Genomic DNA, 57,671 nt, shown 5'->3' with positions numbered 1-57,671 from the left:
GCAAAAGCTGAGTGCTGCCCGCCTGAGCAAACTCATTCAGCAGACCCGAAAAACCAAAGAAAGCTTACTTGCGGCTCAGTCCCCCGAATCAGCTAAAATTACCTTATTGGGCAGTGGTTCAAAACTGTTGGGGGGCACCAAAAGTATTACCCTCGATAAAACACAGATCCGACAGATGGCGCTGGACGGGTTCTTCCCGCATACCGCTGTCGATACCCTGCCCGCTCAAAGAAAAGGTGCAGTGCTTGAGTTCGGTTTACCCTATGCTGCGGATCCTGCGATTACCAAACATATTGCAGCATTTTTGGCGCAACACCCACATTTAACTCAAACAACGGAGCACCCTTCAGCGCCACTTGGCCTGCTGCTCAACGGTGGGGTTTTCAACAGTGATCTGATTCAGCAGCGACTGATACAAATTTTGTCGGACTGGACCGGACAACCGATCATTCACCTCGACAACCCTCATCCCGATCTGGCTGTCGCACTCGGTTCTGTCGGATACCTCAAAGCCTGCCGGGGGTCACAACTGAAAATCGGTGGTGGTGCCGCACGGTCTTATTTTTTGCATCTGGAACAGCGTAAGCAGCAGTCGTCTCAGGCGCTCTGCCTGTTAGCCAAAGGCACCGAGGAAGGCCACGAGATCCGCCTGTCGAGCCGCCGTTTTTCGCTCACCCTCGGCGAGCCGGTCCGTTTTAATCTGCTGACCACACGACACGACAGCCTCGATGGCAGTTCCCCCATTCAAAACGGACAACTGGTCGATATTGAAGCCGAGTATTTTTCATCATTGCCGCCCTATATTACGTCACTGGAACGGATTTCTGATCAATCGCTGGCAGCCAATCAAAAAGACCGTGTTGAAGTCTTTCTCTCCACGCAGCTCACGCCAGTCGGCACTTTGAAACTCGAATGTGTTCAGGTTGATGATGAGCAACACCGTTGGCAGTTGGAATTTGAAGTCCGCCATCAGCCACACCATAAAGACGCCACATCGACTGAAACGCCGGGGCTTGCTCAAGCCTGTGAGTTGATTACCGGCTTATACAGTGGCAATAAAAACAGTGAAATCCAAGCCGATCCGCGAACACTGAACAAATCACTGGCACGGCTGCTCGGCGAAAAAGATCACTGGGATATCACCACCAACCGCCAGTTATTTGATCGACTGGCTCAGGGCAAAAAAAGACGGCGACGCTCCGAAGCCCATGAACAAAACTGGCTGCGGTTTGCCGGTTTCACCATGCGTCCGGGATTCGGTGATCCGGTGGATAGTTGGCGTATTGAACAAATTTGGCCGCTCTATCAACATGGGATTCAATTTCAGACCCATCAAACCTGGAGTGATTGGTGGACATTCTGGCGTCGGGTTTGCGGTGGACTCAATCAGGAACAACAAGAAACCATTTTGGCCGATATCGCCAAATACCTCCACCCTGGTGCGCATAACAGCAGTAAACAGCTCAAAGCCGTACAGGAAAAGGGTTATGAGGCGATGGTTCGTCTGGCGGCCTCACTGGAACATCTGGAAACGGAAGATAAGGTACTGTTAGCGAACTGGTTCAGTAAACGAGCTTTGCATCAGCCCCAAGATGCACAAGCGCATTGGTGGGCAGTCGGTCGTCTGGCGGCAAGAGTACTGCTCTATGGCAGCCAGCATAAAGTGATTCCGAAAGCACAACTCAGTCACTGGTTAGCGGAATTACTGCAACAGGACTGGAAAAAAGAACCAATGATCGGTTTCGCTGCGATGATGATGTGCCGGAAAACCGGAGATCGTCAGGTGGATATTGCTGATGACCTCCGTGCAGCGGTTACCGATAAGCTCAAACAGAGTAAAGCACCGCAAAGCTGGCTTGCACTCATCGATGAAATATCTCAAGTCTCCGAAAGTGATTCAAAACGGATCTTCGGTGACGCGCTGCCGAGTGGCCTACGCTTACTGCACTAGTTCAGAGCTAATCGTTGATTCCGTCGGTTGTCAGTAAAATTGAAGGAAAAAAGGTGTGAATGGTTCAGCCGACGGGAAAATCCGGGCGAAAAACTTTGCCCGAATTCGAACCATCAGGTCAGGATTCAATCCTGAAAGGTGCGTTAACCGGGGGAATTCGCGGACAACTCACTCGATAGCAGAGCTTCGATGACAACACATCACTCCGGTCATGAGTGCGTTTGCGTGGCTCGCTTGTCTAAATAGGCTTGCTGGAGTGAGTCCCGGTTGTTCAGGTATTCATCCAGTCCTGCTTGTCTTAAGTGACAGGAAGGACATTCACCGCAACCGTTACCAATCACACCGTTATAACATGTGAGCGTCTGGTTTCTGACTAATGTCAATGCGCCATAATGATCGGCCATTGCCCATGTTTCCGCTTTATTCAGCCACATCAGAGGAGTAACAATTTTCATTTCTCGATCCATGCCTTGAACCAGAGCTCGGTTCATGGTTTGGATGAATTCGTTACGGCAATCCGGATAACCTGAGAAGTCCGTTTCACACACACCGGTAATCACCGATTCGGCACCAATCTGATACGCATAAATACCCGCCAGTGTCAGGAATAAGATGTTTCGACCGGGCACAAATGAATTCGGTAATCCATTGTCCTGTAACTCATGAGAGACCGGAATATCGTCCCGTGTCAGCGAACTGATCGCTAATTCATTCAACAAGCCGACATCCATCACTTTATGGGCTTTCACGCCCAATTGAACCGCTAATTGACGTGCGGTCTCAATCTCAAGCCGGTGACGCTGTCCGTAATCAAAAGTAATCGCATGAACTTCATCATAAGTTTGCAGCGCTTCAACAAGGCAAGTGGTCGAATCTTGTCCGCCACTAAAGACAACAACAGCTTTTTTCATAACAATTCCTCAGGCAATACGCAGATATTTATGAGTCTGAATCGATAAACGCCAATTGCGTTCGATACACACCTCAATACATAACTCAGTCGCTCGTGGTTTCTGACTAATCGGTTGTAAAGCAATGATTGTATCATCGGCAACCGGTGTCTGGCGCAGTAAATCTTCGAGCTGCTCAATATCTTTACGTGTGCCGACGGGGTGCTTAATTTCATTGGCCCGTAGTAGTGCACTTTCCAGTACGGGTAAGCGACCTTTCATGGCTATTTTTGGTGACACTGTCACCCATGTTTGGGTCGAAGTTCGGATGTCAGCCGTGCCACTGGTTTCGATCTGACAATGACAGCCAATGGCTTCAAACGCTTCGGTTAACACCGTCAAATCATAGAGGCACGGTTCTCCGCCAGTAATCACAATATGTTTCGCGGTATAGCCTTGCTGGTGATAGCAATCAATAATTGCTTCTGCGCTCATCTGGCACCAAAGCGGACTATCCTGAGTTTTAACGATGATGTCATCAACAGAACGCTGGTCCTGCGGCTCGGTAAACCAAGTCTGCTTGGTGTCACACCAAGCACATCCCACCGGGCATCCTTGTAAGCGAACAAAAACAGCAGGGACACCTGTAAAGACACCCTCCCCTTGGATAGTTTGAAAGATTTCATTGACTCTATAAATACTCAAAATGAATCCTAATTCAGCAGTCATATTATGCGAGTCGCAGACCTTAATAGAAGCTTGTCGGAAGGTCAAATTAAACCCATACAGTATTAACATGAAAATCAATTCGATTCCCTATAATTACGATATAATTCAAAAAGATAGTTTTCCGAACCGCTTCTCCAGTCAAATATCTGCTCCCCCATTTGGTCGCCCGAACAGAGGATTTCGAGCCCATCAGGGATAGACATTTGATACCGATGATCCGAGATAATGACATCTGAGGTTATGCTTGTATTTGTGCTGAAACTCCCTCATATTGGTGCGTCTTGATATGGGTACGTCTTGGCATTCATTCTATCGATAGAATCCCGTACCACTTGTTATTTTTAGTCTCACATTTTCTGAAGTTACCGGTGATAAATCATGTATAAACTGATTGGACTCGACATGGATGGCACACTGCTAAACAGTCAAAAACAAATTTCAGCCCGCACTCAAGCTGCCATACAGGCGGCAAAAGACAAGGGTGTCCAAATTGTTTTGTCCTCTGGCCGACCAATTGAAGGACTTCGCGCGTATCTCGATCTATTAGGGTTGAATCGTGAACACGACTATGTCGTTCATTACAACGGATCTTTTGTCGAAAATGTGCTGACGGGTGAAATCATTCGCCAACAAGTTGTCAGCGCTGCCGATGTCAAAACCATTGGCCGAACCGCTCGGGCGCTCAACGTCAATACCCATGCTTTCAGCCAGAGACTGGGGCTGATTACACCAAAGAGCACTGAATACACTCGTCTGGAAGCGCAAATCAATGGTATCGAGATTCATGAAATCGATTTTGAGACACTGGATGATGATCATCCCATGATTAAAGCGATGATCGTTGATGAACCGGAAAAACTTGCTCAGGCTTATCGGAACTTACCTGCGGCGGTCGTCGAACAATTTACGATTGTCCAAAGCGCCCCCTATTTTCTTGAATTTTTGAACCCGCAAAGTAATAAAGGATTAGGAATTCAGGCCGTGGCCGAACGTCTGGGGATTCCGGCAGAGCTTGTGATGTGTATCGGTGATGCAGAAAATGATCATCACATGCTCGAATATGCAGGTTTAGGCATTGCGATGGAGAATGCCATGCCACAAACCAAAGCGATTGCAGACTACATTACCGCCAGCAACGATGAAGACGGCGTGGCACGGGCTATTGAAAAATTTGTGCTGGCATAAACGGACCAGCTGCCGCAACTGCGTACAAATAAAGAATCTTTCTTGATTGAAAGCGCCGGAGATGCTTCATTTCCGGCGCTTTTTAGCGCTTTCCCTTTAACGTATTCCCTTCCTCAGACAATGAATGTGATGGCCGAATCCGAGTTTCTGATAGAGTTTAATGGCAGACTGATTAAAATCCCATACTTCAACAAATAGTTGTTGCACTCCATAGTCTTTAAATTCTTTTTCTATCCGCTGTAACAGCTGACTGCCGATGCCCTGTCCGCGATAGGATGGAAACACATAAAATTCATCAATACTGCCCATCAATACCGGTTTGCTGACGGAAGAGATTAAATCGGCGAAATGCCCGGAAACAAAGCCAATACAGTGATGATCGCAGAGAGCAACAAACACTAATCCTTCAGGGGATTCTAAATAATCAGCAATTCGCTTCTCTTCCATCACCGCTTGTGCCGACTTGAAGTGTTGCGGGCAAGCCAAGTGATGCTCATTGTGTAACTCATACATCATCTGTTCAAGAACGGGGAGATCCGACGATTTCGCCAACCGAAGATTAACCATAGCAGCCTCAGGCAAGAGATAGGAATATGGCTAGTTTATACCCGACGTTCCCCAAGGTAAAAAAATAACGCGCCGCAAACCAATGACAAGACAAACGACCGGGGGAGTGCTCCCCCTGCACAGTCCCCCGTCGTCAGCCACATCCGGCACTTTCACCCAGTCTTATGGTCTATATCGTGATGCAACGCCTGTTCAAGCTCGGATAAGCTCAGCGGATCATCAATGGTTGAAGGAACCGTATAACTCTCTCCATCAGCGATCTGCCGAATCACGCGGCGCAGAATTTTGCCCGAACGTGTTTTAGGTAACCGTTCAACCACAACGGCGTGGTGAAAACAGGCAATCGCCCCGATTTGGTCACGCACTTGTCCGACTAATTCAAGTTCTAACTGGTGAGTGTCCACTTTCATGCCGTTTTTCAACACCACCAACCCTAATGGAAGCTGCCCTTTCAGCGCATCATGCACACCAACCACGGCACACTCTGCCACGGCTGGGTGTGCCCCGACGACCTCTTCCATTTCTCCGGTCGATAATCGATGTCCGGCGACATTGATCACATCATCGATCCGCCCCATGATGAACAGATAACCTTGTTCATCGGTATATCCTCCGTCACCGGATACATAGTAACCGGGAAATTGACTCAGATACCCCGACTCAAACCGGTCATGGTTACGCCAAATGGTCGGCAAACAGCCGGGCGGCAGCGGCCGTTTCAGTGCCACATAACCTTGTTGACCACACGCTTGAGGCTCTCCTTGTTCATTGAGAATATCAACGACATATCCCGGTGTTGCTTTGGTTGATGAACCCGGTTTGATCGGCATCGTTTCAATCCCTAGCGGGTTACCGGCAATCGCCCAGCCGGTTTCCGTCTGCCACCAGTGATCAATCACCGGCTTATCGGTATGGGACTGAACCCATTCCAAAGTCGGCGGATCCAGCCGTTCTCCGGCCATAAAGATCGCTTGCAATGATTGGAGTGAGTCACGTTGAATATATGCCCCGTGAGGATCTTCTTTTTTAATCGCTCTGAACGCAGTCGGTGCCGAAAAAAGTACATCGACTTGGTATTGTTTACAAACTCGCCAAAAAGCCCCCGGATCCGGTGTCCGCACGGGTTTGCCTTCATAAAGTACCGTGGCACAACCATGAATCAGCGGCCCGTAGACAATATAGGAGTGACCCACAACCCAACCGACATCAGAAGCGGCCCAGAATACACCGTCTTGCGGCATATTATAGATAGCTGACATCGAATACTTCATTGCCACGGCATGGCCACCGTTATCCCGGACCACGCCTTTTGGTTTCCCCGTCGTCCCCGAAGTATAGAGGATATACAATGGATCGGTTGCCCGTACCGGCACACACTCGTGAGGTGTCGCAGCTTCAAACAGAGGCTGCCAATCTTGATCTCTTGCTTGATTGAGCTCAGCGATATGAGCCGGACGTTGGACGACAATGACGTGTTCCGGTTTCCAGCGACTATCCATAATCGCCTTATCAACCAATGGTTTATACGGGATAATTTTGTTGAACTCAATGCCGCACGAGGCAGTTATCAGTACTTTCGGTTCGGCATCTTCGATTCTGACAGCCAACTCATTCGGGGCAAAACCGCCGAACACAACCGAGTGAATCGCTCCCAAGCGGGCACAAGCCAGCATTGCCATGACCGCCTCGGGAATCATCGGCATATACAGCACCACCCGATCACCTTTTGTGACCCCTTGAGCGGCCAACATGCCTGCGACACGCGCCACATCATCCCGTAACGCCTGATAATCCCACTGCTTTTGAATCCCCGTCGCCGGAGAATCATAAATCAGCGCCGTCCATTCACCCCGACCTTGTTGGCAGTGATAATCCAATGCCATCCATGCGGTGTTCATCACTCCATCGGAGAACCAGCGCTCGATCTGATGTTCATCGACACTTAGAATGGTTTGCGGTTTCTGAAACCAATCCAGTTTATCTGCCTGTCCGCCCCAGAATATCTCTGGGTAATCTCTGGCAAATTGATACTCTTGTTCATATGTAAGCATCATTTCCCCCATTGATAGTGGCCGGTATCAGTCTGATACCAGCGACCTTGGGAAGTTAATTTCACACCCGTTTATTGATCACAAATTTATTGATCACAAATTAGTTAATCACAAATAGCGCCATAAACTCATCAACCGGTGTACGCTCCAGACGTTGCTGATCCAGACACAGTGTCGTCAGTGCTTCAACACGGCCTTGAGGAAAACGAGTCTGTAAATTACGGATAAACTTCTGCTCGAGTACGGGAATCCCTTCTTCTCTGCGACGCCGATGACCGATCGGATACTCGACCTCGACTTTCTCTGTACATGAGCCATCACGGAAGAAAACCTGAATGGCATTCGCGATCGAACGTTTATCGGCTTCCAGATACTCGCGGCTATAACGGTTATCTTCCTGAATCACCATCTTGTTTCTGAGCTGATCGATGCGAGGATCGCCCTGATGAAAACCATCTTCATAGTATTCAGCCACTAAATCACCATAAAGTAATGGCACAGCCGTCATATATTGCAGACAATGATCGCGATCTGCCGGATTTGCCAGTTCACCGACCTTGGAAATGATACGAATAGCTGATTCATGGGTGGTCAGTTCAATGCGATCAATCTCATCAATCCGATCCCGGACATGCGGATGTAATTGCACCGCACATTCAACTGCTGTCTGCGCATGGAACTCCGCCGGAAACGATATCTTGAACAGTACATTTTCCATCACATAACTGGAGAATTGTTGTGGGATATCAAATGCTTTGCCTTTGAACAGCACATCATAATATCCCCACTGCGGGGCAGAGAGAACCGTCGGGATCCCCATCTCGCCCTTCATGGTAATCATCGCCAGCCGGACCGCCCTCGATGTTGCATCTCCGGCAGCCCAAGATTTGCGGGAGCCGGCATTCGGTGCGTGGCGATACGTTCGCAGCGCACCACCATCGACCCAAGCCTGAGACAGTGCATCAATAATCTGCTGTCGGCTACCGCCAAGCATCTTCGTCACCACAGCAACCGAGGCCACACGTACCAAAAGTACATGGTCAAGTCCGACCCGGTTGAAACTATTGTGTAATGCCAGAACACCTTGAATCTCATGCGCTTTGATCATGGCAGTTAAAACATCTTTCATCACCAGCGGTGGTTTTCCCTGAGCAACGGCCACTCGACTCAGATAATCCGCCGTCGCAAGAATACCGCCCAGATTATCAGAGGGATGGCCCCATTCGGCCGCCAGCCAAGTGTCATTGAAATCCAGCCAGCGAATCATACAGCCAATGTTAAATGCGGCCGTGACCGGATCCAGCTCATGGGAGGTGCCCGGCACCCGGGCGCCATGACGTACGGTGGTGCCCGGCACAGTGGGACCTAAATGCTTGGTACATTCAGGAAAACGTAACGCGAGCAGGCCACATCCCAGCGTGTCGATCAGGCAATTGCGTGCGGTCTGATAAGCTTCTTGTGACGTGATAGGCTGTTGATCGACATAATCGGCAATTTGCACCAGTAGTTCATCGGGTTGTTGCCGTTGATTAAAATCTACATTCTGACTCATGAGTCTGTCCTTGGTTAACGCTGTTCAATGGGAATCCAATCTTGATGTTCAGGGCCTTGATAGTCGGCACTCGGACGAATAATCCGGTTATTGTCCCGCTGCTCGAAAACATGAGCGGCCCAACCGGTCAAACGACTGATGACGAAAATCGGGGTAAATAATGGCGTCGGAATTCCCATAAAGTGATAAGCGGAAGCATGATAAAAGTCGGCATTACAAAACAGCCCCTTCTCCCGTTTCATGACGGCTTCTACCCGTTCTGAAACAGCGTAAAGGTGGTGATCGCCAACTTGTTGTGCAAGACGTCGGGACCACTGTTTAATCAGCGCATTCCGGGGATCACACTCTCGATATACCGCATGACCGAAGCCCATAATTTTGTCTTTGTGAGCCAGCTTTTCGAGCAGACCACTTTCCGCTTGTTCCGGTGTTTCCCACTGGGAAATCATGGCCATCGCAGCTTCATTCGCACCGCCATGCAGCGGACCGCGAAGCGTGCCGATTGCCCCTGTAATACAGGAGTGGAGATCCGATAGCGTCGAGGCACACACCCGGGCAGTAAATGTCGAAGCATTGAATTCATGTTCAGCATACAAGATCAGTGAGCAATGCATCGCTTGACGGAATTGCTCATCGGGTTCGCGGTCCAACAGCATTTTCAGAAAGTAGCCACCGATAGAGGTTTCACTGTGATCGTCGGTGTTGATTCGCACCCCATCATGGCTAAACCGATACCAGTAGCAGATGATCGCCGGGAAGCATGCCAATAACCGTTCAGTGGCTGACAACTGCTGAGAAAAATCAGTCTCAGGCTCAAGGTTACCGAGCACCGAACACCCGGTGCGCATCACATCCATCGGATGCGTCTCTGCGGGTAAACGTTCTAAAACGTCTTTGAGTACCTGCGGTAATCCGCGTAACTGCATCAGGTGGGTCGTGTAGGCATCTAACTCTTGTTGGTTTGGCAGTTTGCCTTTGAGTAGCAGGTAAGCCACTTCTTCAAACTGCGCATGATTGGCAAGGTCTGTAATATCGTAACCCCGGTAGGTTAACCCTGTTCCGGTTTTCCCGACAGTACATAAGGCAGTCGTGCCAGCACTCTGCCCTCGCAACCCTGCACCTCCCAGTTCCTTGTTTGGCATGTTGAGCTCCTTATTTCCCTGCCGCTTATCTCTGACGGATAATCATTGTCCCCGGATAGGGCATGATTCAGTCGGCCGGGTTAGTTTCACGTGATGGATATAAATTTACTGGTGCTGCTCAGAAAACAGTTGATCCAACTTATCTTCATAAGAGTGATAATTCAGATAGTCATACAATGTCTGTCTGGTCTGCATCTGTGGCAGTAACGCCTGCTGATTGCCTGTTGTGAGCAGATGCTGATACACCATTTCTGCCGCTTTATTCATTGCTCTGAATGCACTCAACGGATAAAGCACCATACTCACTCGTGCCTCGGCAAGCACGTCACAGTCATACAACGGTGTTTGGCCGAATTCGGTGATATTCGCCAAAATCGGAATGGGTCTTCCTGCGACTTCTTCCAGTGCTGTCGCGAACTGCTCATATTGACCTAACTCGACCATTGCTTCGGGAAAAATCATATCGGCGCCGGCTTCAACACAGGCAATCGCCCGTTCAATCGCCTTTTCCATGCCCTCTACCGCTAAAGCATCAGTTCGCGCCATAATGACAAAATCATCATCAACGCGCGCGTCCACAGCGGCCTTAATTCTATCGGCCATTTCAGCACAACTGACAATCGCTTTATTGGGTCGGTGACCGCATCTTTTTTGCAGCACTTGGTCTTCAATATGAACCGCCGCGGCCCCCGCTTTTTCCATCGCACGGATGGTTCTGGCAATGCTGAAAGCGCCGCCGAATCCAGTATCGATATCGACGAGCAACGGTAAATCACTTGCATTGGTAATCCGTTCAACGTCCACCAGCACATCATTGAGTGTGGTGATCCCTAAGTCGGGCACCCCATAAGATGCATTGGCAATGCCGCCACCGGAAAGATAAATTGCCTGATGCCCGATTTGTTGCGCCATCATCGCGCAATACGGATTAATCGTGCCGACAATTTGCAGGGGTCGGTTGTGTCTGACTGCTGCTCTGAATTTTTTACCCGGACTGTTCATGATTGTTCTCCCTGTTCGGACAGCATATGGACTTCAATCAGTTTCCGACTGCCCGCGATATGACGCCGCATCAACATTTCCGCCAGTTCCTCATCCCGTTCCCGTATGGCCTTCAGGATAAACTGGTGCTCCCCAAGTGCTTCTCTCGGCTGACTGTGAGCCCGAGGGGACTGATAACGAAACATGCGCAATAAATGATACAACTCATCACACAATAGCCGGATAAGTTGTTGGTTACGGCTGGCTTTGATAATGCAATAATGGAAATCGAAATCACCATGCTGATGAAAGTATGACGCACCTTCAATTTGGCTAAGATGACAAGCATGTTTTTCTAACAGTGCTTCAAGATTGCTCAACTCTGCCGGTGTGATATATCGGGCAGCAAGGCGTGCGGCCATTCCTTCGAGCGCTTCCCGCACCGCATACAGTTCAATCAATTTTTCATAAGACAGCGCAATCACTCTCGCACCGACATGCGGTATCCGCTCAATCAAGCCAAGACCTTCGAGTCGCATCAGCGCTTCCCGCAATGGCCCCCGGCTGACCTGAAACTGACGGGCAAGATTGGGTTCAGAGATCTTGCTGCCGGGCGCAATCTCTCCCTGAACAATTGCTTCAATCAAGTAATCCGTCAGATGTTCTGATTTGGTGTTGTCTTTCTCCGGCTGAATTAAATCTGTCGCTTGATCCACTGTCGTCTCTCTATTAATAAGGTCTTTCGACCGACTACGCACAAAAAATAGCCGATCCACTGATACATTAGCAAGCATATTGTTGACAATTTAGACTAATGTCTAACCATTTATTCTCAGATTTAATATCTATATAAAATTAAATTATTTAAAAACAATCAGATAAAATAAATTCTATTTTTCATCATAAAATATTGTCAACAATCTATACTGTTCACATCGACTTTGTATGTATGTTGCAGCCATTAGTCGAGGTAAATTAGTTGAGGTAAATTGATTGAACTAAATGGAGTATATTGAATTGAATGCATCAATGAATCGCCGGTCAGACAAGCAGTCTGCAACGGCTTACAGGTTCGGGGAAATTAAGTCAGAAGAAAATGAGATAGGCTGCATCGCTCAGCATATTGTTCATACCCGACTGAGCGATGATATTTCTGCAATTGAGAACAACGAGAGTCAGGCCGCGGGCTTGGCTTGCCAATTCGGATTGATCAATGAGGTCATATAGTGATCTTCCCACTGATCATTAATCAACAGAAAATCTTTCAACTCTCCTTCATACTGAAAGCCTAACCGCTTCAGCACGGCTTCACTGCGTTGATTGCGGGGCATGTATGTTGCAGAGATACGATGCATATTCTGTGCTTCAAACATAAACCGACAAGCCATTTTTAATGCCCGGGTCATGATCCCTTTACCCTGCGCATTTTCAGCCAATGAATAACCGACATAACAGCTGTGAACCGGAAAACGTGAAATTTGGCTAAACGAGATCGTACCAACCATTTCATTGGTAGAAATATCGAAAATCAGGAGATAGAAACCAAGTGCCATTGTTTCTAATTCTCTGAGTTTAATCAGACGTTGTGCCCAACCCTGTTCAAGAAAAAATTCCTCTTCTCGTTTCGGCTCCCACGGTGTGAGGTAGCGACGGTTAACATTGAAATACCGGGCAATCGTTCTGGCATCATCAATCCGGGCCGAACGAATCACAATATCACCATCGACATCATAAACTTGTTTATACATAAATTACTTAGCGTCCTGTTGCTTATCGCTCCGAGAGTATCAGCCTCGCTAGAAAGGTGATAGACATCCCGAAAAGGTTAATGTTTCCGAATATCGTAATCTCGCAATTTGTTCGCAATTGAGGTATGAGATACGTTCAATCGTTTCGCCAGCTTGCGACTCGAGGGGAATGACTGATAGAGCCGCTCTAACACTTTGGCTTCATAATCTTTCATGATGTCATCCAAACAGCCATCGAGATTCAGCAGCCCGATCCCACCATTGACCGCTTCAACTCCCGGGAGATGGAAATAGTCGATTTTTAACTCATCGTCCGGCATCTCGGTCAATGCTCTCAGCACCATGTTATCCAACTGGCGCATATTGCCGGGCCACTGATAGTGCGACAACTGTTCAATGACTGATTCGTCATAGTGAGGTTTTGCCATCCCCATATGGCGCACGTGCTTGGCAATAAAGAGTTCCAGCAATGGCTGAACATCACTGGGGCGCTCACGCAATGGTGGAATCGACAGGGTCAGTACGTTCAACCGATAAAACAGATCTTCACGGAATTTATCGGATTCGGCCAAGGCTGCCAGATTATGCCGCGTTGATGCGATCACCCGAACATCAACGTGAATTTCATGCTCTTCCCCGACTCGGCGGAATGTCCCATCCTGGAGAAAACGTAATAATTTAATCTGGAGGTGTGCGCTCATTTCACCGATTTCATCGAGAAACACGGTGCCACCATTGGCCTGCTCAAAAATGCCCTTATGCCCTTCACGGTGATTGAAAGATCCCGGCGCATGACCGAATAACTCGGTTTCGGCAACATCATCCGGCATCGACGCACAACTTACGACCAAGAATGGTCTCGATGAACGTTCTGAGCGATTATGGCAAGCCTTCGCCAACATTTCTTTTCCGGTGCCGGTTTCGCCTTCAATCAACAAAGGTTGATCCAGCATCGCCAGCTTTTTTGCCTGATTGATGAGATGTTTGTGCCGGTTTGAAATACCGACGAAGTGTTCAAATCCCAGTTCACTATGAAGCGGTAATTGTGTGAGTTGTATTTCATGATGAAGCTGTCTGGCTCGCAGGATCACCATTGCACTGGCCAGAATCGACTCTTTTGACTCACTCTGAATGTAAACGGGCATAATCTCCAGAACATAGTCCAGACCATTAAGCACAATCTCCTCTCGCTGACGGGATTTACCCCCCTCAAGCCAACGAGAAAAGTTAAAAGCATGAACCAGTGTTGAAATCGCATGGCCGATGACTTCGTGTTGCTGCTTATTAAGCAATGATAAAGCGGCATGGTTTGCAGTATCGACAAAGCCTTTCAAATCCATCGCCAACACCGCATCCGGGAGATTATTCAGCAGTGAAACCAACTCAGTGTTATGTCGTTCCATTGGCATGAACTGAATTTTCCGGACATCTTTCACACCGGATATCATCCGAATTTGAGCCATCAACTCACTAAACGTCGTGAAATCAATATCCGGGCAATTTAGATAAATAATCCCAGAAATATCAATTTCAATCCCTCTCAAATCGATATTTCTGGAGACCAGAATATCCAGTAGTTCCCGGGTCAACCCGAGTCGGTCTTCGCAAAAGACTTCTAGACGCACAAAAAGCAACCCAAACGTGTAAGGAAAAGTTGACAGTAGTTTCTATCAACACTCAATTTCCGTCAAGTCACAAAAATGACCCGATAAAAACGGATGCACTGATATCACAGTTTGATAAGCAACTTATCCGAGAATCATCTCACTGGATGTGTTGCCGACAAACATTGACCATCAAGGTGTTTTCATCAGGGCCAGTACTCTCGAAACAATCGCTTTTCTGACGCTGGTCAGTTTCGCTTTCCGTTCAGGAACCCATGGCAATGGCCGCAATAGTGTAACGGCCTGAAGCCCTAAACGTGCGGTGAGAATCCCGACGCCCACCCCTTGTCCGGCTCTGGCGGATATTTTCCCGGCCAATCCTGCCGAAAGCAGGTCAGTTCCGGCATCGATTGCAATTTCACTGGCGCCGGCAGCAGCCATGTTGACAAACAGCGTCCGCAACAGACGAATCCGGGACCAGTAACCTAAACGAACACCGTATAAATCAGACAATCGGTTGATCATTGCCAGATTTCGCCACGCAACCAGCAACATGTCCGTCACCGCCAACGGACTGACCGCGACCAGTGCAGCAGATTCGGTTGCATAACGGGAAATCAGCTGAATCGCTTTTTCATCGAGATGCTTCAGGACAAACACATCGAACAACGCCAGAACTTCACTATCGTTATAGGCCGTATTCAGGTGTTTTTCCCATTCTGCCACATGCTGAGGTTCAATCGCTGCCGCTGAACCGTCAACCAAGCCGGCCTCATCGATAATTTTACGGCACAGTCCGGTTGCCTGACCGACACTCTGTGACTGAATCAGGGTTTCAGCTTCCGTCTGGCGGGTAAAGTGTTTTCGCAATGAACGCAGTGTGAACCACTCTTTTAGTAACTGGCCAAGTCCCACCCCGGCAACAGCAGTTACGAGGGCAGTCCAGCCTAACGTTAACCATTCACCATTTTGGTATGCCGAAACAATGGTGTCGACCGCCTGCCAGCCGACTAACCCCACAAAAGCGCTGCCACTCAATCGCCAGAACCAAGGTGTTTTCTCCCGGGGTCGAATCACCGTATCGAGATTGACATCTTCTGATTCCGCCAGTGATGATTGTGAAACGGACTCGGGAGTAAATGTTGCCTCATCAAACTGCTGCTGCGCCAGCAGTGATGCTGTTTTCTCATTTGATGATTCCAAGTCTTGCTGAAAGACTCGTTTCGGTTGATAAGGTGTCATCGCAATTTATCTCCGATTAAATATTCCAGTACCGCGTCGAGACGAATTTGAGGTATCGGTTGCCGGGGGTCAGAAATTTGTGGACGGAACGCCGTAAAATCAAACCGTTGAGATTGCCAGAATGCCGGGGATGGGAGTTTGTCCGGGACTTCTCCGGGGAAAATCGTTACATTTTCGCCGCTGAGCGTGGTGCCTTGAATCGCGTGTATGCGTCCTTCCGGGGCTGAGATATATCCGGATTGCGTTGCCTGAACAGACGCTAAAGTCATACATTCCATGGCCACGTTTTCATAAGAGACATCCTGCCAGACCGGCTGAATCATCTGATTCAACAGATGTAGCAAATGCACGTGTTGATCCGGTGTGACATGATCCGCTTTGGTGGCAGCAAACAGCACTTTGTCGATTTTGGGTGCAAACAGTCGTGACAATAAACCATTCCGCCCGTACTTAAAACTTTGCAGGAGGTGCACCAAGGCGTGTTGCATATCGACAAAAGAATCATGTCCGGTATTGAGCGGGCTCAGGCAATCCACCAGCACCACCTGACGATCAAATGTGGAAAAATATTCACGATAGAAGTTACGCACAACTTTTGACTGATACTCTTGGTAACGCGCTTTGAGCAGGTCATAGTTGGTCGTCAGTGAGCGACGTGAACGATACTCCTCTGGCGGGAGACACGGAAAAAACTGCAGAACCGGCGCACCGGCCAGTTCTCCGGGTAACACAAAACGCCCGGGTTGTACCCAGTGAAATCCTTCAGCTTTACAATGGTGCAAATAATCCGTGTACACACTGGCAATATCTGCCAAGCGCTGCTCATCTGCTTCTGCATTCAGATCCAACGCCCGACTCTTCTCAAGCCATCCATCAGCCATTACTTTTCTTTGACTGCTTAACTGCTGAATCTGCTGCGCTGACCACTGTTCAAAGCTCATCTCCAGAAGCGGTAAATCGAGCAGCCACTCTCCCGGATAATCGATCAAATCGATATACAATGTCAGTGACTTGCCCAGTAGGCGTTTACTTCTTTTATCCGGTCGGTATTTGATGGCGACTCGTGTTTCACTGACATCCCGGGTTGGTTCCGGCCAAAAAGGAGGATGGTTCTGAATCGCTGAGATGGCCTTTTCATAATCAAAACGAGAGACCATCAGATTGCGCTGTGGAATACGTTTAGTGCCGATGATTCGCTGTTGTTGACTCGCAACCAGAAAAGGCAAATGGCGATGTGTAGAGAGATGCTGAATTTGATTGAGCAGTGAGGTGATAAAAGCTGTTTTGCCGGCTCGTGACAGCCCGGTGACAGCAATTTTTATATTCGCATCCAGACCACGCTGAATCAATTCCGAAACATCCTGACCAATCTGTCGCATTGCTACCGCCTTATTCTTTTAAGCTATTTTTTGAGTTACAGTTAGTAGCTGCAATTATATACTCCAGCCATCTAAAAATGCAGTGCTGTGGCTCAGGGTGATGGGGGCTGATTCAGTCCTAGCGCTCGCTGTGTACGTTGACTCAATCCCAATGAAACGATTCGGTAAGATTCAGCAAGATAATACATCAATGCTTCATCCGTTTCGGCTGTACTTTTATCATGCTGGATCCATTTCATCCCGCGGGAAGCAAAATAAGGGGCCGGTCGATATCCCGGTTGTTCGCTTAAAAAGTCAAAGTTAAGCGGCGATGTCTTAAACGTAAATACCGACTGCTCATCTCGGTTCAAGCTACCGATGGCGAATACTTTGCCACCAATCTTCCAAACGTGGGAATGATGCCACTGCACCACATAAGTCGTCGCCGGTAATGAGCGACAGAACGAATTGTACTCATCTAAATTCATAAAATAGTTCTCACACTGAACTGCTGTCCGCCTTTCAGAACCCGCAAAAAGAGAGACAAATCACTCTAACCAAGCTAAAATGCGTTGTCTCTCTTTCCTCCAATCTACCGACCAATATAAGCTGTTATAAAAATGAAATCATCCCAACAACCGATTTTTCCCATCGGTGTCCAATTTATGTTTCTGTCTGCTTTGGGATTTGCCCTCATGACCGCATGTGTCAAAGCCACAAATCAGTACGGGATTCCCGTTTTCGAAATCGTTGCCGCCCGTGCATTGGTTTCTCTTGTCATCAGTTATCTCGATGTCAAACGTAAAAAGATTTCTCTCTGGGGCAATAATAAGCCATTGCTATTTGCCCGGGGGGCTGTCGGTACAGTCGCACTGATGTGCGTCTATTATTCCGTGACCACGCTTCCTCTGGCTGAAGCGACGATTTTGCAGTATATCCATCCGGTATTTACGGCGCTGTTAGCCGTGTTTTTCTTAAAAGAGAGGGTTCAGCCGGCAACCATCATCTGTATTGTGACTTGCCTACTCGGACTGTACTTTATCCTGCAATCTGATATGTCCTCGGAATCAACGACACCGCTTCCTCTATTGAGCGTCGCATTCGCTCTCATGGGCGCATTCGGCAGTTCTGTCGCTTATGTTATTGTTAAAAAACTAAGCACGACAGAAGACAGCTCAGTGATTATTTTTTATTTTCCGTTGGTTGCACTCCCGATCGCTGCTTTGCTGATTGGTGATGACTTCGTCTGGCCTGATTTCAATATCACCATTTTGCTGATATTGGTTGGGGTATTCACTCAGGTGGGTCAGTATGGATTGACCAAAGCGATGCAGACTCAGGATGCCGGCAGAGCTTCAGCATTTGCCTATGTGCAGATCGTGATTTCAGTGATTATCGGTATCCTCGTATTTGATGAAATTCCATCGATCTGGACGTTAATCGGCGGCATTCTCATCGTCTCCGGTGCGTTGATCAATCTGTTCGGGCAGCGGTTAAGGCTCGCTCGGTGTTGATAGTCATCTCTGTAAAAAGAGCGGACAGGTTGTGAAAAAGCAATCTTGTGAGGGGGATAGCGATTTCCCCCTCGCTAACAGATGCCGGCACCGCTATGATGGAGAACGTGGGGATATGCCTCATATTCATTAAGGATATCTGAACATCATGAGATGGATTGCACTGGCTGTGTTGCTGTTTCACCTACCCATAGATACTCACGCCACTGAGTCATCAACAGAGTCATGGTCACTCTATAAATCAGATGACAACGTCAAAGTTTATAGCCACAAAACGGCTACAGGTCATATAGAAGTCAAAGCTGTCGCAATTGTTAAAGCCATTCCCGGTGCCTTAATTGCCTTATTGCACGATGCACAACGTGGTCCCGAATGGATTGCGAACTGTCGTCAGGTCGTGATTGAAACCAAATCCGTTCATAAACGGATTATTCATGCTTATTACAGTGCGCCTTGGCCTGTTGAAGATCGGGACATGGTCATTGATTCCGTCATTCATTATGATCCGCAAGCCCGAAAATTAACAATTAGCGTACAAGATGTTGGTGATCAATATCCTCTCGAGCGGAATTACGTGCGAATGCAACATGTGAGCGGAGAATGGCAAGCCATTCAACTGAATCACCAGCAGACTCAGATCTCGTATCAAGGTCAAGGCAGTGCTGCTGGTCATATTCCGCTGTGGCTGGAAAATAAACTCTTGTTGAGTTCTACTTATGAAACCTTCTTAAATATGGCCACCGTCATTGAAGAAGATGTCTATCAGGTCCCGATCCCCCATTCATAAGCATCATTCACAAACCGAATCACTAGCCAAGCCATAATTGGTCATTGATTGTCACTGGTCTTTCTGAGACAGACACCTGCTCAGAGATCTGTTCCTGTCCCTGCGGTTCATCGTCAGTAGAAGAAAACAGATAAGTCAGTACGCCAACACTCAACATATAAATGCTGGCAGTAATGATTGCGACAATTAGGATGATTTTTTTGAACCACTGCATGGTTGTTCTCGTAAAATTAAATCGGTAGCAAACCATACCAAACTGGATAAAAATTGGAAGCATTTCATCATTTCACAAGACGGCACATCGTAGATTTTATAAAAAGCCACTGTCACAATCTGTCACATGACTAACGGCAAGCGCTACATTTCGCCGATGTTTTTCATTTTATAATAAAAACACATAACTCAATGTTTTTTATTCGCCAAATCACGAAGCAATTATTTAATGGAAAACAATAATAATGAAAAAAGTAATTTACAGTACCATGCTGATGGTATCACTCGGTGGCTGCGGTGGCTCTGACGGTGGTTCAAACCCCCTTGTTAATTACCAATCCAATGGATTAGGGTTCAGTGATATTACCAATGGCTTTGATATCTCCGTTCATTTGTATAATCAGTTGAATGAAGACCAGATAGAAAAAGACAATGCCACGGTAACATTCGACATTAACAATAATTCTACATTTGATGATGGCGACATTCGGATCAAAGTCGGCAATACATCAGGTATACCCAATGTTTACTATGAGACAGGCTGGACTGTCGGTGACTTTATTGTCGAATATAACAAAGCCGGGACGATCTTGTCCGTTCGGCCAAACAGCGGGGTCATTGTTGGAGGGAATAATATTCTGACCAACGATATTGGCTCAGTCTCCTACCGACTCACCACATTCAACGATACGTTTGTCAGTAATCATCTGATATTCAGGATCAATCGAGCCTTTACTTCAAGCGATGCGGATGCCCCGCTGATCAAACAAAGTCTGAATAATATTTCCAGTGCGACTCCATTTAATATTGAATTCAGTGATGGCGTCAGCAGTGCAGACTATATTCCCGGTAAAGACGTATTCAGTCAAGGCACATTTAGCGATAACAAAAATGATTACACTGGCAATAATAATCAAGTGGATCTGAAGTCAATCGATATCAGCAACATCTAATCATGGGTTATCAGCGCAACGGAGATACGCGCTTTATTAGCAACAGTGCGAGTCCACATAGAGTGAGCAACAGATCATTCACAACAACAATTCAATAATGAATGATTCCGATGTCAGTAATCCCCCCATCGGAGTAAGCCCCAAAAACAAAAGCCTCTTAACAGAGGCTTTTGTGTAATTAGCGTAAAGCGTTTATTTTTCGGCTTCTGCGATTTTCACTTTCCAGACATCCGGACCGGTCTGGTGCGCATTCACACCACGAGAATCAACTGCCACAGTCACCGGCATATCTTCGACTTCAAATTCGTAGATGGCTTCCATACCCAGATCTTCAAATGCCACAACCCGGGCTTTCTTAATCGCTTTTGCAACCAAATAAGCTGCACCACCGACAGCCATCAGATAAACCGCCTGATGATTTTTGATCGATTCAACCGTGGCAGCACCGCGCTCAGCTTTACCAATCATGCCCATCACACCAACATCTTCAAGCATCATGTCAGTGAACTTATCCATACGCGTTGATGTTGTCGGGCCTGCCGGACCAACGACTTCATCACCCACTGCATCAACCGGCCCGACGTAATAGATAAACTTACCTTTCAGATCAACGCCTTCTGGCAGACCTTCCCCATTATTTAACATGGTTTGGATACGTTTATGGGCTGCATCGCGTCCGGTCAGAATTTTGCCTGACAAGAGCAGTGTCTCACCGGTCTTCCATTGACGGACATCTTCTTTGGTCACCTGATCGAGATTGACACGACGCGTATTTTCACCCGCTTCCCACGTAATATCCGGCCAGTCTTCCAGTTTAGGCGGAACAAACTCAGCCGGACCGTTACCATCCAGTGTGAAATGAATATGACGTGTTGCCGCACAGTTCGGAATCAGACAAACCGGTTTGGATGCAGCATGGGTTGGCGCGGTTTTGATCTTCACATCAACCACGGTGGTTAATCCGCCCAGCCCCTGAGCACCGATCCCCAAGCGATTCACTCGGTTGAAGATATCCAGACGCAGCTCTTCTTCGGCATTTTGCGGGCCGCGATCAATCAAGTCTTGAATATCGATATGTTCCATCAAGGATTCTTTTGCCAATACCGCGGCTTTTTCTGCTGTACCACCGATACCAATGCCTAACATTCCCGGTGGACACCAGCCAGCCCCCATCGCTGGTAATGTTTTTTCGACCCACTCCGCAATATCATCTGACGGATTAAGCATTACCATTTTAGTTTTGTTTTCAGAACCGCCCCCTTTGGCAGCAATCTGAATTTCAACCTGATCACCGGGAACCATGTTGATATGAACGACAGCCGGTGTATTGTCACGGCTATTGATCCGTTTCCCCGCAGGATCGTGCAGGACTGATGCCCGAAGTGGGTTTTCCGGATTGGTATATGCCTGACGAACACCTTCATCAACCATTTCCTGTACGGTCATATCACCTTCCCACTGAACATTCATACCAATATTGACAAAACAAGTCACGATACCGGTGTCCTGACAGATCGGACGGTGTCCTTCCGCAGACATACGGGAGTTAATCAGAATCTGGGCGATAGCATCTTTCGCGGCCTGACTTTCTTCGCGATCATAGGCTTTCTTTAACGCCTGAACAAAATCAAGCGGATGGTAATAAGAGATATACTGAAGCGCATCAGCCACACTACTGATGACGTCTTCTTTTCGAATTAGCGTCATTGCTTACCTCATTATGTTTATGCTTCCGGGGTCATTTCTCAGACGACAGAAAATTTGACTGTAAAGCATCAAAAACTGTCATTTACCGGAGATTTCACGGGCTTATATTACTTATAGTCATTGCTTTTTATGATACTCTTGGTTGCACCAACAAGCTATGCGACGATTGGACTTTTCGTCACAGTTTATACAAATGAACAGCCATGAAGAATGCAACTGACCAATCTATTGAACACAAATCACTCACATATCATCCTCGGATAGCCATTGAGTATTTCTCTCGTATTGAAAATCAGCCTTGGTCGATGTTGCTGCGTTCTCCGGCGGAACATACCGACAGTCGCTACGATATTCTCGTTGCCCGACCCGTTGTCACACTAAAAACACAAGGTGCCGTCACTCACATTCAAACAGGTGACAGTCGAGCTACATCATCCGACGATCCATTTGAACTCCTGACTCGCTACCAAAATCAATACACCCCGGCCCTTGATGAGATCAGCACATATCCCTTTGTCGGTGGCGCTCTTGGCTATTTTGCTTATGATTTGGGACGGCGTATCGAGCATTTACCCGAGCAGGCGGTACAGGACATTCTTCTGCCAGAGATGGCGGTAGGTATTTATACTTGGGCATTGGTTGTCGATCACCGTCAGCAAACGGCGACATTGGTCGGAATCGGAATAGACGCTGCGGAACAGTGGCTCAATGCACAACGAGCTGTTGAACAACCGTCTTTTCGTTTGACATCAGAGTGGCATGCGAATATGACTGAGAATGAGTACCGCGCTAAGATCAACGCCATTCATGAATATCTGCACTCCGGTGACTGCTATCAAGTCAACCTGACTCAGCGTTTCCAAGCTGGTTATACGGGCAGTGAATGGCAAGCTTATCAACGATTGGAGCATGAAAATCGCGCGCCTTTTTCTGCTTACCTTCGAATTGAAGAAGGTGTCATTTTAAGTATTTCTCCGGAGCGTTTTCTACACTATAAAGCACCGACCATTGAGACGAAACCCATTAAGGGGACAATGCCGCGCAGCGCTGATAAAGCTCTTGATCTGCAATATGCACAAACATTAGCCGCATCGGAAAAAGATCAGTCCGAGAACCTGATGATTGTTGATTTATTACGCAACGACATCGGCCGGGTGGCAAAACCTGGTAGTGTCCGTGTACCTCAATTATTTGCGATTGAAAGTTTTCCGGCGGTTCACCATTTGGTCAGTACCATCAAAGCAGAGTTAAGCGTACATTATACCTCCGCAGATCTGTTGCGAGCCTGTTTTCCGGGAGGCTCCATTACCGGTGCCCCGAAAATCCGAGCGATGGAAATCATCGAAGAATTGGAACCCCAGCGCAGAAGTGTTTATTGCGGGAGTATCGGCTATATCAGCCGCGATGGTCAGATGGATACCAGTATTACGATTCGCACCCTGATCGCCACGAAGCAACAGATCTATGTCTGGGCCGGTGGCGGTATCGTCGCTGATAGTGAGTGTGTCAGCGAATATCAGGAAACATTCGATAAATTGAGTCGAATATTACCCATATTATCGTCATAACCTGTCACAACGAGACTGAAAATGCATCTGACCCGAACAATAATATTAAGAGATTTTCAACTCCGTCAGCCCAGCGACTATACCCCGGAATCATTGTCGCGGACCAAACATCTTTCCGGACAAAATTTACGTAAAGCAGCCGTGTTGGTTGCTTTTGTCGAACGGCCAACGGGATTGAATGTTATTTTTACCAAACGCGCAGCACATCTGAAACACCATCCGAATCAGGTAAGCTTCCCCGGTGGCAAATGTGAACAGTGGGATAAATCCGTCTACGCAACAGCAATCAGGGAAGCACACGAAGAGATCGGCCTGACGCAACAGCAGGTTGAATTAATTGGCTGCCTGCCGGAGTTAAAAACCGTCAGCCGCTTTTCCGTGACACCGGTCGTGGCATTTGCCTCACCCCATTATCAAGTGACGATTGATCCGAATGAAGTTGCAGAAGTATTTGAAGTGCCTGCTGATTATTTACTCCATCCCCGTAATCTTCACCATGCCACATTTGTCCTGAAAAATGCCCGCCACCGGGTATTGGCGATCCCTTATCAACGACATTTTATCTGGGGTGCAACTGCTCAGATCGTCCACGCCTTACAAAAACAGCTCGATACTACGAATTTATAATTCAGGAACATAGTAGAAATCGGGCGGTGAATGTAGTATAAGCTGCTGCACATCAATAACTTACCTATCACACTTTCATCCTCTGAAAGCATGATCGCGCTCATTTTATTCAAATAGTTGGAAATACCCCCATGAACAAAAAGTATTTTTTACTGCTCCCGTTATGTTTCGCCCCACTCTATGCCAATGCAACCGCAGAAAAAGGAACATATTATATGGGATATCTGCATGAAGATATCAACCAGAGCGGTGTTTTTGAACTTGGCGTCCGTGTCCCGACTTCGCAGTTTACGGAATTCAATGTTGCAGCCATGTGGTTTGCCCACGATCAGAACCTTTACGAAGGGATTAACGCCGGATTTCATCTGACAACTGGTACGCCTGTTTTAAAAGGCTATATGGGGGCTGGTTTGTTTTCCGGACAAAATAAAATGTGCGATAAACAATATAACGATGCAAGCAACCGTTATGATTACACCGATTGCGATTCAGATCTGACGATCGGGGTTTATCCTGAAGTTGGTGTAGAAATGTCACTTTTCAATCTGAAACTGGCGACCTACGCCCGCTACTATCGAACGGCAAACAGCGGCGAGAATGAATATCTTATGTATGGCGCATACCTCGGGCTCAGTTTTTAGCACTTTGAGGCAGTTCATATAAGCTGAAAATAACCGTAGTTTAAGCAGATTATCAGTTGTGCAGACAGGGGGAGTCATGTACTCTCCACCGCAATTTCAACCTGCTCAGACCAAGTCACTTCGCGTCATTCAGGATGAAATCATCATTTGCTATTATTTGTTGATATAAGCTGTTTGTGAGTAAGCCATCTATGATTAGTGTTTTTGACATTTTTAAAATCGGCATAGGGCCATCAAGCTCTCATACGGTAGGGCCAATGAAGGCCGGAAAACAGTTCATTGACGAGCTATACCAGAAAGCAATTTTACCCAATGTAACCAAGATTACGGTTGATGTTTATGGTTCTCTGTCACTGACAGGGAAAGGACACCAAACCGATACCGCCACCATTCTCGGGCTGGCTGGGTATAGCCCGGAATCTGTAGAAATCGATCAGATTCCCCACTTTATTCGTCAAGTCGAACAGACGGAAAAACTCCCCATTACCTGCTATGATCATCAAGTCGATTTCCTCAAAACAGATGGGATGACTTTCCACACCAGTAATCTGTCTCTGCATGAGAATGGCATGAAAATTCACGCCTGGCAGAATGATGAACGACTTTACTCCAAGACATATTATTCAATCGGGGGCGGATTCATTGTCGATGAAGAAAACTTTGGTCTGTCGATCGAATCATCTGATGAAGTTCCCTACCCTTATATCAGTGCCTCAGAATTAGTCACTCAGTGCCGTGAATCGGGGTTATCCATCAGTACACTGGTGTTAGAAAATGAAAAAGCACTGCGTACCGAAGAAGAGATCCATGCGCATCTGAGCAAAGTCTGGCAAACCATGAAGGACTGTATCACCAGAGGCATGAAAACCGAAGGGATTCTTCCCGGGCCATTACGAGTTCCACGACGCTCAGCAGCACTCAACCAACAACTCCAAACGTCAGAGCGTACATCCAACGATCCAATGGCCGTGATCGACTGGGTCAACATGTATGCATTTGCCGTTAACGAAGAGAATGCTGCCGGCGGGCGCGTTGTTACCGCACCAACCAATGGCGCTTGTGGCATCGTCCCTGCGGTACTGGCCTACTACGATAAGTTTATTCAGACCGTGCATGAGCAGGATTATATTCGTTATCTGGCAACTACGGGCGCAATCGGCGGGCTCTACAAACGCAATGCATCGATCTCAGGTGCAGAAGTCGGATGTCAGGGTGAAGTCGGTGTGGCTTGTTCAATGGCTGCTGCAGGATTGGCTGAGCTGTTGGGCGGGAGTCCAGAACAAGTGTGTATGGCTGCGGAAATCGCCATGGAGCATAACCTCGGTCTGACCTGTGATCCGGTTGCGGGGCAGGTTCAAGTCCCCTGTATCGAAAGAAATGGTATCGCAGCGGTCAAAGCCATCAATGCCACACGCATGGCATTGAGACGTTCCTCTGCACCACGGGTTTCTCTCGATAAGGTGATCGAAACCATGCTCGAAACCGGCAAAGATATGAATGCGAAATATCGCGAAACCTCACAAGGTGGTCTGGCAGTCAAGGTGACTTGTTAAACCGTGATCTGCTAACCCTTGGGCAAAAACGGGCATGTGAGCCGACTGTTTACGCATCAATTTACGCATCAATTTACGCATCAATGAAAACGCCCTTCATCATGAAGGGCGTTTTTCGTCAGACAATTCTTGTGATCAATTCGCTAACGCGTTACTCGCCACGATAAACACATCCTGCCGTACAGGTTTCTTTCACTTCGATCTGACTCAGCAATGGTAGATTTGGTTTCAATTCATGCCAAATCCAGCGTGCCAACACTTCACTGGTCGGGTTCTCCAACCCTTCAATCTCATTCAAATAATAGTGATCGAGGCGTTGATAAATCGGTTTAAATGCAGCTTTAATCTCTGCAAAGTCAATGACCCAGCCAGTCTGAGGATCAACCTCTCCCTCCACACAAACTCGGACCAGAAAAGAGTGCCCATGAAGACGTCCACATTTGTGTCCTTCAGGAACATAAGGCAGATGATGGGCGGCTTCAAATGTAAACTCTTTATATATGATCATCTTAAACTCTATAAATATCAATAACTTAAAATAAAAACAAACAAGTTATTATACGCGAAAAAGCGCTATTGTCACATGCTAAAATTGATCAAACTAATATAATCGTCAGTTGATGCAGTTAACGGTTCGAAGCGCGCAACTGGCTTAACAGTCTACTGCGTTGACAGCCAATCCGCCGCGAGATGTTTCTTTATATTTATCCTGCATATCCCGTCCTGTATCTCTCATCGTGCGGATTACCTTATCAAGAGAAATAAAATGCTCCCCATTACCACGTAACGCCATGTTAGCTGTATTGATGGATTTCACAGCCGCAATGGCATTTCGTTCAATACAAGGGACCTGAACTAACCCGCCGACGGGATCACAGGTCAGACCGAGGTTATGCTCCAGGGCGATTTCAGCCGCATTTTCAACCTGCCCCGGAGTGCCACCAAGCACTTCAGTCAATCCTGCTGCAGCCATGGCACTGGCAGAGCCGACTTCACCCTGACATCCGACTTCAGCACCGGATATCGACGCATTCATTTTACACAAAGCCCCAATAGCACTCGCCGCCAGAAAATATTTATTGACATCTTCCGCTTTGGCCTTCGGATGAAAACGCATGTGATACATCAATACTGCAGGCATAATTCCTGCCGCACCATTGGTCGGTGCCGTCACCATCCGCCCACCGGCAGCATTTTCCTCATTCACCGCCAGCGCATACATGTTGACCCAGTCCATACCACTCAATGAGGTGTATATCACGTTGTCGTTGCCGGATTGAATCAAAGAACGATGCAGAGAAGCCGCTCGTCTCTTCACCTGTAATCCTCCGGGCAGAATCCCCTCTTGCTCAATGCCGCTGGCAATGCATTCCTGCATGACTTGCCACAGCTGAGCAATCCCGGCTTCGATTTCCGGTATCGTCCGCCAAATTTGCTCATTTTTCATCACCAACTCACTAATCCGCAGCTTGTGTTTCTGGCAAATCTCAAGTAACTCTTTCGCGCTCGTAAACTCATAAGGGAGTTCAATCTGTGGTGTGACATATTCCGTTTTCTGAATGGATGCTTCATCCAGCACAAATCCGCCTCCGATCGAATAATAAGTATTGTCGGTCACAACTGTACTATCAGCCCCGTAAGCAGCCAGATACATTGCGTTGGGGTGATACGGTAAAACTTCATCAATGAACAGCAAATCGGTATGCCAGTCGAAAGAAATCGTCTTTTGTTTTGCCAGCCGTAACATGCCTGTATCTATCGTCTCTTTGATTGCCGGCTCAATCGCTGAGGGATCAATGGTGTCCGGCTGATATCCCATCAGCCCCATCACAGCAGCCTTATCGGTGCCGTGCCCAACACCCGTCGCACTGAGCGAGCCGTATAATTTTATTTCAATCCGCTCGACACTGGTCAACAGTTGCTGACTCACCAGAGCTTCAGCAAAAAGACTGGCGGCCCGCATGGGACCGACGGTATGGGAACTGGACGGTCCAATACCAATTTTAAACAGATCAAATACGCTGATACTCATGACTTGCTCCTACAAAAATCCGTTTCTTATTTTATGCTGAATGATTGGTGGTTCAGATCATGAAGACATGCTGACCACTGATGTCGATGAGAAAAAGATAAAGAGAACCGATAATTGGTTCCCTTTATCATTATTTTATAGCAGAGCGTTGGGCACCTTGCTGCCTCAGCACACAGACATACATCTGCATTCGTCTACTCCACATGCAAAGAAAATGAAGTGTTTTAAATACCTCGGCCAATACCGATTTGCGACATAGTGGTGAATAAAAAATGAGTACGGAAAATACGATTCGGGACATCGTAAGTCGGTGAAAACCCGACTCAATTGCATAAAGTTCAACCATCACGGTTCAAGATATCTGAAAAACGTCGTCAATAGGCACGCTTCTCCGGCTTTCTTCACGCTAAACCATTCAAGAGTCATTGATTTTAGTGTATTGTTAAGGCCTATTAATGCTGGGGAAAGATAACTGTCAGAGACCGACCCCGACACTTTTGGCATAAATTTTTGATTTGTAATAATTAATTAACTAAAGGATACCAACACTACTATGACGTACGCGCCTGTTGTTGACGTATTAAGCGGCAAGCTTGCAGTTGACAGTGAAGTTACTGTCCGCGGCTGGATCCGTACACGTCGTGATTCCAAAGCCGGAATTTCGTTTCTTGCCATTTATGACGGCTCATGTTTCGACCCGATTCAGGCCGTGGTCCCGAATAATCTCAATAATTACAATGAAGAAGTGTTAAAGCTGACAACTGGTTGTTCTGTTGAAGTAACCGGCACCATTGTTGCGTCTCCGGCACAAGGTCAGGACTTTGAGCTGGCAGCAACAGCGGTCAAAGTTGTCGGATGGGTCGAAGATGCAGACACTTATCCGATGGCGAAAACCCGTCACTCAATTGAGTACCTGCGTGAAGTTGCTCATCTGCGTCCGCGTACGAATGTGATTGGTGCCGTTGCCCGGGTGCGTAACTGTCTTTCTCAGGCAATTCACCGTTTTTATCATGAGCAGGGCTTTTTCTGGGTTTCAACCCCGCTGATCACGGCTGCTGACTGTGAAGGTGCCGGTGAAATGTTCCGCGTTTCCACGCTGGATCTGACCAACCTGCCGCTGACAGAGCAAGGCAATGTGGACTTTAATGAAGATTTCTTCGGCAAAGAGACATTTTTGACCGTTTCCGGCCAGTTAAACGGTGAAACCTACGCTTGTGCCCTGAGCAAAATTTACACGTTTGGTCCGACATTCCGAGCAGAAAACTCGAACACCAGCCGCCACTTAGCGGAATTCTGGATGGTGGAGCCAGAGGTTGCATTTGCAGAACTGGATGACATCGCCAAACTTGCTGAAGATATGCTCAAGTACGTTTTTAAAGCCGTACTTGAAGAGCGCCGTGATGATCTGGAATTTTTTGCCCAAAGAATCGATAAAGATGTGATTAACCGTCTGGAAAATTTTGTTGAGTCAGATTTTGCGCAGGTGGATTATACCGACGCAATTCAGATCCTGCTCGATTCCGGTAAAGAATTTGAATTCCCGGTTGAATGGGGCATCGACATGTCTTCAGAACATGAGCGCTACCTCGCTGAAGAGCACTTTAAAGCACCGGTTGTGGTGAAAAACTACCCGAAAGATATCAAAGCGTTTTATATGCGAATGAACGATGACGGTAAAACCGTTGCCGCGATGGATGTACTCGCACCGGGAATCGGTGAAATTATCGGAGGCTCTCAGCGTGAAGAACGTTTGGACATCCTTGACCAACGGATGCTCGCTATGGGGATCGAACCAGAAAGCATGAACTGGTATCGTGACTTGCGCCGTTATGGCACCGTCCCTCACTCAGGATTCGGTCTCGGCTTCGAACGGTTGGTTTCTTATGTCACAGGTATGGGAAACATCCGTGATGTGATTCCATTCCCGAGAACACCTCGTTCGGCGAACTTCTAAGCCAAAGTTGACCTATCTCAATGCCATCGTTCACGGTGGCATTTTTTTATTGTCTCCCCCCTCATGATTTCTGATGACTATATGCCGAAAGGCCGTTTTTCATGCGCGTGAAACAGAATAAAAAATTATTTACTTTTTTCATCGTGTGACGGTTGTAACAAGATAGCCATAGAGGTATAAATAATTGCATTACGATGTCACGAAACTGGCATAAAAATTCACCATTTCCTTTCAATTTTACACGGATGAAAAACATGTTTGAAAAAGTTGTCGCAGCACCGGCTGATCCCATTCTTGGACTGACTGAAGAGTTCAAAAGCGATCCCCGTTCAGAAAAAATTAATCTCGGGGTCGGGATCTATAAAGATGAATCAGGCCAAACCCCGATCCTCGCGACAGTAAAAAAAGCGGAAGCCATACTGCTCGAATCAGAAAAAACAAAATCTTATCTCACCATTGAAGGAATGGCTGATTATGCACTTGCAGTGCAAAAACTACTGTTTGGGGTCGATGCAGAAATTGTCACCAGCCAAAGAGCTAAAACCTCTCAGGCACCGGGTGGAACGGGTGCGCTACGTGTTGCCGGTGAATTCATCAAACGTCATTTAAGCAGCTCTAAAATTTGGATCAGCAATCCAACTTGGGCTAACCATAACGGTGTCTTCAAAGCTGCCGGCCTCGAAGTCGCGCAATACAGCTACTACAACGCGGAAACCAAAGATAAAGATTTTTCGGCGATGGTTGCCGACCTGCAAGGTGCAGATGCAGGCGATATCGTTTTATTACACGGTTGCTGTCATAACCCGACTGGTATCGATCCGACTCCTGAAGAGTGGGAAACCCTCGCGAAGCTTGTGGCAGAGAAAGACCTGATTCCTCTGTTCGACTTTGCTTATCAAGGTTTTGCCAAAGGGGTTGAAGAAGATGCTGCAGGTCTGCGGATCTTTGCCCGTTATAATAAAGAGTTACTCGTTGCCAGCTCGTTTTCGAAAAATTTCGGCCTGTATAATGAACGTGTCGGTGCATTCACGCTTGTGGCTGAATCCAAAGAAATTGCAACGACGGCATTTTCCCAAGTGAAAGGCATCATTCGCTCAATCTACTCTAATCCGCCGGCTCACGGTGCGGCAGTCGTTACGACGATTCTCAATCATCCGGAGCTCTATGCTGAGTGGATTCAGGAAGTAGCAGAAATGCGTGATCGTATTCAGGAAATGCGTGATCTGTTCGTGGCGACGTTGAAAGAACAAGGCGTTGAGCAAGACTTTAGTTTCATTGCCCGTCAAAACGGCATGTTCTCATTCTCAGGCCTAAACCCAGAGCAAGTGGCACAGCTAAAAAATGAGTTTGGTATTTATATTGTCGGATCCGGACGCATTAGTGTTGCCGGTATGACGAAGAGCAACATGTTGCCACTGTGTAAGGCTATTGCTGCGGTCATTTGATTCGTTGCGGTGATATCACGAAGTGTTGGTGACAAAAAAACATCCCGGAGATTCCGGGATGTTTTGTATCAACTGACGGATATAATTAAGAAATACGATAAACTGCACACAGTTTATTGCCTGTCGGATCACGCAGATAGGCTAAATATAATTCCCGACCGGAATGAGCGCGAATACCCGGAGGATCTTCACAGGTTACCCCGCCATTTTCGATTCCCGCTTGATGCCACGCATTTGCAAGTTCCGGACTCGCGGCTTTAAAACCGATGGTCATACCATTCCCGTGAGTTGCTTCCTTACCATTAATCGGTGGCGTGACAATCAGAACACCATCGGCATTTGCATAAATACAGCGACCTTTCTCATCAATCACCCCGGGTGGGTAATCTAAAACAGCCAGAATTGCATCATAAAACGTTTTTGATTTTTCAATATCGTTTGAACCAACGACGATGTGACTAAACATTGTGTACCCTTTTGTGAATAGAATCGATTTATCTTGCTATAAGGACATCCGACTGTCTAGAGACGTTCTCACAAATCTTACTGAACCCCACCCCAGCGTTTTGAAGAGCGCATTCTTTGCTGAATCATTTCAACACTCATTGGTTTGTCAAAATAATATCCCTGAACCAAACACCCTGTCGTCGTATGATTTGTCAATGCCAGTAATTGTGCATAGGTTTCAACGCCTTCGGCCACTACTCGGAAGGGGACTGATTGCCCAATCGCCAGTATAGTTTTAATCAGAGAACAACTCTCTTCACTACATAACATCTTATCGATAAAACTTTTATCGATTTTAACTTCATCAATCGGGAGTTGATTGAGATAACTCAGCGAGGCATAACCTTTACCGAAATCATCCAGAGAGATACGAATACCAGCCCGTTTCAAGGCAAATAAAACTTCTCGGGCCTGCTGAAACTCGCGAATAAAAACACTCTCTGTGATTTCAATATGGATGCGGCTGATATCAATCCCCACATGCTCGATAATCGCAACAATATCATCCACAAACCCCGGTGTCAGAAGCTGTTTGGCCGACACATTCACATTCAGACTCAACGCATAAAGACCATTCGGACTCAACGCTAAGACCTCCCGGCAAGCCCGTTCAAAAATATAGTTTCCCAATGTATAAATCAGACCGACATCTTCCGCGATATGGATAAACTCTTCCGGCTTCACAACACCGAGGACATCATTATCCCACCGAATCAAAGCCTCCAGACCAAGCACATTCCATGTTTTGACATGCACTAACGGCTGATAGCAGATAAACATTTCATGCTTACGCAACGCATGTTGCAACTGAGCTTCGATCGCTAGAAAATATTGCAAATGCGCATGGATCTCCTGATTGTAGAAGACCACGCTACCTCTGCGTTTTTTCTTCGCCTGATAAAGCACCACATCGGCTTTATGCAATAATTCCTCTGCTGATTTGCCATCATCGGGATATAAACTGGCTCCGATACTGCATGTCGTTTGTAATTGAGTTCCCCCCAGTTCAAAAGGCTCATCGAACACCCGTTGTATTCGTGAGACTTTATGTTCTGCATCGGCTTTTTGTGCGAGCGCCGAAAAGCAGAAGACAAACTCATCCCCCCCGAATCTTGAAACAAAATCATACTCACCTAATAAGTGACGAAAACGTTCGGCCACGCTCATCAATAACTGGTCGCCCATTGCATGACCATAGGTGTCATTAATTTTCTTAAATTCATCCAGATCAACAAACACAATCACCAGATACTGTGCCTGCGATTGAGAACGCTGTTTGAATATTTCCTTTTTAATGCCCTTCAAAAACATCATCCGATTGGGCAATGAGGTCAACACATCATGCATAGCCATAAAATGCATCTGATCCCGGCTATCTTCAACGTGCTCAATATGCTGACGAATCTTTTCTTGATAGCGGCAAAATCGCCCTGCGATAAGCCGGCCGATATAAAAAGACAAAAGCAAAACCATACCAGAGAACAACACACTGAAAATGAAAATATTCCACAGTGCCTGATCACTTTTCTGTTTGATCTGTTCGAGTTTCTGCTGGAAATAATCATCAAAACGCGCCATCGGAAATCCAGAAACGATATGCCACCCCCAGTCCCCCAAACTTTCGATATAAAGCATTGACTCATCGCCCGTCGAACCGTTGCTGAATACCATTCGTCCTTGCACAAACCGGCTGGGAAGATGAGATTGTGCATATGACAGCCAAGTATTGGTGTTCCCTTCCGGTAACAATATGTCTTTCAACTGTCTGCCGATATAGAGAGATTGATTATCTGCCAGAACCCGACCGTACTGATCCAGGACCGATATCATATATGCACCACCACTTTGGTGACGAACATGTTCATAAGGATATTGATCAATCCATTTGAGTAATGACTGCTGGACGTTGTGTTCCATATCCGCAACATTTTCGACCACACCAACAACCCACCCCAATGGGGAAAAATACTTACCGAATCCCATTTTTTCTTTCTGACTTGACTCCGATAGCGATGAGTGGAATTGAGACTGAACATCCCAGCGAAAAAAAGATTCGCCCTGACGTTCAATCTGTCTCATAAAATCCTCCGAGACGGGTGCGTCGGGATGAAAAGAGACCGGTAGAACTTGAATATGCTCAGGCGATTTTCTCAACATGCCTGATTGATGGCGGGACTGAATAAAAAAATAACTGGAACGAGGAAGCTCGTCTTGAGATTGAAGCGCCTGCGTGACGACCAGTTTAATCTCTTCCGGAGAAAGAGCATTATTCTGATAATAAAGGTGGCGTATGAGCTCATACGCGTCGTAAACCCGCTGACGGACTTGAAACTGAAGGTGTTGCATCAAGTAAGACTTTTGCCGCTCAAATTCTTTATGAATCAAGGCAACATGCTGCTGCGTCAACAATTTCTCTGAGAGCATCATCTCATGGTACATCGCCCTGCTATTTTCCACTAACCGCTGCCGGTCCGCTTCATACAAATAGCCATTCAGCACAAGCGCCAGACAACCAACGACAAATATTGGCGCCAGTTGAATAATCCACAATAAATGTCGCTCATTTCCCAAAGGCGAATTTGCACTATCCATAGCCGCGAATTCTCAAATCATATTAGCATTATTTTTTAATCGCTCCCCAAACAGTCATGGGAGTCGCAATAAAACGCTTATCATCAATTTATTATTTAGTAAGAATATTCTCATTTATCTATAGCAGATTAACTTGTTTAGATTAGAAAATCATCAATAATATTAAACTCAAGCGGTCATTTTAACGCCGCGTCTCAATATTGACGGTTGGCGCTCAATAATAATTTCTCCGGCCCTGACCGACCAAAGCACCTCACTCTGATTTCTCAAAACAGAGACATCATCAGTGCCATCCAAAATGATAAAATGCCCCGGTTTTCCTTCAGCAATACCGTATTGATCGGAGATATTTAATACGCTGGCACCGTGGTCGGTAATAAAGCTTAATGCGGACACCAAATCTTCATATCCCATCATATGACAAGCATGAATCGCAAAATCTAATTCACGTAATAGTTTCCCATTCCCTAAGGTGTACCATGGGTCTTGTATCGAGTCTTGTGCCAAAGCAACATTAACCCCCGCCCGGTGAAGCTCCTTGACTCGGGTAATTCCCCGCCGCTTCGGAAATTCGTCAAAGCGTCCCTGTAAATGCATATTCTCCGTCGGACAGGAGACGAAGTTAATCTGTGACTTTTTCAGTAACCGAAATAATTTCGAACAGTAGGCATTATTATACGAATGCATGGCAGTGGTGTGACTGGCGGTCACTTTGGGTCCCATATCCAATTCCAGTGCCACCGTTGCCAACACTTCAAGAAACCGGGAGTTTTCATCATCAATTTCATCACAGTGCACATCGACCAGCTTCCCGTGTCGGCGGGCAAATTCGACGACCCAGTGCATCGATTCGACGCCGTATTCCCGGGTAAATTCAAAATGTGGAATCCCACCGACAACATCAATCCCAATCTCTAACGCCTTTTCCATCAATGCTTTTCCGTTCGGGTAAGAGAAAATACCTTCCTGCGGGAAAGCGACAATTTGTAAATCAAGATAGGGTTGGAGTATCGGTTTCAACTGGTTAATCGCTTTCAATGCTGTCAATTCAGGATCGGTCACATCAACATGGGTACGAACATACTGAACCCCGTTGGCAATCAGCAATTCAGCCGCAGTAAGCACACGGCGTTTGACATCATCGATATCCAGCAGTGCCTTTCTTTCCGCCCAGCATTCAATCCCCTCGAAGAGCGTACCACTCATATTCCAGCGCGGTTCACCGGCGGTCAGAACCGCATCCAGATGAATGTGAGGCTCCACAAACGGGGCGCAACATAACTTCCCCATGGCATCAATATCGGCGGCTTCATCAAGCAGACGAGGTTGCGACTGAATCTTCTGAAAAATACCATCTTCAATTTGAATCGAGTAAAGCCCTTCAGCGCCTCTTAAACGTGCATTGATAATTTTCATCTCTTATTTCCCTTTGTTATCGTTTTTATGACGACCTTGTCTTTATGACCACTGAGTCCATAAAAAGAGCCCCGATCACACACGGATCAGGGCTTGCTATTATGTGACGGTCATTGAATAATTGACCCTATTTCAGAGTTTGAAGCGCGAAATTTCGCGTCCCAACTCAGTCATCAAGCGATGAACTTCCTGTGCTTCTTCAGCGGCCAACTGAGCTTCATAAGTCATCTGGTCACTCACTTCCCGGACGGATTCGGTATTACCATTAATATCCGCGGTCACCAGAGACTGCTCTTCTGCTGCCGAAGCAATCTGGGTCGCCATATCACTGATCATCGTAATCGATTCACTGATCATCTGCAGTTTATCACCCGTATGGTTGAAGTCTTGTACACTGTTCTCAACCAAATGGTGACTGGCCTGCATCACGCTGACAGCATTGTTGGTGACTTTCTGCAATCCTTCAATCTTCGACTGGATTTCTTCTGTGGAAGCATGCGTTCTCTGCGAAAGCACGCGCACTTCATCGGCAACAACCGCAAAACCTCGTCCTTGCTCGCCAGCCCTCGCAGCTTCAATTGCGGCATTTAAGGCTAACAGGTTGGTCTGTTCGGCAATCGCACGAATCGTTGACAGAATCGTTGATATTTCGTTCGCATGGACTTCAAGATCACCGATAATCCCGGCAGCGCGAGTCAGTTCTTCAGCCAATTGGTTAATCGACTTCATACTCTTCTGCATCTGCTCATAACCTTCGGCACCCAATTCAACCGACTGGTTGGCACTCTTCGCAGTGTTTTCAGCATTACCGGCAATCTCAGCCGTCGCAGAAGCCATTTCCGTCACAGCCGTTGCGACCATGGTGATCTCATCCTGCTGTGTCTTCAGTTGCTGACTACGCTTCGTCGCAGCCGATGCCGCACTATCTGCTCTCTGATTCAGGGCGATCGACACATCGTGAACTTTTTTCACCATCGCATGGAGTCGATCAACAAATTTGTTGAACCGTTCTGCCAACAAGCCGACTTCATCCTTACGATCAACGTCCAGCCGTTTCGTCAGGTCACCATTCCCTTCAGCAATTTCAGCCAATGCGTCACCAATATCACCAATGGCTTTGAGTTGTCTCGAGAGTACCCACGATGTTAACAGGGCAATCACAACAAGGATCACGATAGCGATGATGATTTGATTAAGCAGCAACGAATTCATCGGTTTTTCCAACGTTGCCTGATCCATAATCATGAGCAACATCCAGTCCGTGTGTGCAATGTTTTGCCCCATCACCACTTTATTCTTCCCGTCGATATCGACGAACAGTGGTTTTCCTGAATCAGAAGCCTGAGACAGAGACTGAATGTTCAACTGTGGGATCGCTTCGCTAATAGGTTTCAGGATCAAATCTTTGTTCGGATGCGCAACGACCGTTCCTTTCTTATTCACCAGAATCGAATAACCGTCGCCCAATACTTTCATTTTCAGGACGTCATTAATTAACTGGTCTAATGCCAGATTCGATGCGGCAACACCAATTAACTGACCATTTTGTCGAACCGGATCTGCCAAAGTTACAACTAATTTTTTCATCGTCACACTGACATACGGATCCGTCGTTACAGCTTCGTTCTTTGACTTCGCCAGTTTGTACCAACCTCTGACGCGTGGATCATAACCGGGTTTGTTCAGAGAAGGATCTTGTCTGTACATCTCTCCTTTCTCGTTGCCGTAATAACTCAAACCGAATCCGCCAGATTTCAACGTCTGTCTTAAATGAGGTACAACATCTAAGGTCGGATCCCGTTCGATTTCATCTTTTAACCCTTCGATTGCCAGTTGCTTATCATGAAACCATTCACCGATCCCTTTTGCATAAGCCTGCAATGTATTGCGACTCTCACTCTGAATAGCACGCCAGCTATCTTTTTTAAACGACTGATAACTGACCATCACTAAAATGGTGGCCGTTAAAGTAATTGCAGCAACGACAGAAAGAACGATCTTCCTTTTCAAACTTAATTGCATAGGAAGTACTCCCTAAGTTTATGAAACAACTTCGTATGTTATTTTAATAGATAACTCATCATAATATGATGGGGAGTTTCCCCGTCACATGAACACTTTTTTACCGACTTACTCATTTTGTATTCACTTATTTTCCTATTCTCTAACTATAGGTGAACAACATAAAAACAGGAGAAAAGAGATACGGAACATCTCTGAATCAAGCTCTCAACAACACTTTTATGATATATATTGCTACTCACTGTGACTTATACACACATCTCATTCCTGAAATCATCAAGATTTCCTTCTGTCTTTCCCGACAATCATGAAATAGAAATCATCAGTTGCCGCCTTTTAACGACATTGATCACATTTTCTTTAGTTCTAATATTAATAAAAGCGACCTTGATCGTCGTGTGTCAAAAAATACCCAGAGAGCAGGGATAACAATCGAAGTTAACAGGCGTTGATGACGCGATGAAGACATACCCAAGCGGAAAGGAAAACACCGGATCGTGATCCGAATCCGGCGTCAGAGATGATTCACGAGCGAGTCGCTAATGTTGCGGCAATCGGATCAACAATTTGTGTCAGCCAAAAATGAGAAAGCTGCTGGGGCATTGCTGGATAACGATTTGCTGGATAACGATTACGTGACAATCATTGAATGATTGACCCTATTTCAAAGTTTGAAGCGGGAAATCTCCCGTCCCAGTTCAGTCATCAAGCGATGAACTTCCTGTGCTTCTTCAGCGGCCAACTGAGCTTCATGAGTCATCTGGTCACTGACTTCACGGATAGATTCAGTATTACCATTAATATCCGCTGTCACCAGAGACTGCTCTTCTGCTGCCGAAGCAATCTGGGTCGCCATATCACTGATCATCGTAATCGATTCACTGATCAGCTGCAGTTTATCACCCGTATGGCTGAAGTCTTGTACACTGTTCTCAACCAAATGGTGACTGGCCTGCATCACGCTGACAGCATTGTTGGTGACTTTCTGCAATCCTTCAATCTTTGACTGGATTTCTTCTGTGGAAGCATGCGTTCTCTGCGAAAGCACGCGCACTTCATCGGCAACAACCGCAAAACCTCGTCCTTGCTCGCCAGCCCTCGCTGCTTCAATTGCGGCATTTAAGGCTAACAGGTTGGTCTGTTCGGCAATCGCACGAATCGTTGACAGAATCGTTGATATTTCGTTCGCATGGACTTCAAGATCACCGATAATCCCGGCAGCGCGAGTCAGTTCTTCGGCCAATTGGTTAATCGACTTCATGCTTTTCTGCATTTGCCCATAACCTTTTGCCCCCAACTCAACCGACTGGTTGGCACTCTTCGCAGTGTTTTCAGCATTACCGGCAATCTCAGCCGTCGCAGAAGTCATTTCAGTCACCGCCGTTGCAACCATGGTGATCTCATCCTGCTGTGTTTTCAGTTGCTGACTACGCTTCGTCGCAGCCGATGCCGCACTATCTGCTCTCTGATTCAGGGCGATCGACACATCATGAACTTTTTTCACCATCGTATGGAGTCGATCAACAAATTTGTTGAACCGTTCTGCCAGCAAGCCGACTTCATCCTTACGATCAACGTCCAGCCGTTTCGTCAGGTCACCATTCCCTTCAGCAATTTCAGCCAATGCGTCACCGATGTCACCAATGGCTTTGAGTTGCCGCGAGAGTACCCACGATGTTAATAGAGCAATCACGACAAGGATCACGATAGCGATGATGATTTGATTAAGCAGCAACGAATTCATCGGTTTTTCCAACGTTGCCTGATCCATAATTATCAGCAACATCCAGTCCGTGTGTGCAATGTTTTGCCCCATCACCACTTTATTCTTCCCGTCGATATCGACGAACAGTGGTTTTCCTGAATCAGAAGCCTGAGACAGAGACTGAATGTTCAACTGTGGGATCGCTTCGCTGATAGGTTTCAGGAGCAAATCTTTGTTCGGATGCGCAACGACCGTCCCTTTCTTATTCACCAGAATCGAATAACCGTCGCCCAATACGTTCATATTTAAGACGTCATTCGTTAATTGATCCAACGCCAGATCCGACGCGGCAACACCAATCAACCGGCCATTCTGCCGAACCGGTTCTGCCAGAGTCACAACGAGCTGTTGCATCGTTACGCTGACATACGGTTCAGTTATCACTGCCACGTTCTTTGACTTCACCAGTTTATACCAACCTCTGACGCGTGGATCATAACCGGGTTTGTTCAGGGCAGGATCTTGTCTGTACATCTCTCCTTTCTCGTTGCCGTAATAACTCAAACCGAATCCGCCAGATTTCAACGTTTGTCTTAAATGGGGGATAATATCTAAAGCCGGATCCCGTTCGATTTCATCTTTTAGCCCTGTGATTGCTAATTGCTTATCATGAAACCATTCACCGATCCCTTTTGCATAAGCTTGCAATGTATTACGATTCTCACTCTGAATAGCACGCCAGCTATCTTTTTTAAACGACTGATAACTGACCATCACTAAAATGGTGGCCGTTAAAGTAATTGCAGCAACGACAGAAAGAACGATCTTCCTTTTCAAACTCAATTGCATAGGAAGTACTCCCTAAATTTATAAAACAACCTCGTATGTCATTTTAATGATGACCGATACACACACTTCACTTTTAAAATCATCAAGATTTACGACTACATTACACGACAAGATTAGATAAAAATCATAACTCACTCACTTTTAATGATATTAATATGCTTTATTTCATCTAAATATCAGTCAAATAGATATTTATGACTGTATGTCTGTAGCAAAGGTTATCATTGCAACTCACGGATATGGTCAGTCATGCAATCAAGTCGATAACGTTGGCAATGCCATAAAGACATCACAAACGGAGAGAAAACTTCGGATCACCATTCGGATCCGAAGTCAGAGAGGATTTACTGGCGAGAGGCTAATGTGGTGGCAATCGGATCCACGATTTGTGTCAGCCAAAGATGAGAAAGTTGTTGAGTCATCGCCGGATAGCCGTTTTGTTGCATCATATCCACACTTTCAAATGACGCTTCATGAAGCAACTGTTTCGACGCTGACCAGAGTGACCAGTGACCGGCAGCGGTGATTTTCCCATGTTTGTCGGCATGGAAACGATAGACTTCAATATCCAGCAATAATGTCGGTCGAATATACTGATAAGACGGTACCCATGTAAGTTCCGGTAATCGTTCTTTCAACCGTCTCAGCGTCATTTTTTCCAATTGAGAGCTCAGAGGTTCCGCCCACAAATGTTGTGACGCCAGATACACCTGCCCGTCGGGATCAACCATGACAATATTCGGTTTTTCCAGATATCCCGGGATTTTAATGGCTTTGATCTGAATCGGCTGATCGATCTTGGCCAATGTATTCAGAGCCGGAACCCGTTCCGGCATCGGTAGCAAATACTGTGTCGTTTCTAACGCAGTGCTACCAGAGCACCCACCGAGTAATATCAGCATGAGCGATAGCCATACAACGCGCCATGTCAATCTCATTTTGTACTCCCTTTAGTCACTTTCGGCTCAATATCCTGCTCACTCTGCTTACCGAAAATAATCGAGTTCGGCTGCCGGCGTATGTCCTGTAGTAATGGATATAATGTTTCAAGGTTACGTTGTACGGCATCAAGGCTTTGCTGAATATTCTGTCCTAAAGTACCTTGAGCCTGATAATCACTCAACGTTTCATTCAAGGTTTCCAATGTGCTCACCAGCCGATCCGGAATCGCCTGTGTCTTCTCTTGTGACAGCAGTTTTTTCAGATTCTTGCTTGCTTCATGTAATTCTTTGAATGTTTCATCGGCAGACGCCAACGTCTGATTCAGTTGCCCGACTGTTTTATCCATCGGCAATGCCGCCAGATGATCGAGAATCAGCGTGATTTTTTCCTGCATGGAGGCCAGAGAACTACTGACTGTCGGGAAAACCGGATATCCGTGATACATCGTCTCCGTCATTGGTTTGGGATCTTTCACAAATACAATCGACACTACTTTCGCTCCGGTCAGCAGATTACTGCTGTTCAGTGTGGCTCGCATTCCCCGCTCAAACCCTTGAGCCAACATCCCGCGCCACTCATCCAGATTAATGATTTTCTCACTAAAATGAGACGCGATCCGCTGTGGCTCCAAACGGACCAGAATCGGAATCGACGGCATACGAATATCCCCAGTACTCTCAATTCCGCCACCATGATACGGCACTTCTTCCACCGTCCCCAGACGAACACCATTATATTCCAGCGGAGCCCCCGGTAGCAGACCACTGATACTGCCCTGAACTAACATGATGTAATCAATGTATTTGTCATAGCGGTTATTCGCCGCCGCTTCTTTAGAAGAAAAAAGACGGAATTCCGTTAAATCCTTAACCGGTGAGCCTGAGTCCTGACTGTTTGTCGTGCCGAATGAGATCCCACCGGAGAACAGCGTCTGTAAAGAGTCCATCCGCACTTCCAGCCCTTTTGCCGTTCCTTCAACCAAAAGCCCCGGTGTTATCCAGAACTGCACATTGCTGTGAACTAAAGCATCATAAGGCGCCTTGACAAAAATATGGTAGGTAATCGCTTTTCGTTTCACATCGAAATCAACATTTTCAATGTAGCCGACTTCAAACCCGCGAAAATGAACCGGTGAACCCACTTCCATTTTCGCGTTATCCGTCGAATAAAGTTTCAGGCGAATCCCCTGATTATCAGCCGTCGATAACGGTGGTTGTGTGAGCATCGTGAAACGTTCACGTTTTTCACCATTTTTACCCGGATTAACGTTGATAAACGCACCGGAAAGAATGGTGCCCAGACCACTGATTCCTTCTTTACCCACTCTGGGCTTTACAACCCAGAACTGGCTTTTACTGTTTAACATTGCCTCGGAGCCCTGCTCCATCCGGATGCGGATAATTGCATGATTAAAGTCATCACTGAGTTGAATGTCGGTGACTTCTCCGACATCCACATTATGGGCCTTTACTTTGGTTTTCCCGGCGACCAACCCATCTGCATTTTCTGCGACAACGATAATCTCCGGCCCTTGCCGGGACCAGTTTTCAACCAACATCCATCCAGCGACAATCGCAGCAATTAAAGGCACGAACCAGATTGAATTAAAGTGCATCCGGTGAGCGGATTCCGTAACAGATGAGCGATTCAAATAGTTATCTCCTCAGATTTATCCCAAATCAGGCGGGAATCGAACGACATCGCTGCCAGCATGGTCAGAATCACCACCGCAGCAAAAGAAATAGCAGCAACACCGGGTATAATATTCATCATGGCTCCGAGCTGAACCAGCGCTGACAAAATCGCCACCACAAACACATCCACCATTGACCAGCGCCCGACAAATTCTGTGATGTGATAAATTCGTTGGGTCGGTTTTTCATACTCTCTGCAACCAAAACGAATTTGCCAACATAACCAGAACAACATCAAAATCTTCATCACCGGCACCAAAATACTGGCAACAAAAATCACACCGGCGACAAGATATGATTTCATTCCCCACAATAAAATAACACCGCCCATGATGGTTGACGGCTCACTGGTCCCCAGAAAGGTTGTAATCATGATCGGGAAAAGATTGGCCGGAAGATACAAAACACAAGATGCAAATAATAGCGCTAAAGTATTGTTGAGACTGCCCTGTTTACGCTGATGAAGAACATGATGACAGCGCGTACATTTATGGGTTTGCGCAGTCATCAGTGCCCCGCAATACTGGCAGCCTTTTAGCCCTTGAGATAATGCAGAACCGGAACGAACCGGAACCGCCGGTGCCGGGCCACACAGACAGTGCCAAATCCAGCGTTTATCAACAAAAGAGATCGTCCTGAACAGGCAGATTGTAAAGACACAGAATGCCCAGAAAGACAGCCCCAACTCAATTTCAGCCAAGCTTTGCAGTTTGACTAAAGCCACCAGCCCGCCGAGCAGAAAAACATCGACCATCAGCCAGGGTTTCAAGGCATTGATCGTGTGCGTCAATCCATAATGAATCGCGCGGAGCTTCCCTTGTCGCATCGCCAAGGCAGTCAAGAGCACCGCAATCAGATAGACCACCGGTAACACCAGCAAAGTTAGGGTCACAATAATACCGAGGGAGATATAGTGTTCTCCCATCAGGCCATAAATACAGTCTAACAAGGTGATCCGCTGATGGCTGCCTTGCGAAGAGAACCCGAGAAAAACAAAACACAGCGACATGATGAACATCAACACCGCTGAACATCCGTTACTCAGCAACTGCTGAGGAGCCTTCGAATGACACGTGACAATCAAGTGGCCACAACGGGCACAATACAATTGTTCTCCGGCTTGCATCGGTGGCATCACATTCACCCAGTCACAGTGATCACAAGCCGTTGCTTGTTCATGACATTTTCCGCTACTCATCTCTGTCACACCATTTGGTTCCCTGTCGCTCAGCATTCGTGAATCATTCGCTTTCATCATCGAGTTTACCTACGACATGGAAGTCTGTAAAAGCAATTGTTATCACAAATTTGCACTGACTGTTATTCCATTTTATGGACGGTAAATACACTTTGTAGACAATAGGTCTGTATCCACTGACCACCCCCCGCACTCCCGTGTAGATGAAGTGGCCCAATACCACTACTTATTTTGGCTTCATTCCTTTTTATTCTCAGCGTTTTGTTTTTAACTTTTTATTCTTAAAGAAGAGGCAGTAATAATTAAATATTGCATAAAAACGCGACTGATCTCTAAACAACATATTGCTGTGTTCTTTGTCAATGCGTATGATTATCGGTATACACTGAATTATATGAGATCAAACTCTTATTATCTCTGTTCGTCTGTGCCTTTATTTCTCTGTTTTTATGCATCAGTGTCAACCCGAGTATGCTCCCGATGTGATGAGGCTCTGCTCGTACTGACGGTGATGTACGATACGTGTGTTTGTTGCGGTAGATTCAACAATGAAAGAAAAAATAGCAACTATCTGTGGCTGGATGTTGATGCTCAGTTTGATCCTCTCCGTCATATCCACCTTCAGTGATTCTGTTCCGTTCTACTGGGCTGGTGTACCGATCTGGCTGGCTTCCTGTGTGTTAATTCCGACCCTGAAAGCGGCCCAAAAAAGGCAAATATTCATTTTACTGGGGATCGGATTAGCCGGTTTGCTATTCGGGCTATTGAATCAGGCTGACTCGACTTACATCTTCAAAGCGATAGATGCCAATCAAAAAGTCATTAATATGCTGATTGGGGTCGGGTTTCTGAAAATTTTTGCCACCGCAAGTATCCGCACTCAAGAAGACTTACCCAAAGGGAAAGGGGCCCTGCTGCGAACTTTACTGGGTACACACCTCTTCGGTGCCGTGTTAAATATGTCGTCTGTAATTATTGTCGGGGATCGGCTTGCCAGTCAGAGTCGTATGACTCCGTTACAGGGGATATTATTGCTCCGGGCATTCTGTATCTGCGCATTCTGGTCACCTTTTTTCGCCGCAATGGGATTGGCACTGATCAGTTCTCCGGGGGCGCAACTTAGTACACTGGTTCTATATGGTATTCCAATCAGTATTGCCGCCATCGCTTTCAGTGCATGGGAAATTCTCAGGCAGCCGGACGCCGGTGACCTACACGGTTATCCGATTGCCCGGCATTCACTATGGATGCCTTGTTTGCTGGCGTTGATTGTCATCGGGATGCATGAATGGCAACCACAAATCAGCGTGCTGACACTGGTTACCCTGACGGCTATCCTGTTTATTTTTATTTGGTTACTCACCAGTGACGGACTCAGAGGATTATTTCGTTTCAAGCAACACATCGAGTCAGGTATTGTCGGCTCAGCCGGTGAAGTCGCTTTATTTGCAGCAGCGGCTTTATTGGCTGCCGGAACCGCAGCAACCTTGTCATCACTGGATATCCACCTTGCTCCACCGCATTTCGGCCCGATGGAAGCCAGTATCACCGTGATGATTCTGGTTGCGCTGGCAATGACGGGTATGCATCCGGTCACCAGCGTGGTACTCGCCGGGAGCTTACTTGCCCCATCTGTTCATGATCCGAATTTGTTAGGCATGACGTTATTGATGGGCTGGTCACTCGGTATCTTACTCTCCCCGTTCTCTGGCGTTCAGCTCAGTATTCAGTCCCGCTATGAAATCAGCGCAATCAGTCTGCTCAAAATGAACTGGCGTTACGCGATTACCATGCTATTGCTGTGCTTTGCCTTGCTGTGGTTCTATCAGTTTTCGCACTGAGGGGACTCGTGCAGTAAAACCGAAGAGTCTGACGCTCATCACACTAAACTCTAAACGCACTGACAGAAGATATGATGAAACCAGTGACTAAAAAATCACCAACAATGCGATGAGAGCAACCGACAATCCAACCACACTCAATACCCGCATCGCACTTTCCGGATAGCGGGTATACAGCTCAGGAAAGATAAAAGTCACATAAGCCGCTGCCGGTATCCCCAGATAAAAACTACTAATCCTTGAGTTGGTCGGAATCTCAGAATTCGTAATCAGCAAAACAGCATAAACAAGATAAAAAGCAGTGAATCCCCATTCCGGCCTTGCAAAGTTTCTCCATTGGAACAAAACAATGAGCAGTGGTAAAAATACAAGTTCCATCCAGTTTCAGCCTCTCATATTTCCCCAAAAATCTATTCTATTATTCAATAAAAACAATGAGTAATGAACTCTGGGAAATAATAACAAACACAGCAATAATTCCCGGCTCAGAAAACCTTCCAGAGCTGTATCAACCCAATGTCAGACAACTTCAATTAAAAAGGGCTGCGTCCCAATATGAACACAGCCCTTCGCCAGTGGATCATTTCATCGATAGATCATTTCATCGGAAATTACTCCGCCGATGATAAAGATAAACCGAGCGATTGTCTCAGATAAGCACCGGCACCCAGTAAGCCCGGCTCTTTATGGGTAATCAGGAAGACGGGAATATTCTCTAAATAAGTATTGAACCGCCCTTTATCTTCAAACGCAGCGCGGAACCCGGAATTGAGCAAAAAATCCACAAAACGCGGCACAATCCCACCGGCAATATAAACGCCGCCAAAGGTTTCAAGGTTCAATGCCAGATTGCCGGCAAAGCGTCCCATCAAGACACAGAACAGCGCCAGAGCTTGCCGACAGTCCGCTTGCGTGTCTGCCTGTGCATGTTCAACTACATCTTTCGGTGTGTACGCTTCCGGTGTACGCCCGTCGGCACGTACAATCGCATTATACAAATTTACAATGCCTTGTCCGGACAGACAGCGCTCTGCAGAAACCCGGCCAAAGTCTTTACGTAATTCGGCTAAAATCCGATCTTCGTCCGCATTCCCCGGAGCCAGATCCACATGTCCGCCTTCACCGGGAAGACTCAACCATTCGTTGCCGACTTGAAGCAAATGCGCCACGCCCAGCCCCGTTCCGGCACCGTAAACCGCAATCGGTTTGCCTTTGACCGCACTGCCTTGACCCACTTTAATCACATCGGACTCAGCTAAAACCGGAATCGCCATCGAAACCGCAGTAAAATCATTGATCACCTGAAATGTTTCAAGGCCGAGGTTGTGTTGCAGGGTTTCGATTGAAAATTCCCAGCTATGATTGGTCATCGAAACCCAGTCACCTTGCACCGGACAGGCAATCGCAATACAAGCTTGTTGAATAGCGACTTCGGATGCTTCGATATAATGCTTGATCACTAACTCAAGACTCGGATATTCGGCGCAGGCATACGTTCTTGCGTGACTGACTTTCCCTGATGCCAGTTCGCATAATGCCAAACGGGCATTAGTGCCACCAATATCGCCAATCAACGCAAATTGATAAGGCATAGAATCCTCCATTAAAATTCAAATCCAAAAATCAAAAATGCCGGCAAAATGCCAACATCAAAAAACAAAACGACACGAGTGGACAACCGCCAGATGTCGGGAGATCTTCCCTATTCTTTCGCGTTAATATCATGATCGGTTATTTTCGCTGCCAGTTATTGATTACCAATAGTTTTTATTGCCAGTAGCTTTCACCGTCAACAAATTTCACTGCCAATACGGCATTCTATCGACTTCGACACAGCGAACCTGAGATGTTCGTCAAAGCTAGCGGATAAATCATCCGTCTCTGCGCATTTTTAGGCGTCCCTGAGTCAATCGCGTACAGATGACGCACAGCTTAAGTCACGTATCGTGAATACTGCGTCACCTGAATATCCGTCATCCTCTTTGCCGGATGAGCGATGTCCGACGAACAATGCGATCCGAAAAACACACCTACTGAATCACGAGACTGCCATCTTCATGAAAGTCCCAGCAATCACCATAGGCGACTTCCCATATGTAACCGTCAGGATCAGAAAAGTAGCCACTATAGCCGCCCCAGAACGCATCCTTGGCAGGTTTTTCCAACTTAGCGCCGACACTGACCGCCAACGCCAAGACTTCATCAACTTCCTCTTTTGAACGCGTATTGTGAGCCAATGTCACACCAGAAAACCCCGAACAGTGAGCGGCATACTCCGGCGAGACATCATCAGCCAGTTCCTCAAGCGGATATAACGCAAGACAGACACCACCAGTTTTAAAGAAAATGATGCCGTCTGCCGGTTTTTGAGGTGAAGTAAAGCCGAGTGCAGAATAAAAGTTATATGAAGTTTCTAAATTTTTCACACCGAGTGTGATAATACTAATCCTTGGTTCCACCGAATGCTCCTTGATACATCAATCACTTCATATATCACGCTACCATGTGTCAGCAATCAATCCTTGGTCAGACCATGGTGGTGAGATAAGACTCTTTCTATTTTAGCCTAGCAAAGATGCGAAAAAACATCGCTAGAATGCAAATAATCAGCAGTGTTCTCAAAAAATCGACGCCACCTATTAATATAACAATGAAACTGAATCAATATAATTATCAACAGCCTTTGATTTTTGAGCCTCGATATGACAACAACATGAATGTAATAAATTTTTGCTCACAATCTCTCATGCACAGGAGCATTCAATAATATGATCAGCATCTGGGTTACGTATTTTCAGTATGGCTATCGATGGTGAGCATCACTGCATCCGGGCGCCAGTATTCAAACTCACAATCGATGATTGCGCCGTCTTGTTTATAATTAACTCGACAAATTTTCAGTACTTGCTGTCCGGCAGCAATGTTGAGCGCTTTCGCAACTTGAGGCGTCGCAGCAGTTGAAATCACATCAAAGCGGGAACGGCTGGTGACATAACCATATTTGTGACGGTACAGCCCGGTCAGTGACTGGGTCAGATTTTCTTCCAGAATGCCGGGAAACCAATGGGCAATCAGGCAATTCTCAACATACAGCACCACTCGCCCGTCAATAAAACGCAGCCTTTGAATAATATGTAATGGCGTCATCTCATTGCGTGCCAGCAACTTGGCTTCGTCACTGGTCGCCATTCGGCTTTGGACTTGGATTAAGTGCGTTTCAGCAATGCGGTTCTGGTCACGGATCATCTGATGAAAGTGACTGCGGGACAGCGGGTTATAATGAACTCTTGGTGGTGAAACAAACCAGCCCCGGCGCTCTTCGCGATAGATTAAGCCTTCCGTTTCCAGAGACGCCAAAGAATCTTTAACCGTAATCCGCGTGGTCGAAAACAGGGTACATAACTCCCGCTCCGAAGGTAATTTTTGTCGGGCACTCATCATCCCGCCGAGAATCTGCTCCCGAATGACATCTTTAATTTTAGTTAACTGCGTCATCTCTCTGTTTACCTGAACTAGCCCAAAACCGACACATTCAATGTAAGAGGTCGCCCGAAAGCAAACAAGCAGGACACAGCAATATTCATCAATCTGTCATAAATAATTTAGAAAACAGCCAAGGAATCGTCACATTTGCTGAATAGGATGAATATTAAACAAACTGAACTAGTCCAAAGGATGGCTTTATGAAATTATGTCGCTTCCCCCGAATGATTCCGACAGCATTAGCGCTGATTTCCGGCGCACTGACGTTTCATGCAACTGCTAAAACCCAATCGATTGATGAACTGGCTAAAGCCGCGCAAGCGGAAGGGCAAGTCTACAGTGTCGGTATGCCCGATAGCTGGGCAAACTGGAAAGATACCTGGCGCGATCTGAATACCAAATATCACCTGCAACATCAGGATACCGATATGAGTTCCGCGCAAGAAGTTGCCAAGTTTGCGGCGGAAAAACACAATGCCACTGCAGATATCGGTGATGTTGGCTTTGCTTTCGGTCGTGTTGCGGTGCAAAAAGGTGTCGCGCAACCTTATAAACCTTCAACCTGGAACGAGATTCCTGACTGGGCCAAAGATAAAGACGGCTACTGGGCCCTTGCCTATACCGGCACAATCGCCTTTATGTCGAACAACAATCTGGTAAAAAATCCACCGAAGAGTTGGGCTGACCTGCTCAGCGGAGACTATAAAGTCACCATCGGTGATGTCGGTGTTGCCTCGCAAGCCAATAATGCTGTGTTAGCGGCTGCATTTGCCAACGGCGGTAATGAGTCTAACCTCAAACCAGCCCTCAAATTCTTCGCCAAACTGGCAGAGCAAGGGCGTCTGTCTTTCACCGACCCCAGCTTGGCGAACATAGAAAAAGGGGAAGTTGAAGTGGCAGTGTTGTGGGATTTTAACGCGCTCAACTACCGCGATAAAATTGACCGTTCTCGTTTCACGGTGAGCATCCCTCAGGATGGTTCGGTCATTTCCGGCTACACCACCATCATCAATAAATACGCCAAGCACCCGAACGCTGCAAAACTGGCTCGTGAATATATCTTCAGTGATCAAGGGCAAATCAACCTTGCCAATGGTTATGCTCGTCCGATCCGCACTGACATTGAGCTCCCGGCAGAAACCAAGGCCAAATTACTTGATAACAAACAGTACAAAAACGTGCATCCGATTCAAAATTTCGATGCCTGGGAAAAATCAGCCCGCCGTCTGCCACGTCAATGGCAGGAAAATGTCCTCATCCACCAGCAGTAAGGCAACCCTATGAGCAATAAAGTAATTCTTGTTGTTCTGGATGGCCTCAATCTTTCAGTAGCCCGGCAATGTCTGGGCTACCTGAATGGCCTGATTGCATCTCAGCAAGCAACGTTATATCCGATCACCTGTGAACTGCCCTCTTTGTCCCGGCCGCTTTATGAATGTTTGCTGACGGGCGTCCCGCCGGTCGCAAGCGGCATTGTGCACAATCAGATCAACCGCCGCTCCCATCATGAGTCGGTGTTTAGTCTGGCGACCCAACAAGGCAAGAAAACCGCTGCTGCTGCCTATCACTGGTTTAGCGAACTATATAACCGTTCCCCCTATCATCCGGTCGAAGATCGCTTCACCGACGACCCGGCGCTCAATATCCAGCACGGCTTATTTTATCACTGGGATCACTACCCCGATGAAGCGCTGTTTCTCGATGCGGAATACCTGCGTCGTCGTTATGATCCGGATTTTCTGTTGATTCATCCGATGAACATTGACGATGCCGGTCATCAGGCGGGTCTCGATTCCGCCCACTATCGCAATACCGCCCGCAAAGCCGACATGATTCTATCGGATCACTTGCCCCGATGGATGGCGGCGGGATATCAGATTTTGATCACCAGTGACCACGGCATGAACAATGATCGCTCGCACGGTGGCACTCTGGCGGAAGAACGTGAAGTCCCGCTGTTGGTGATTGGTGAACACTTCAGTCATCAGCCGACCCCAATTGCGCAGACTGATATTTGTGGCGTGATTTGTCAGTTACTGGGACTGAGCCACCAGAAAGCGATTGCAGGAGGTATGCTCCGATGAATCCCCAAGCAAATGTCATCCGTGCGGCCAAACCTCGTAACAAAGACACCCTATTGATGCGACTGAAAAAATGGCGACCGCTGTTGTGGCTGATTCCGTTTGCCGTGGTCTTCTATATTTTTCAGCTCTCTCCGATGGTATGGGTCGTTACCAACAGTTTCAGCGACGGCAGCCAGCCATCACTGGACAACTACCGGGAAATTCTTGACTCCAGTTTTATTCAGCAAGCCTTCAGTCACAGTTTATGGCTGGCGTTATGGTCGAGTCTGATCGGCCTGCTCGTCTCCGCCCTGTTCATCTCATCGCTGCGTCATCTCAACAACCGTATCCGCGATGCCGTGATTGCATTCACCAATATGAGCAGTAACTTTGTCGGCGTGCCGCTCGCTTTTGCTTTTATTATCATTCTCGGTACCAATGGTGCCCTGACCCTGATTTTGCGTCACCTCGGGATTCTCGATGAATTCAATCTCTACGGTCGCTGGGGACTGCTGGCCATTTATACCTATTTTCAAATCCCACTTGGCGCTCTCTTACTCTATCCGGCATTCGATGCCCTGAAAAAAGACTGGCAGGAAGCGGCAGCCTTGCTTGGAGCCAATACGCGTCAATACTGGTTGAAAATCGCCCTCCCCGTACTGGCTCCGGCGCTGTTCGGGACGTTCATTATCTTATTTGCCAATGCTATCGGTGCCTATGCCAGTGCATATGCCCTCACCCTCGGCAACTACAACCTGATCACCATTCGCATTGCCAGTCTGGTTTCCGGAGATCTGTTTCTCGAACCGAATCTCGCCGCGGCCATCTCCGTGTTACTGATAGCGATTCTGGCGTTGGTCACCATCGTCAATCAATGGCTGATTGCGCAAAGTGACCATACCAACCCAGCCAAACACCGCCCGGCCAAACATCGTCTGATAAAAAGGAACAACCATGCAAAGCACCAGTCAGACTTATCATAAAACTGTCGTGTACGGGATTATTCTGATTTTGCTGATCCCCATCGCAGCCACATTTGCCTATGCGCTCTCAGAGCGATGGGGAGCCTCGATTCTCCCTGAAGGGTTTACCTTGCATTGGTATGTCCAGTTACTCAGCGACCCACGCTTTCTGGCGGCATTCGGCCGGTCATTATTTGTCTGTCTCGCGGCACTGCTGCTGGCAACCGTGCTGATTCTGCCGATGATGTTCGTGATTTTTTATTACTATCCGAAGCTGGATAAAGTAATGAACATTCTGATTTTGTTACCCTTTGCCGTGCCGCCGGTGGTCTCTTCCGTCGGGCTGCTCCAGCTCTATGCCGATAGTCAGATTGCACTGGTCGGCACACCGTGGATTCTGATTGGCACCAATTTCACCATTGCGCTGCCATTTATGTACCGCGCCATTGCCAACAATATGATGGCGATTCATCTGCGCGATCTGATTGATGCCGCTCACCTGCTCGGTGCCAGCACCACCAAAGCATTTTGGTTCATCATCTTGCCCAATTTGAAAAAAGGCCTGATGTCGTCACTGTTTCTCTCTTTTTCATTTCTGCTCGGTGAATTTGTATTTGCCAACATTCTGGTCGGCACCCGTTATGAAACGTTACAGGTGTATTTGTACAACATGCGTCAGACCAGCGGTCACTTCACCTCAGCACTGGTGATGACCTATTTCTTGTTTATTTTTATCTGTACCTGGCTTGCCAGCCGCTTCAACCGGGGAGTTCAACTATGAGTTATGTTCACATCAATCAGCTCGCCAAAGCATTCGGTGAGCACACGGTTTTCAAAGAGATCGATTTCACCATCGAACAAGGGGAATTCATTACCCTACTCGGCCCCAGCGGTTGCGGAAAATCCACACTGCTGCGTTGTATTGCCGGGCTTGATGCTATCGACAACGGTGAAATCTGGGTTGATGACAATGAGATCTCCCGTCAGGCACCACAGCAACGGGAAATCGGCATGGTGTTTCAGTCTTATGCACTGTTTCCCAATATGACGGTGGCGGGTAACATTGGCTTCGGCCTGAAAATGAAAGGCGTCGATAAATCTACCATTGCGCGCGAGACACAGCGCTTTGTCGAACTTGTCGAGTTACAAGGTAAAGAAAAGCATTACCCCCATGAACTATCCGGCGGACAACGGCAACGGGTCGCTTTAGCCCGAGCACTGATCGTCCGGCCCCGTATTCTGCTGTTGGATGAACCGCTCTCTGCCCTCGATGCCAAAATCAGAAAAGTGCTGCGCCAGCAAATCCGTACGATTCAGAAAGAACTCAACCTGACGACCATTTTTGTCACCCACGATCAGGAAGAAGCCATGCAGCTGTCTGACCGAATCTTTCTGATGAATCAGGGCGAGATTGTGCAGCAAGGCAGCCCGGAACAGATTTACACCCAACCGGCCAATACTTTTGTGGCGCAATTTATGGGGCATTACAATCTGCTCGACGCCCGGACAGCCAACACTTGGTTCGGGATCGAGAGCGCCGGTCAGGTCGCGATTCGTCCCGAGTCCATTTATGTCAAAGAGCCGGGTCGCCAGTATGAGGCACACATTTCAGCGCCGCGGGCGGCAACCGTCATCAGCCATCAGTTATTGGGCAACGTGATTCGCTATACCGCCGCAATCGACAATCAGCATCTGACCGTTGATCTGCTCAACCGCTCTTCAGAACGATTATTTCCGGCTGGACATCCGCTGGAACTTTTATTTAACTTAAACGAAATTCAACCGGTGAGAGATTAAGATGGCCAACCCTTTATATGTGTTCGACATGGATGACACCCTGATTGACGGCGACAGTGCCATGATCTGGAATACGTTTTTAGTCGAGCAAGGTATCGTCACCGATCCTGATTTTCTGGTGCGGGATCGCGAGATGATGGCTTTATATGCCGCCGGAAAGATGGATATGGCGACCTATCTGAATTTTACTCTCGCTCCACTCACCAAGCTGCCTCAAACCACCGTTGATGCGCTGGCCGAAACCTGCGTGACAACCCAAATTCTGCCACGACTGTTCAGTGAAGCGCAGCAACTGATCAGCGAACTCACCACTCAACAAATTCCGATGCTCGTCATCTCTGCCACGGTCAGTTTTATCGTCCGCCCACTGGCGCAAAAAATCGGTATCCCCGATGCGTTAGGCATTGATCTGGTCACCGCCGATCAGCGTTATACCGCCGAGATTGACGGTATTGCCAGCTATCGGGAAGGCAAAGTCCGCCGACTGGACGACTGGCTCGCGAGTCAATCGCAATCTTTCTCTGCCGTGCATTTCTATACCGATTCCATCAACGACTTACCGCTGTGCCGGCACGCCGATTATGTCTATCTGATCAACCCGGCGCCAGCGCTTGCGCAACAGGCCGAAGGCAAACCAAACTGGACCATTTATCGCTGGGGTAAAACCTCCCCTTCAACACCCACCCCATCGGCAGCATCTGCCTGAACTGGCGCTTCAATCGCGAATCCGCTACATTGTCAGCCATTGATGACAGACATAACGCAGACGATTCAATGGCAAAAAGCGGACAACATGGCGGAAACACCCGGGAAATGGCAGAGAAATACGGCCAAACCGCGGCAGAGATACTGGACTTTAGCGCCAATATCAATCCGCTCGGCATGCCGCCAGCGTTACGCGCAGCACTGATCGCTCAGATCGATTGTGTCGAACGCTACCCGGATATTGATTATCAGCACCTCCATCAGGCGATTGCCCGTCACCATGCCACTCAGATCCACCGTTCTGAAGGCGATTTCCCGGCCAGTTATGTGGTCGCAGGCAACGGCGCGACCGAGCTGATTTATCAGTGGGTACTGCACACGCAGCCGCGCCACGCCTTGATTGTCGAACCGACATTTGCCGAATATCGCCAAGCGCTGACCCGTGTCGGGTGTGAGATTGAAGGGTTTGTCTTGCAGGAGAGTGAAGGGTTTGCGCTCACTGAGCGTTTACTGGATGCATTGCATCAAGGACTGGACTGTCTGTTCCTCTGCACCCCGAATAACCCGACCGGGCTGATGCCGGAGGCTGATTTACTGCAACGTATCGTCACACGCACCGCTCAGTTGGGGATCAGGCTGTTTGTGGATGAGTCATTTATTGATTTTTTACCGCAGCATCGAGGGCTGACCGATGTGCTGGAACACCATCCGCACCTGTTTGTGCTGCGTTCGATGACCAAGTTTTACGCCATTCCCGGGCTACGGCTCGGCTATTTGTTGTCAGCCAATCAGCCGGTTCTGGCGGCACTGCGCAATCAACGTGAACCGTGGACGATTAACGCCTTCGCGGCACTGGCCGGAGAAATCCTGTTTGCAGACGATGGGTATGCGGAACAGACTTATCACTGGCTGCACAGCGAGCAATCTTACCTGTTCCAAGGCTTGTCTCAGTTGCCGGGGTTGACGGTTTATCCGCCTGCGGCCAACTATATTTTCTTTCGCCTGCACCGGGCTGATTTCGATTTACAACATGCCCTGATGCAGCGCAACATCCTGATCCGCCACTGCGCCAACTACCGGGGCTTATCGCCACAATACTACCGCGTCGCCATTCGCGCCCGAGCAGAGAATCAACAATTGCTACAGGCACTCCGCGACGTGCTTGCGCCTGACTAACCGTTAAGCGCCTTTCAGTTGCATCGGCAAACCGGCGGCCATAAAAGTCACCTGTTCGGCTAACGCCGCAATCGCCTGATTCATCCACCCGGCATGATCGACATACAGGCGGGAAATTTCACCCATCGGGATAATGCCGAGGCCGACTTCGTTGGAGACACATAAAATCGTCGCCGGAGAGTCGCGCAGCGCGGTGACCAAAGCCTGAACATGCTGTTCAATCTGTGCTTTGGTGGCGGTTTCGCCATCGTTATAGATAACGTTATTGAGCCACAAGGTCAGGCAATCGACCAGCACGATATCCTGCTGCTGAAACTGTGCCAGCATCTGCGCCAGCATCACGGGCGATTCATGCTGACACCACTCCGGCCCGCGGCGAAGCTGATGCTGTTCAATCCGCTGCTGCATCTCCTGATCAAACGCAATCGCGGTCGCAACATAATGCAGCCGAGCCGCACACCCTTCATCCAAGCGCTGCTGCAACAACGCCAACGCCTGACGCTCCGCATAGCTCGACTTCCCGCTCCGCGCCCCGCCAATAAAAAGAGATGTCGCCATAGATTCCTCCGCATAGTGAGCCTGTGATTTTGCCCGAACGAGGGGGAAAAGCAATTGCCATTCTTCCTTATATATTAGGGTTATACATAACGTGTAGTTCAATTGCCGACTGCTGCTGCTAATTTTGGGAACCAAAATTCGTGACAGGTCTTTTGTCAATTGAAGCG

Annotated in this window: 48 protein-coding genes and 1 pseudogene (1 of these 49 running past the window's edge); 19 read left to right on the top strand and 30 right to left on the bottom strand. The window is 47.3% G+C overall.

The genetic code is table 11. The annotated features are described in order from the left end of the window. Positions 1–1,951 carry the 3' portion of an Hsp70 family protein gene (locus AC55NX_RS13570; RefSeq protein ID WP_496996231.1) on the top strand. It extends 857 nt beyond the left edge of the window, so the window shows 1,951 of its 2,808 coding nt (coding positions 858–2,808); its start codon lies beyond the left edge, outside the window; its stop codon occupies positions 1,949–1,951. 209 nt (positions 1,952–2,160) lie between these two features. Here the strand turns inward: AC55NX_RS13570 and queC are convergent, their stop codons facing one another. Beyond that, on the bottom strand, positions 2,161–2,862 hold the full coding sequence (queC, locus tag AC55NX_RS13565) for a 7-cyano-7-deazaguanine synthase QueC (protein WP_059120842.1): 702 nt from the start codon (positions 2,860–2,862) through the stop codon (positions 2,161–2,163). Positions 2,863–2,871: 9 nt separating this feature from the next. Continuing rightward, positions 2,872–3,570, bottom strand: coding sequence for a 7-carboxy-7-deazaguanine synthase QueE (queE, locus tag AC55NX_RS13560; protein ID WP_496996230.1), 699 nt, complete (start codon positions 3,568–3,570; stop codon positions 2,872–2,874). Between the two features lie 378 nt (positions 3,571–3,948). Between queE and yidA the strand changes: the two genes are divergently transcribed. Continuing rightward, a complete protein-coding gene (gene yidA, locus AC55NX_RS13555; RefSeq protein ID WP_059120843.1) occupies positions 3,949–4,755 on the top strand; it encodes a sugar-phosphatase in 807 nt (268 codons plus the stop codon). 96 nt (positions 4,756–4,851) lie between these two features. On the opposite strand, the gene AC55NX_RS13550 is transcribed toward yidA, so the two are convergent. From AC55NX_RS13550 to AC55NX_RS13500, 11 genes are all read right to left on the bottom strand, one after another. Then, the gene (locus AC55NX_RS13550) at positions 4,852–5,322 is read right to left on the bottom strand and encodes a GNAT family N-acetyltransferase (RefSeq protein WP_496996229.1); all 471 of its coding nucleotides are present in this window, start codon (positions 5,320–5,322) and stop codon (positions 4,852–4,854) included. Positions 5,323–5,474: 152 nt separating this feature from the next. Beyond that, on the bottom strand, positions 5,475–7,373 hold the full coding sequence (locus tag AC55NX_RS13545) for a propionyl-CoA synthetase (RefSeq protein WP_496996244.1): 1,899 nt from the start codon (positions 7,371–7,373) through the stop codon (positions 5,475–5,477). A gap of 100 nt (positions 7,374–7,473) precedes the next feature. Next, positions 7,474–8,925, bottom strand: coding sequence for a bifunctional 2-methylcitrate dehydratase/aconitate hydratase (locus tag AC55NX_RS13540; protein ID WP_059120845.1), 1,452 nt, complete (start codon positions 8,923–8,925; stop codon positions 7,474–7,476). 14 nt (positions 8,926–8,939) lie between these two features. Continuing rightward, positions 8,940–10,067 (bottom strand): bifunctional 2-methylcitrate synthase/citrate synthase, encoded by a 1,128-nt coding sequence (gene prpC, locus AC55NX_RS13535; protein ID WP_496996228.1) that lies wholly within the window; start codon positions 10,065–10,067, stop codon positions 8,940–8,942. A 105-nt stretch (positions 10,068–10,172) separates the two neighbouring features. Further along, entirely contained in the window at positions 10,173–11,069 is an 897-nt protein-coding gene (gene prpB / locus AC55NX_RS13530; protein WP_496996227.1) for a methylisocitrate lyase, read from the bottom strand. Further along, positions 11,066–11,764 (bottom strand): GntR family transcriptional regulator, encoded by a 699-nt coding sequence (locus tag AC55NX_RS13525; RefSeq protein WP_157371877.1) that lies wholly within the window; start codon positions 11,762–11,764, stop codon positions 11,066–11,068. The genes prpB and AC55NX_RS13525 overlap by 4 nt, the downstream gene beginning before the upstream one ends. Positions 11,765–12,223: 459 nt before the next feature. After that, positions 12,224–12,796, bottom strand: coding sequence for a GNAT family N-acetyltransferase (locus tag AC55NX_RS13520; RefSeq protein WP_496996226.1), 573 nt, complete (start codon positions 12,794–12,796; stop codon positions 12,224–12,226). A gap of 77 nt (positions 12,797–12,873) precedes the next feature. Next, positions 12,874–14,421, bottom strand: coding sequence for a transcriptional regulator TyrR (gene tyrR, locus AC55NX_RS13515; RefSeq protein WP_496996225.1), 1,548 nt, complete (start codon positions 14,419–14,421; stop codon positions 12,874–12,876). A 171-nt stretch (positions 14,422–14,592) separates the two neighbouring features. Continuing rightward, on the bottom strand, positions 14,593–15,642 hold the full coding sequence (locus AC55NX_RS13510) for a YcjF family protein (protein ID WP_496996224.1): 1,050 nt from the start codon (positions 15,640–15,642) through the stop codon (positions 14,593–14,595). Continuing rightward, positions 15,639–17,021, bottom strand: coding sequence for a YcjX family GTP-binding protein (locus AC55NX_RS13505; RefSeq protein ID WP_496996223.1), 1,383 nt, complete (start codon positions 17,019–17,021; stop codon positions 15,639–15,641). Before AC55NX_RS13505 ends, AC55NX_RS13510 begins: the two co-directional genes overlap by 4 nt. Before the next feature lie 92 nt (positions 17,022–17,113). Next, a complete protein-coding gene (locus AC55NX_RS13500) occupies positions 17,114–17,488 on the bottom strand; it encodes an MmcQ/YjbR family DNA-binding protein (protein ID WP_496996222.1) in 375 nt (124 codons plus the stop codon). Positions 17,489–17,620: 132 nt separating this feature from the next. On the opposite strand from AC55NX_RS13500, the gene AC55NX_RS13495 reads away from it, so the two are divergent. Both AC55NX_RS13495 and AC55NX_RS13490 read left to right on the top strand, forming a co-directional pair. After that, entirely contained in the window at positions 17,621–18,514 is an 894-nt protein-coding gene (locus AC55NX_RS13495; RefSeq protein WP_496996221.1) for a DMT family transporter, read from the top strand. Between the two features lie 148 nt (positions 18,515–18,662). Next, positions 18,663–19,301 carry an SRPBCC family protein gene (locus tag AC55NX_RS13490; RefSeq protein WP_496996220.1) on the top strand — a complete coding sequence of 213 codons (639 nt, stop codon included), beginning with the start codon at positions 18,663–18,665 and terminating at the stop codon, positions 19,299–19,301. A gap of 22 nt (positions 19,302–19,323) precedes the next feature. Here the strand turns inward: AC55NX_RS13490 and AC55NX_RS13485 are convergent, their stop codons facing one another. Continuing rightward, positions 19,324–19,515 carry a hypothetical protein gene (locus AC55NX_RS13485; protein ID WP_496996219.1) on the bottom strand — a complete coding sequence of 64 codons (192 nt, stop codon included), beginning with the start codon at positions 19,513–19,515 and terminating at the stop codon, positions 19,324–19,326. 244 nt (positions 19,516–19,759) lie between these two features. Here AC55NX_RS13485 and AC55NX_RS13480 point away from each other — a divergent pair, with 244 nt between their 5' ends. After that, positions 19,760–20,467, top strand: coding sequence for a hypothetical protein (locus AC55NX_RS13480; protein ID WP_496996218.1), 708 nt, complete (start codon positions 19,760–19,762; stop codon positions 20,465–20,467). Positions 20,468–20,659: 192 nt separating this feature from the next. On the opposite strand, the gene AC55NX_RS13475 is transcribed toward AC55NX_RS13480, so the two are convergent. Beyond that, on the bottom strand, positions 20,660–22,174 hold the full coding sequence (locus tag AC55NX_RS13475; RefSeq protein WP_496996217.1) for a fumarate hydratase: 1,515 nt from the start codon (positions 22,172–22,174) through the stop codon (positions 20,660–20,662). A 203-nt stretch (positions 22,175–22,377) separates the two neighbouring features. On the opposite strand from AC55NX_RS13475, the gene pabB reads away from it, so the two are divergent. The 4 genes from pabB to AC55NX_RS13455 all read left to right on the top strand — a co-directional run bounded on the left by pabB (position 22,378) and on the right by AC55NX_RS13455 (position 26,563). After that, a complete protein-coding gene (gene pabB / locus AC55NX_RS13470) occupies positions 22,378–23,742 on the top strand; it encodes an aminodeoxychorismate synthase component I (RefSeq protein WP_496996216.1) in 1,365 nt (454 codons plus the stop codon). Between the two features lie 21 nt (positions 23,743–23,763). Further along, a complete protein-coding gene (locus AC55NX_RS13465) occupies positions 23,764–24,369 on the top strand; it encodes a CoA pyrophosphatase (RefSeq protein ID WP_496996215.1) in 606 nt (201 codons plus the stop codon). 131 nt (positions 24,370–24,500) lie between these two features. Further along, positions 24,501–25,010 carry a hypothetical protein gene (locus AC55NX_RS13460; protein ID WP_496996214.1) on the top strand — a complete coding sequence of 170 codons (510 nt, stop codon included), beginning with the start codon at positions 24,501–24,503 and terminating at the stop codon, positions 25,008–25,010. A gap of 191 nt (positions 25,011–25,201) precedes the next feature. Continuing rightward, positions 25,202–26,563 carry an L-serine ammonia-lyase gene (locus AC55NX_RS13455; RefSeq protein ID WP_496996213.1) on the top strand — a complete coding sequence of 454 codons (1,362 nt, stop codon included), beginning with the start codon at positions 25,202–25,204 and terminating at the stop codon, positions 26,561–26,563. Positions 26,564–26,714: 151 nt separating this feature from the next. On the opposite strand, the gene queD is transcribed toward AC55NX_RS13455, so the two are convergent. After that, the gene (gene queD / locus AC55NX_RS13450; protein WP_496996212.1) at positions 26,715–27,071 is read right to left on the bottom strand and encodes a 6-carboxytetrahydropterin synthase QueD; all 357 of its coding nucleotides are present in this window, start codon (positions 27,069–27,071) and stop codon (positions 26,715–26,717) included. 144 nt (positions 27,072–27,215) lie between these two features. Then, positions 27,216–28,595, bottom strand: a complete 1,380-nt coding sequence (locus AC55NX_RS13445; protein ID WP_496996211.1) for an L-serine ammonia-lyase — start codon at positions 28,593–28,595, stop codon at positions 27,216–27,218. Positions 28,596–29,148: 553 nt separating this feature from the next. Here AC55NX_RS13445 and asnS point away from each other — a divergent pair. Both asnS and AC55NX_RS13435 read left to right on the top strand, forming a co-directional pair. After that, positions 29,149–30,549: an asparagine--tRNA ligase gene (asnS, locus tag AC55NX_RS13440; RefSeq protein WP_496996210.1), complete on the top strand. Its 1,401-nt coding sequence runs from the start codon at positions 29,149–29,151 to the stop codon at positions 30,547–30,549. A gap of 254 nt (positions 30,550–30,803) precedes the next feature. Then, positions 30,804–31,994: an amino acid aminotransferase gene (locus AC55NX_RS13435; protein ID WP_496996209.1), complete on the top strand. Its 1,191-nt coding sequence runs from the start codon at positions 30,804–30,806 to the stop codon at positions 31,992–31,994. Between the two features lie 85 nt (positions 31,995–32,079). Here the strand turns inward: AC55NX_RS13435 and AC55NX_RS13430 are convergent, their stop codons facing one another. The 8 genes from AC55NX_RS13430 to AC55NX_RS13395 all read right to left on the bottom strand — a co-directional run bounded on the left by AC55NX_RS13430 (position 32,080) and on the right by AC55NX_RS13395 (position 44,979). Further along, entirely contained in the window at positions 32,080–32,460 is a 381-nt protein-coding gene (locus tag AC55NX_RS13430) for a VOC family protein (protein ID WP_496996208.1), read from the bottom strand. A gap of 77 nt (positions 32,461–32,537) precedes the next feature. Next, positions 32,538–35,093: a bifunctional diguanylate cyclase/phosphodiesterase gene (locus AC55NX_RS13425; protein ID WP_496996207.1), complete on the bottom strand. Its 2,556-nt coding sequence runs from the start codon at positions 35,091–35,093 to the stop codon at positions 32,538–32,540. 168 nt (positions 35,094–35,261) lie between these two features. Beyond that, on the bottom strand, positions 35,262–36,509 hold the full coding sequence (gene codA, locus AC55NX_RS13420) for a cytosine deaminase (RefSeq protein ID WP_496996206.1): 1,248 nt from the start codon (positions 36,507–36,509) through the stop codon (positions 35,262–35,264). A 132-nt stretch (positions 36,510–36,641) separates the two neighbouring features. After that, positions 36,642–38,531, bottom strand: a complete 1,890-nt coding sequence (locus AC55NX_RS13415; RefSeq protein ID WP_496996205.1) for a methyl-accepting chemotaxis protein — start codon at positions 38,529–38,531, stop codon at positions 36,642–36,644. Positions 38,532–39,195: 664 nt separating this feature from the next. Further along, on the bottom strand, positions 39,196–41,085 hold the full coding sequence (locus tag AC55NX_RS13410; RefSeq protein WP_496996204.1) for a methyl-accepting chemotaxis protein: 1,890 nt from the start codon (positions 41,083–41,085) through the stop codon (positions 39,196–39,198). A 344-nt stretch (positions 41,086–41,429) separates the two neighbouring features. Then, positions 41,430–42,023: a PqiC family protein gene (locus AC55NX_RS13405; RefSeq protein ID WP_496996203.1), complete on the bottom strand. Its 594-nt coding sequence runs from the start codon at positions 42,021–42,023 to the stop codon at positions 41,430–41,432. After that, a complete protein-coding gene (gene pqiB / locus AC55NX_RS13400) occupies positions 42,020–43,678 on the bottom strand; it encodes an intermembrane transport protein PqiB (protein WP_496996202.1) in 1,659 nt (552 codons plus the stop codon). Before pqiB ends, AC55NX_RS13405 begins: the two co-directional genes overlap by 4 nt. Then, positions 43,675–44,979 carry a PqiA/YebS family transporter subunit gene (locus AC55NX_RS13395; protein WP_496996201.1) on the bottom strand — a complete coding sequence of 435 codons (1,305 nt, stop codon included), beginning with the start codon at positions 44,977–44,979 and terminating at the stop codon, positions 43,675–43,677. The genes pqiB and AC55NX_RS13395 overlap by 4 nt, the downstream gene beginning before the upstream one ends. A 488-nt stretch (positions 44,980–45,467) precedes the next feature. Here AC55NX_RS13395 and AC55NX_RS13390 point away from each other — a divergent pair, with 488 nt between their 5' ends. Further along, a complete protein-coding gene (locus AC55NX_RS13390) occupies positions 45,468–46,760 on the top strand; it encodes a hypothetical protein (protein ID WP_496996200.1) in 1,293 nt (430 codons plus the stop codon). A gap of 87 nt (positions 46,761–46,847) precedes the next feature. On the opposite strand, the gene AC55NX_RS13385 is transcribed toward AC55NX_RS13390, so the two are convergent. From AC55NX_RS13385 to AC55NX_RS13370, 4 genes are all read right to left on the bottom strand, one after another. Continuing rightward, positions 46,848–47,138, bottom strand: coding sequence for a hypothetical protein (locus AC55NX_RS13385; protein WP_496996199.1), 291 nt, complete (start codon positions 47,136–47,138; stop codon positions 46,848–46,850). A gap of 233 nt (positions 47,139–47,371) precedes the next feature. After that, the gene (gene glk / locus AC55NX_RS13380) at positions 47,372–48,352 is read right to left on the bottom strand and encodes a glucokinase (protein WP_496996198.1); all 981 of its coding nucleotides are present in this window, start codon (positions 48,350–48,352) and stop codon (positions 47,372–47,374) included. 438 nt (positions 48,353–48,790) lie between these two features. Next, a complete protein-coding gene (locus tag AC55NX_RS13375; protein WP_496996197.1) occupies positions 48,791–49,219 on the bottom strand; it encodes a VOC family protein in 429 nt (142 codons plus the stop codon). A gap of 325 nt (positions 49,220–49,544) precedes the next feature. Then, positions 49,545–50,255: a UTRA domain-containing protein gene (locus AC55NX_RS13370; RefSeq protein ID WP_496996196.1), complete on the bottom strand. Its 711-nt coding sequence runs from the start codon at positions 50,253–50,255 to the stop codon at positions 49,545–49,547. A 212-nt stretch (positions 50,256–50,467) separates the two neighbouring features. On the opposite strand from AC55NX_RS13370, the gene AC55NX_RS13365 reads away from it, so the two are divergent. The 7 genes and pseudogenes from AC55NX_RS13365 (at position 50,468) to cobD (ending at position 56,946) form a co-directional block, all read left to right on the top strand. Continuing rightward, a complete protein-coding gene (locus AC55NX_RS13365; RefSeq protein ID WP_496996243.1) occupies positions 50,468–51,514 on the top strand; it encodes an ABC transporter substrate-binding protein in 1,047 nt (348 codons plus the stop codon). Positions 51,515–51,523: 9 nt separating this feature from the next. Continuing rightward, positions 51,524–52,327, top strand: coding sequence for an alkaline phosphatase family protein (locus AC55NX_RS13360; protein ID WP_496996195.1), 804 nt, complete (start codon positions 51,524–51,526; stop codon positions 52,325–52,327). Positions 52,328–52,383: 56 nt separating this feature from the next. Then, positions 52,384–53,199: pseudogene (locus AC55NX_RS13355) on the top strand (ABC transporter permease); the annotation flags it as partial. Between the two features lie 61 nt (positions 53,200–53,260). Continuing rightward, entirely contained in the window at positions 53,261–54,049 is a 789-nt protein-coding gene (locus tag AC55NX_RS13350) for an ABC transporter permease (protein WP_496996194.1), read from the top strand. Further along, entirely contained in the window at positions 54,046–55,065 is a 1,020-nt protein-coding gene (locus tag AC55NX_RS13345; protein WP_496996193.1) for an ABC transporter ATP-binding protein, read from the top strand. Before AC55NX_RS13350 ends, AC55NX_RS13345 begins: the two co-directional genes overlap by 4 nt. Before the next feature lies 1 nt (position 55,066). Next, a complete protein-coding gene (locus AC55NX_RS13340) occupies positions 55,067–55,771 on the top strand; it encodes an HAD family hydrolase (RefSeq protein ID WP_496996192.1) in 705 nt (234 codons plus the stop codon). A 68-nt stretch (positions 55,772–55,839) separates the two neighbouring features. Continuing rightward, the gene (gene cobD / locus AC55NX_RS13335) at positions 55,840–56,946 is read left to right on the top strand and encodes a threonine-phosphate decarboxylase CobD (RefSeq protein ID WP_496996191.1); all 1,107 of its coding nucleotides are present in this window, start codon (positions 55,840–55,842) and stop codon (positions 56,944–56,946) included. 3 nt (positions 56,947–56,949) lie between these two features. Here the strand turns inward: cobD and cobU are convergent, their stop codons facing one another. Then, the gene (cobU, locus tag AC55NX_RS13330; RefSeq protein ID WP_496996190.1) at positions 56,950–57,504 is read right to left on the bottom strand and encodes a bifunctional adenosylcobinamide kinase/adenosylcobinamide-phosphate guanylyltransferase; all 555 of its coding nucleotides are present in this window, start codon (positions 57,502–57,504) and stop codon (positions 56,950–56,952) included. Positions 57,505–57,671: the final 167 nt, after the last annotated feature.

It is taken from the genome of Vibrio rubrogenes (genome assembly GCF_059641415.1).
Note: the sequence above shows the minus strand (reverse complement) of the source record. Positions and strands in the feature narration are given on the sequence as shown.

Coding starts and splice junctions, on each gene's coding strand:
- queD (WP_496996212.1), bottom strand. CDS start 27,071: ATGATCATATATAAAGAGTTTACATTTGAAGCCGCCCATCATCTGCCT.
- AC55NX_RS13370 (WP_496996196.1), bottom strand. CDS start 50,255: ATGACGCAGTTAACTAAAATTAAAGATGTCATTCGGGAGCAGATTCTC.
- AC55NX_RS13340 (WP_496996192.1), top strand. CDS start 55,067: ATGGCCAACCCTTTATATGTGTTCGACATGGATGACACCCTGATTGAC.
- queE (WP_496996230.1), bottom strand. CDS start 3,570: ATGACTGCTGAATTAGGATTCATTTTGAGTATTTATAGAGTCAATGAA.
- yidA (WP_059120843.1), top strand. CDS start 3,949: ATGTATAAACTGATTGGACTCGACATGGATGGCACACTGCTAAACAGT.
- codA (WP_496996206.1), bottom strand. CDS start 36,509: ATGAAAATTATCAATGCACGTTTAAGAGGCGCTGAAGGGCTTTACTCG.
- AC55NX_RS13540 (WP_059120845.1), bottom strand. CDS start 8,925: ATGAGTCAGAATGTAGATTTTAATCAACGGCAACAACCCGATGAACTA.
- prpC (WP_496996228.1), bottom strand. CDS start 10,067: ATGCCAAACAAGGAACTGGGAGGTGCAGGGTTGCGAGGGCAGAGTGCT.
- AC55NX_RS13435 (WP_496996209.1), top strand. CDS start 30,804: ATGTTTGAAAAAGTTGTCGCAGCACCGGCTGATCCCATTCTTGGACTG.
- AC55NX_RS13385 (WP_496996199.1), bottom strand. CDS start 47,138: ATGGAACTTGTATTTTTACCACTGCTCATTGTTTTGTTCCAATGGAGA.
- AC55NX_RS13505 (WP_496996223.1), bottom strand. CDS start 17,021: ATGCGACAGATTGGTCAGGATGTTTCGGAATTGATTCAGCGTGGTCTG.
- AC55NX_RS13365 (WP_496996243.1), top strand. CDS start 50,468: ATGATTCCGACAGCATTAGCGCTGATTTCCGGCGCACTGACGTTTCAT.
- AC55NX_RS13480 (WP_496996218.1), top strand. CDS start 19,760: ATGAAAAAAGTAATTTACAGTACCATGCTGATGGTATCACTCGGTGGC.
- AC55NX_RS13550 (WP_496996229.1), bottom strand. CDS start 5,322: ATGGTTAATCTTCGGTTGGCGAAATCGTCGGATCTCCCCGTTCTTGAA.
- AC55NX_RS13425 (WP_496996207.1), bottom strand. CDS start 35,093: ATGGATAGTGCAAATTCGCCTTTGGGAAATGAGCGACATTTATTGTGG.
- AC55NX_RS13390 (WP_496996200.1), top strand. CDS start 45,468: ATGAAAGAAAAAATAGCAACTATCTGTGGCTGGATGTTGATGCTCAGT.
- AC55NX_RS13415 (WP_496996205.1), bottom strand. CDS start 38,531: ATGCAATTAAGTTTGAAAAGGAAGATCGTTCTTTCTGTCGTTGCTGCA.
- AC55NX_RS13510 (WP_496996224.1), bottom strand. CDS start 15,642: ATGACACCTTATCAACCGAAACGAGTCTTTCAGCAAGACTTGGAATCA.
- AC55NX_RS13460 (WP_496996214.1), top strand. CDS start 24,501: ATGAACAAAAAGTATTTTTTACTGCTCCCGTTATGTTTCGCCCCACTC.
- AC55NX_RS13360 (WP_496996195.1), top strand. CDS start 51,524: ATGAGCAATAAAGTAATTCTTGTTGTTCTGGATGGCCTCAATCTTTCA.
- AC55NX_RS13395 (WP_496996201.1), bottom strand. CDS start 44,979: ATGATGAAAGCGAATGATTCACGAATGCTGAGCGACAGGGAACCAAAT.
- AC55NX_RS13500 (WP_496996222.1), bottom strand. CDS start 17,488: ATGAATTTAGATGAGTACAATTCGTTCTGTCGCTCATTACCGGCGACG.
- AC55NX_RS13430 (WP_496996208.1), bottom strand. CDS start 32,460: ATGTTTAGTCACATCGTCGTTGGTTCAAACGATATTGAAAAATCAAAA.
- AC55NX_RS13495 (WP_496996221.1), top strand. CDS start 17,621: ATGAAATCATCCCAACAACCGATTTTTCCCATCGGTGTCCAATTTATG.
- cobD (WP_496996191.1), top strand. CDS start 55,840: ATGGCAAAAAGCGGACAACATGGCGGAAACACCCGGGAAATGGCAGAG.
- AC55NX_RS13520 (WP_496996226.1), bottom strand. CDS start 12,796: ATGTATAAACAAGTTTATGATGTCGATGGTGATATTGTGATTCGTTCG.
- glk (WP_496996198.1), bottom strand. CDS start 48,352: ATGCCTTATCAATTTGCGTTGATTGGCGATATTGGTGGCACTAATGCC.
- cobU (WP_496996190.1), bottom strand. CDS start 57,504: ATGGCGACATCTCTTTTTATTGGCGGGGCGCGGAGCGGGAAGTCGAGC.
- prpB (WP_496996227.1), bottom strand. CDS start 11,069: ATGAACAGTCCGGGTAAAAAATTCAGAGCAGCAGTCAGACACAACCGA.
- AC55NX_RS13455 (WP_496996213.1), top strand. CDS start 25,202: ATGATTAGTGTTTTTGACATTTTTAAAATCGGCATAGGGCCATCAAGC.
- AC55NX_RS13350 (WP_496996194.1), top strand. CDS start 53,261: ATGCAAAGCACCAGTCAGACTTATCATAAAACTGTCGTGTACGGGATT.
- AC55NX_RS13545 (WP_496996244.1), bottom strand. CDS start 7,373: ATGCTTACATATGAACAAGAGTATCAATTTGCCAGAGATTACCCAGAG.
- AC55NX_RS13445 (WP_496996211.1), bottom strand. CDS start 28,595: ATGAGTATCAGCGTATTTGATCTGTTTAAAATTGGTATTGGACCGTCC.
- AC55NX_RS13465 (WP_496996215.1), top strand. CDS start 23,764: ATGCATCTGACCCGAACAATAATATTAAGAGATTTTCAACTCCGTCAG.
- AC55NX_RS13475 (WP_496996217.1), bottom strand. CDS start 22,174: ATGACGCTAATTCGAAAAGAAGACGTCATCAGTAGTGTGGCTGATGCG.
- asnS (WP_496996210.1), top strand. CDS start 29,149: ATGACGTACGCGCCTGTTGTTGACGTATTAAGCGGCAAGCTTGCAGTT.
- AC55NX_RS13410 (WP_496996204.1), bottom strand. CDS start 41,085: ATGCAATTGAGTTTGAAAAGGAAGATCGTTCTTTCTGTCGTTGCTGCA.
- AC55NX_RS13490 (WP_496996220.1), top strand. CDS start 18,663: ATGAGATGGATTGCACTGGCTGTGTTGCTGTTTCACCTACCCATAGAT.
- pabB (WP_496996216.1), top strand. CDS start 22,378: ATGAAGAATGCAACTGACCAATCTATTGAACACAAATCACTCACATAT.
- AC55NX_RS13405 (WP_496996203.1), bottom strand. CDS start 42,023: ATGAGATTGACATGGCGCGTTGTATGGCTATCGCTCATGCTGATATTA.
- AC55NX_RS13485 (WP_496996219.1), bottom strand. CDS start 19,515: ATGCAGTGGTTCAAAAAAATCATCCTAATTGTCGCAATCATTACTGCC.
- AC55NX_RS13345 (WP_496996193.1), top strand. CDS start 54,046: ATGAGTTATGTTCACATCAATCAGCTCGCCAAAGCATTCGGTGAGCAC.
- queC (WP_059120842.1), bottom strand. CDS start 2,862: ATGAAAAAAGCTGTTGTTGTCTTTAGTGGCGGACAAGATTCGACCACT.